This is a genomic window from Micromonospora sp. NPDC048040, assembly GCF_055587185.1.
Genome location: NZ_JBVJGT010000051.1, coordinates 1 through 47,787, shown reverse-complemented (window position 1 = coordinate 47,787; position 47,787 = coordinate 1). Strand labels below are relative to the sequence as shown.

Genomic DNA, 47,787 nt, shown 5'->3' with positions numbered 1-47,787 from the left:
CCGCCGACCTGGACACGCTCACCGAACTGGCGCCGCAGGTGCCCGAACCGTACCGCCTAACGCTCATCGGCTACGCCTACGCTCGCGGCACCTAGGACATCCCACCGTATCGACTTTCGCGAGTCCGACGCCGCCTCGACCGTCACGCCTTTGGTTACCTGCCTCGCGCGTCCGTTTACCCACGGTAACGAGGCGTAGGAGACCGGCGCGCACGGTCGGCGGCAGATCAGGACGCCCGGATCATCAGAGTTCATCACTGGGCAAGCTGGCGGCAGGCATCCCGGCCGCGTGGTAACCCGGCCTCCTTGAATACCAGCCCGCAGCTGCCGTTCTTCGGATCCCAGAGTTGATCGTTGGCGACCAGAGCACGAAGGAGCGCACGCTGTGAGTCGGTCAACGGCCGGCACGGGCCGTACGGCTCGGCGAAGGCAAAACGCACGACCGCACCCCACCCGTCGTCGAATCCGGTCCAACTGTCCCGCCTGGCAACCTCGCAAGCGGCTGTTGCGATCCGGTCGAAGTCGGAGGCGACGCGGATCGCTGCGGCGACGAGTTCAAACTGGTGCAGGCTTGGAGACGGCGGCTCCGCCAGCACGGCGAGGATCAGCTGTTGGCTCCGCGGATCGTCCTCGTGGGCCAGCGCGGCCCGCAGCCGGACCGCGGGGTCTGGGTCAAAGAGCAGGCCACGGAGATCCACGCCCAGCTGGCCGAGGCAGTGAACCCAAGGGGCTCGCGGCCCGGGGCCGCGTTGCAGCCAGCCTCTGATAACGGCAGCGAGGTCCTCGCGCCGGTCTATCAGTGGCGCCATCCGGGCGATCGCCACGAGGTTTTCCGCATAGAACAGAGCGCGGTCAGGCACCGACGTTTCCAGCAGCGCAAGCACCACCGGGTATGCCGCTGCCACGGCATCGGCGACGTCTGGCAGTTCCTCGGCGAAGTGAGGGTCCCCTGCTAAGCCGGTCACGCTCGAGGCCGCATCACCCAGAAACTCCACGAGCGAATCGACCGTGTCCGGGTGCGCCCGGCCTTCGGCGAGGAGCGCGGTCACGGCCCGGACGGCCGGCGCGGTCGCGGTCTCGGGGAAACCCTGATGCAGCACCGCGATCTGAAGGTGCTCCAGCGCCGCCTCGCGGGCCTCGGCATCGCCGACCTCCAGCGCGCGCAGATGCTCCAGGGTGTCTATCGCCCGGCCGTACGCGTGCCGCAGCTGCCACCAGTCAACCGTCAGCATGGACTCTCCGCTTCAGTGAGAAGACACCGATGATGGCAGGGCCCGCTTCAACCACACCACGCGGTTAACATCCGCTCTTCGGCACGTCCGGATGCATGCACCCGCGAGCCGATTACTTGCGTGACGAGCGCTTCGCGGCAGATCCCTGTACCTGATCACGAGCTGGGGACGACATGACTACGGTCTGAGTCACGCAGATGGATCATGGTGTCGGCCAGACCGCCGCCGCTCCCCGGGTCGGCGCTATCGTGCGGCGCATGCGCGTTCCTGGATGGTTAGACGACACCCGGACCTCCTACGACACGGTGGCGGTCAGCTACGCCGACCTGCTGCGCGACGCTCTCGCCCGCGAACCGTTCCAGCGGGGCATCCTCGCCCTCTTCGCCGAACTGGTCCGCGCCCAGGGGAACGGGCCGGTCGCCGATGTCGGCTGCGGCCCCGGCCGGATCACCGCCCACCTGCACAGCATCGGCCTGGACGCGTTCGGCATCGACCTGTCCCCCGCGATGATCGACGTGGCCCGACGGGACCATCCCGGCCTGCGCTTCGAGGTCGGCTCCATGACGCGCCTCGAACTGGCCGACGACTGCCTGACCGGTCTGCTCGCCTGGTTCTCCCTGATCCACGTCCCCGACGACGAGGTATCCATAGTCCTCGCCGAGTTCCACCGCGTTCTGCGGCCCGGCGGGGTCATGCTGCTCGGATTCCATGCCGGCGACGGCAGTCGACTCAAGACGGAGGGCTACGGTGGCCACCCGATGAACGTCTACGTGCACCGCCGCCCACCGGATCGGGTCGCGGCCTGGCTGGACGCCGCAGGCTTCACCGTCGAGGCCGAGATGGTGCACCGCCCAGCCCCGAACGTCGAGGGCGGGTTCATCTTTGCTCAGCGGTGAGGTGGGCGGAGGCATCCGAATCGCGGCCCGAGACGCGCCGGACGCCTACCCTCGCGAAGGGGCTTGTCCTGTTCGGGCCTCGGTGTCAGATATTCAAGTCGGACCGTTGTACCGATGTGTTCGGTGCGCGCTTCCCAGCACGACTACGCCGGCCGCAGCCGCTCCTCGTCGCGTTCCGTGACGCCCGATCGGCGGCAGATCCGTGCGTTCCGACCTGAGCGTGGCAGGCCCTGTCAGCGGTCCGCAAAGCACTCGTCAACTGGGCACCGGGCTGTTCATCGGTAGAGCGGCTGGTCCTGGGTGGGGTCGGCGGGGACCACGTCGAGGCGCGGGTCGGTGGTGAGTTGGGTGATCAGCGCCCGGGTCCCGCCGATCCCGGCCCAGTGCGGATCGACGTCTTTGGCCACGCACCAGGCGTGATCAGCGGGCCAGGCGAATGCCGGCTCGGCGTTGCTGAGACGACGCTGGCCCGGCCACCCCGTAGCGGTGTCCCATGTGCCGACGTCGGCTAACGGCCCTCGAAACAACCAGTACGCACGGTGGGGCACCACAACCTTGGGCACACGCGGTGTCGAGGGCGGGGCAGCGGGTGTGGGTGCCAGTCCCGGCTGGCCGCCGAGCCGCTCGAGCAGGCCGCCTGTGTTCTCCTCGTCGATGTACACGGCGTCGTCGTCGGCTGCGTCGTCGGCGTCGCCGAAGCCTTCCCAGACGCAGAAGTAGCAGTCTTCGGGGGTCGTGGTGTGGGTGGCCAGCACCTCGAAAAGGGTGGGCAGCTGGTCGGTGGGCCAGTCCGCATCGACGTCGTTCTCGCTCTGGCCGGGGCGTGTCGGATCGGGCAGGAACCGAAGCCGCCCGTAGGCGTCGAAGCCCGCAGGGCCGAGGCCCACAAGCTGCTGCCACGGCAGGTCGCTGTGGGCGATCCAGCCGGCGGCCGACAGTTCCCGACAGAAGTTGAGTGTCACCCACACAGGAAACGCCAAGTAACGCCCGGACGGCGGCAAATCCGGTTAGCGGATCCGGAACTCCGCCAGTTGCAAGTCGCCGTCCTTGCATCCGGGCCTCCCTCTGGACATGATCAAAGCATGGTTGAAAGAACGGACACCACTACCGCCTGATGAGCGGGCCAACTGCACGGCTGCGCATCTGGCGCGCCCTACCCGACCGCTATGCGGACAGGAATGTGGCAGCTTCCACGGTCGACGCCGCCGGACGCGTCATCGCGCTCCTGGTCGCTCCGGATGCGACCTGTACCGAGCGGGGAGCCGCGCTCCAGCCGTACGCCGCGACCGCGGTCGTCATCGACGGCAGCGATATCACCGAGGTCGCCATACCAGAACTCGACCTGCGGTTCCCCAAAATCGACGTCCTCGGTGACGGCTTCGTCCTGGCGGCAGCACGATGCCGGATGCCCACCGGGCCGGCGGCCACCACGGTCGCCGAACTCGAGGCACAGATCCCCCACAACGCGCGCATCGTCAACGCCGACGGCTCGATCCGGACTACCTTCCACGCCGGCGACGGCATCGAGCAACTGATGGTCGACCGGGCAGGCAACATCTGGATCGGTTACTTTGACGAGGCTTCCATCTGCGCGCCGCATCCGGTCAGGCAGAACCGCACGCAACCGCCCCGCCGCAGGAGCATGTCCATGCCCGGCCTCATTCGCTGGACCGCGACCGGCGACGCCGCCTGGTATGCGCCCCAAGATCGGAACGGCCCAGCAAGCTGGGTCGACTGCTACGCGCTCAACGTCGGCGCCCACCGCACCTGGGCATATCCGTACCCGGGCTTCCCACTTGTGGAGATCGACCAGGACGGGGTGCGCTGCGTACGTCGAACGCCCGTCCGCTCCGCGGGTGGCGTCATCGTTGCCGGCCAGCGTGTGGCGTTCGTGGCCGGCCAGGGACACGGCCCGCAAGCCGCCGGCCGCTACTTGGTCACCTACTCCCGAATCATCGATGGCCCGGTCGAAGCCACCACGACAGCGCCACTCCTCCTTCCCGCCGGCCACCGCCCAACCACCTGGGCACGGCGAACAGTGTGCCGGGACAACCGAATGTGGATGCAGTTCGGCGACGAACGGACCTGGTACGTCCTCACCATGTGAGCGAGTCGCCATCGGCTCGGGTGGTTTACCGAACCCCCCGACACGCACCCTTCTCGGCAATAGCGGATGCCCAGCATCTGACGTCGGCATCGCCGGCAACGCAGATCGTGGCCGTATCCGGCGCCGCCGGTGTTCTATGGGATCAACTCAGCCACGGGAAGCGCCTCGTCCAGCCGACCAGCGGCCAGGTCGTCGTGACGGATCACGAAACTCCCGTCACTCCGGTAATAGAACTCGTTATCTACGGGAAAGCGGGCGAGCGACACCCACTCAATCGTCAGCCGGTGCGTCTCCTTCTCCACATGCGAATACCATTTCGCGACCGGGATGACGATCTCGCCCGTCTTTTCGCGCCACGCGAGGGTCTGCTCCGCAATACTCTTGATTACCTCCTCGTCGGCATACCCGCCGATATAGGCGCTGGCGTACCCGTTGTCAGGCGGCCAGAGATCGTTGGCCAGAGCACAGAGTTCGTCAAGGTGCGGCAGGTCACGCTCGAGGTCACGGGCCAACTGCTGCTGGAAGGGCGACAGGTCGTCCTGGTCCTCGTCGTCCTCGTCCGCCCCGAACCAATCGGGAAACTCCGCGCGCAGCGTGGCGCCGACGTCGTACTGCTTGTCGACGAACGCGTGGTCGGTGGATCCTGCCGCCACCTCGGTATCGGTGCCGGCCGGCACATACACGACTCGCCCGTACCTCCGCTCCCCGGTGGCAGCGGCCTGCTCGTGGTCCAGGAAGAACAGCAGCGAGCCGTCTGCCGGCAGGCCGAAGCCGTCGACTCTTGGCAGCGCCGCACAGTCGACCGAGAAGATGAACGGCAACGGACTGCCCCCGTCGGACGGCCAGTCCATGCCCACCGGCAGCCGGGGCAACCCACCGAACTGCCCGACCGGAACACCGCTGGAACCTCCGCCCAACCGGATCGACAAACGGAGGTGCTGGATAAACCGGCTGACCTCGTCGTCCGGGATGCCCAACGCGAGCGCTGCACGACGAAGCTGCCCCTGATGATCCATAGCGCAACATGGTGCCACGAGGGCGAGCCCGGCGACCGGGTGACCCACGGCCCGCACGCGCTGTCGTCGGCATCGCTGCCGCCGTGATCGGTGCGCACATCTCGGCAAAATGCGGATACGGAGTTGCGGTCAGCCCTCTTTGCGCGGCCCGCCACTTTAGGAAGCGGCGGGGCCGCTGGGGCTGCCCGCCGCGGTCATGGCAGTCCGCCGCTTTGACCGCTGCCCATCCCTCCGAGCTGACGTCAGCCCCGTGCCTGGCTCTCCGCCGGAGCCGGTGGTGCTCACGTGTCGGCTAGGTTGCTCCGCAGCTGGCTGGCGAGCGTGATGGTTGTTTCCTGGGGTTCGGCGTCGAGGTCGGCCAGGGCTTTGGTCAGGGCACGCAGAAGGGTGCGGATGCCGTCGGCGTCGCCGAGGGCGTGGCGGGCGCGCATGGCGCGTGTGTACAGGGCTTCGTTGTAGCGGTCCAGTCCGATGGCTTTGTCGAGTAGGTCGGATGCGCCCTGTGGGTCAGTGTCGACGAGGTCGTCTGCGAGCAGCAGGTGGGCTTCGGTGCCCCAGCGGCGCACGGTCTCCCGATGCGGCTGGAGCCATTCGTAGTCTTGGCCGTCTGCCAGTGGCGCGGTGTAGAGGTCGCAGGCGGTGGTGAGCAGTTCGCGGCGGCGAGGGCCGGTGGCGATGGTGGCTGTGCGCAGCAGGTCGCGGAGGGTCCAGACGTCGACGTCGACGGTGGCTGGGTCGAGCCGGTAGCGTCCGGCGCTTTTGACGACGTAGGCGTTCTTGGCGTCGGGGGTGCTGGCTCGGCCGAGTACGTGTCGTAGGTTGCTCGCGTTGGTGTGCACGCGTTGGTCGGCTTGGCTGATGCGGGCGTCGGGTTCGAGGTATTCGCCGATCTCGCGGGTGGTGACTCCGTCGGGGTGGCAGGCCAGGAACACGGCGAGTTCGAGGGCTTTGGCGCGCAGCGGGCGGCCGGGTTGGGTGATGGTCTCGATTCGCGGCGGTCCGAGTACCCGCAGTCGTGCGTTGCCGGTGGCGTTGGTCTCGAGAGTTGCCGTGGCCGGTGTGGGTCGGTCGGGGAACGCGTTGTCGGTTCGGCTCGCGTGAAGTGGGACGCCCGGGCCTGGTGCAGCGGGTGGCGGGAGCGCGGTGGGTTGCCCTGTCTGCGCCTCTCGCAGGGTCGTGAGGATCTGTATCGCGGTGTGGGTCTCGAGTACGGGTACGCGCGGTGGGGTCGGCTCGGTGGTCGACCCGGATGCGAGCGCGGTCTGGCCGTCCGGGGCGACGTCGATGGTGACGCCGTGCTTCCACTCGTCGAGCAGCACGGCGGACACATTCAGGTCGCCGCCGAGCGTGAGGACGGTCTTGGCCCGCATGGAGGCGTTGGCGGGCGGGGCCGCGGTGATAAGCACGACCGCTGGCAGAGCTTCTTCGTCGGGGGCCTGCTGGCGCAGAGTGTCAAGATCGGTCAACGCGTGCTCGTCGAGGATACGGCTGCGGTGCAGGAGCCGGGCCTCGATCGCGGTGAGCGCGCCGTCAATGCTGTCGGCGACGTGCAGCCGTGGCCATGGCTCGAGGGCCATCGTTTCGGGACCGAGGAGCGTGACAAGGGTGGCGGCATCGATGATGACTTCACCGCGTGCGTCGGGGTGGTGTGGGCCGCCGGCGGCCAGGACGGCGACGAGAGCGGCGCGGGCGGCGGCGTGCGCGCCGTCGCCGACGACGCCGATTCCGCCGGTCGGCAGCGTCGCAAGTTCGGGTATGAGGGCTGGCGGCTGACTGTTGTTGTCGTCCGGTTTCGGTGGCTTGTTGTTGCGGGCAGCCACGGCTCGGCGGATCTGGACCACCGGTGGTGGCAGCTCGACGGGCGGGTCGGCGTCGGCTTCGCCGGTGTAGTGGCGCCGGCGTTGAAGCCAGACCAGCGTGGCGGCGGCGCTGATCGCGGCGGCGAGCGACCAGGGCAGCCAGTTGGAGGCCGACAGCGGCACACCGTGTTCGTCGGCGGCGATGGCGGGGCTGTACGTGTCGGTGACAGCCGGCGAGATCGGCGGCGGTGCGGCCGGGCTGGAAGCCGCCGACGAGGGGGCCAGCGAGGATGCCGACGCGCTCGGGGCTGGCGATGGTGTTGTGCTGGGGATGGTGGCCGGCTTCTGGGCGGTGGCGGGTGGCGGCGCGGTGGGACCTGGTGGCTCTGGGGAGGCGCTGGGCGATGCGGGCGGTGCTGCAGGCCGGGTCGTGGTCGCCGACGGTGGGTCGGTTGGCGTTGCGGGTTTTGCAGCTTTCGGCGGGCGGGCGTCGGAGGGCAGTCGGAGTTCCCAGCCGGGGTAGATGAGGTCGCAGTCGCGCAGGGCACCGCCGACGCCGGGGTAGTGGCGGTGTTTGTTCAGGTGGCAGATCTCCGGCCATCGGTCCGCGTCGCCGAGCCACTCCTTGGCGACCTTGGACAGAGTGTCGTGTCGCTCGACCGTATACCGGTAGCGCTGGTCGGCGACCTGAATGAGTGCGGGCCCGCGGGCGGCGGCCTGCAGAGGAATGTCGACGCGCTGGGTCACGGCGTCCGGCGCCGCCGGCTGGTCCGGGGTTATCGCGTGGTCGAGCGAGCCGGCGGACGTGACGGCAAGCGCGGCGGTGCCAGCCAGGCCGAACACGAGCCGGTGCAGCGGCGCCGGCAGCCTGAGCACGGGAATGCGCCACCGGGTCAGCGCCGTAAGAATCTCGGCGAGAAGGAGTGCCCCGAACACGCCCCACAGCAGCCACATCGCCCAGAGGGCCGCGCCGATGAGGACGTCCGGGGTGAATCGTCCGCTGGAGCGCTCGAACCAGTCCGGGATCTGCGACCAGGCCGGCAGCCGCCGAACGGGGTTTCCGCCAGCAAGCCACAGCAGCGTCGGCACCGCCGCCAGGAAGATCCCTGCGCCGATGACCACGCGAGCGGCACTGGCAAGGGACCGGGGCAGGGACGTACGGCGTGGGGACGACTCGTGTGGAGGGTGGACCGTGGCCCGTGTCCCATATTCGGCCAGTCGGTCTCCTCTATCCGGGGACTTCTGTGGCACCCGTCCTCCCCTGCGGTTGATCGTCGGTCTCTCCGCATACACGAGAATCAGCGTTGCCGGCCATCCCGTTGAGAGATAATCTCACCATCCGCACACAAAGGATCACGCGGAGAGAATTGCGGTTGACGTCGCCTCGCCTTCACGGGCGAGACTGCCCCTCATGCCAAGCGGGGGCGCCAGGGCGTCGATCGACCTCAGTTCCACAACCATCGCCGTCACCGTCAGCCAGCAGGCCGTTCGGGTTCCGATCCTCATCGACGGTCGGCTCGTCATGCCACCGGGCGTCGCCATCGGCCCTGCGGGTCAGCTCTACGTCGGCCTCGACACCACGGCCGCGAGGTCCCTCCCGGCGGGCCACCGATTCGTTGACGATCCAGCCGACCTGCTCGGCAAGCCCACCCCTGCCCCCGATGCGGCACAACCCGACCCCGTCGATCTTCTCGCAGCTGTCCTGCGGCATGTCAGCCACCATGCGGCCAACCAGATCGGCCAGCCGATCGCTGAGCTCACCGTGACCGTTCCACCGAGCTGGGGACCACGCCGCTGCGGACAAGTCGGCGAGGCGGCAAACCGAGCGGGACTACCGTCTCCCGCCCTGGTCACCGCGCCCGCCGCCCTCGCCGCATACGCCACGACGCTCGGCCTCACCCTGCCCCAGGGCTCCTGCGTACTCGTCTGTCAGGCGGACCGCCATCCGGCAACCGTCACCGTCCTGCAGATGGTCGGCGACGGCTACCGGGAGTTGGCAACACAGCAGCTCGACGGCACACACGACCTCGACCACCTGATCACCCAACGCGTCGTGCACACGGCGACAACCGACAACGACCCACTCCGAGCGGCGATCAACCAACCTTCGGATACCAACGTGGATGGCCGCCTCGCCCTGCTGGAGTCCGTCCGCACCGCCAGGAATCTGCTCACGGCACAGGATCGCGCACCGATCCTGCTGCCCGCACCCCGACAGCCCGCGGTCATCACCCGCGAGGACGTCACGATCGCCGCGCAGCCCCTCCTCGATCAGGTCCCCGACGCAGTCAACGAACTTCTCGACGCAGCTGACGTCGACAGGGAGCACCTCGCCGCAGTCATCCTGAGGCCAGCCCCCGCCCTGCCCGCGCTGACGGACCGGCTCACGCAAGCCACCGGCGCCACCCCCGCCCTCATCGACCACCCCCACGCTCTCGCCGACGGCGCCCTGAACCTCACCACCCACCAAACCGGAGCCAGGGCCGCCGCAGCACGGCTGCCCCGCGTCCGACTCCGCATCAGCGACCTCACCGGCGCCCTCCTGATCGGCGCATGCTCCCTGGCCCTGCTGCTCCAAGCCATCCTCACCGCCGACATCACCACCGTCCTCACCTACGTCGTCGGCGCCCGCACCTCCCTACCGCAACTCGGCGCCGCCGGCGCGCTGGCCATGCTCACCGCCTTCGCCGTAGCGCACCTGGCACCCACCACCTGGCTCGCCGCAACACCCACCGCGTCAACACCCGAACCCACCACGGGCAGCCTTATCCGGCGGGGATACCTCGCTGCTGCCGTCGGCGGTGCCATCGCCGCCGCCCTCTACGGACTCGCGACCGGCACCGCCGTCGAGCTCGACTACAACCCCTACCTGAAATGGACCCTCGGTGCCGCCATACCCCTCACCGTCTGCGCCGCCCTCATCGCCGCCACCGCATCCCGAATCGCCGCCGACGCGCTGCCCACCTGGCTCGCCCTGACCCGCCCCGCCGTCACGCACGCGATCATCGCCGCCATCGGCATCTTCCTCATGCGCGCGGCACTCACCCTCACCACCCCCATCGACCTGACCGGCATGCCCGGCCTCGCCGGCAGCCTTGGAGCAGCCCTCCTCGGCGCGGCCACCGCTCTGACCGCCAGCCGTTGCCGCATGCTGCGCACCATCACCGCACCAGGGCTGGCCATCGGCTACGCTCTCGTCTTCAGCTACGACACCAGCAGCGCCCTGATCGTCGGCTACCTCGTCGCCCTCACCTGGTGGGGCCTCCGGCTCACCGCCCAAACCCTGCGACTTGCCTTCCCCGCCGTAGGAACAGCGCTGCACCGCCTCGTCGATCGCTCCAGCGGCTGAAAGCTGACGGAAGCGACGAAGGCCCAGGTCCAGGACACGGGAATACCCGGTCCGACGAGGCTGGTTGCGATCGGGACAGCCGAGAGCACCTCCAGGCTCGTAGCATTTTTTCGCCTCTGGCCAAGAGGCGATAATCGCGGCGGGACTCGCTGATGCTCCTCGCCCGGCATCCCCCTCGATGCAGGGCACGGCACCGCGAAGAACTGCTTTCACCGGCTGTGGGGTCTGGCTGGTAAGGCCTTGAGCGGCCGGGTGGTGTGCTCGGTGCGGTCGTTGTGCTGGTGGTCGGACAGCAGGCCGCGATGGCGCGGATGGTGACGTCGTTGGTCGCAGCTTCGTCGTCGGCCAACTCGCGGCATGCCCTCGTCGCCACCGCCGCACCCCACTTGATCAGCTGCGATGCCACAGCGTGATATCGCTGCTGGTGGCAACCACGAGCGTGCGTCCGGAGACTGAGAAGCCGGCGGCGCGAAGCTCCGAGTAGTCGGAGTGGAAGATGTGCCACCAGTGCGTACCAGCCGTGCCGCGATAGATGTCGCCGTTGATGGACAGCACGACGCGCTCGTTGGGCCAGTCCGGTGCTACAACATCGACCGTCCAGCCGTCCTCCGTGATGGTGTGAAGTCCGCCGCCGTATAGTCCGGCGATACGAACGCGCGTATCGGCCAGCGGGCCGAACCCTGGACACGACAGGTCCGTCCCCATCGGGATGCAGAGGTCCGGATCAGGATTCCGATCGCGGGCGATCTTCGCGCCGGTGGATGGATCGAACAGACCGCGACCGTCGTGTGATACGACCATGAGGATGTCGGCGCCGCTCGCCGGATCTGCTGCGAAGCCGACGCCCAGCAGCCCGCCCACAGGTATGTACGTGTGTGGCGTAGGCAGCGCAAGCCACGGAGCAGGTGCAGGCATGACCGGGGCGCCGAGGAACCGGTCACGTAGCTGCTGCTGATACTCACGCATCACGGCTTCTCGTCTCGTGGAGTCAGTCTTCGTCTGCTGCCAGTACTACGACCAGCACCCCCGCCGCCCGTGCCGACGATGAGGGCGTCCATGGTGTGCCTGGTGACCGGTCTCCACCAGCCCAGATCGGTGTTCGTCCACCAGCGGGTCCCGTGCCCGAGCAACGTGATGAGCTTCTCGAACACGTCCTGGGCCTTGTCGACCGGGTAGCGGCCCCGCACGCCATAGGCCAGCGTCCGCGACGTCATCCCCCTCAGGACGGCGAGCGCCGCGTCCTGACCCACCTCCGCCAGGCACACCGCCAGCTCCTCAGCATTTTGAGGCGCCTGGGGCGAACCACCGAACGAACTGGCCGAGTCGATGACACCACAATCGGCCAGGAACGCGAACACGCCCGCGAAAGGGTCCTCGCCACCGGCGAGGCCGATCAAGGTCCACAAATGCTCGTTGCCGTAGGGTCCTGGTAGTCCGGCCAGGAGTTGCTGAACCTCGCAAGCCGCTCAGACGCGTTCAACGCCGGTCACCCTGTCGGGCCGGAACTCGTGGACGACCTCGATCAGCCCGACGATGTGCTGGTTGAACTCGTCGAGCTCCTCGGCGGGCACCCACAGCTCAAGGATGTCACGCCCGCCGACCTGTCGGATCGGGTAACGGGAGGCGAACACACGGTCGACCGCGAACCGGGTGACGTAACCGACGCCGGAGGCGGACACGTTCCAGTCCCGGGCGATCATGATCGCGTACTGCTCATTCAGGACCGGATAGAAGATCGGCTGGTCAGGTAGCCGCGGCGGCCATGCCTTCCAGCCGGAAGCGCGCACCAGGTCGAGCTCCTCGGGGCCGGTCGGCCGCCACAGGGTCATCGTCTCGGCCACAGCGACCCTCCTTCCCTGGCCGGCGCAGAGTACCGGCTGGCCCACGACGTGGAACAGCCGGTTTCCGTCTTCAGCGTCGCACCAGCCTGTCGAAGCCGAACTGCCGGGCGGCTGCCGCGCTGCCGCCGGTCAGGCACTGCTGGTGGCGCACCGAAGTCATCGTGAGAGGGCAACGCCAGTGCGAGCCGGCGGCGCAGGTCCTCCGCGTGTGGGCCGGCCACCTCGATGCCCTCGAGGGTGAGGTCGACTGGCCAACCGGCGTCGCGTCTGACGGGCACCAGATGCTCAAGATATTCGGCAAGCATGCGGGTCGTGTAACCGTCCCATAGCGCATCGGTGCGGCGCGTAGTCCCTTGCGGGGAGCATGTTCTTCTGCCACTACCGCCGGGCGCGGTGGCTCAGCGAGGCACAGTTCGCCGCGTACGAGCGGCATCAGGCACTCGCGGGCTCAGCGCACAATCTCTACGGTCGCTTGGCCTTCGAGGCGTTCGAGTTCCTTGAGGGTGGCGTTGTAGGTGCCCAGGTGGAGGGTTTGATCGGAATACCCGATGCCGTCGGTGTTGTAGTAGAAGCCGATGTTGCCCCACGGAATGAAATAGATGAGATGGCCGTTACTACGCCCCGACACAGGGACTCGTCCTGCACTACGGAACAGTTGGCCGGTGGCCCGGCCTGGTACGGATGGGGCGCTTCACCTACGACCTGAACGCACTCCGCGACATGCCGGACGGATCACACGTTCAGATCGCAGCGGCTCCCACCCGCACCTCCGGCGACGCTTTTGCCGGCGCGGTCTAGCTCACCAGCACCGCTTCGGCATCGCGGCCCGTCGCGACCGCGCGTTGCTTCCTCAACAGGATCGTGAGCGGCAGGAAGTGAAGCGCGGCGACGCAGGTGCCCACCAGCACCGGTCCGGTGGCGCCGAGTGCGGACTCCAGCGCGAACCCGGCGATCCACGGCCCGACCGCAGTGCCGAGATTGAACGACGACGTGCTCAGCGCCGAAGCGAACGTGGACGCGTGATCGGCATAACGGACCGCCATGTTGATCAGGATCGGGTTGGTCGACATCCCGAACAGGCCGAGCAGGACGATGACAACGATCATTACGGGCTCTTCACTATGCAAAGTGTCGTCGGTGACGCTGATGCGCCGATTGTCGTCGAACCTGCGCAGAAACCAGATCTACAAGGCGTTCCGGGAGGTCGGGGCGTGATGTGGACCGTGGCGCTACTGCGGTTCCTCGCCGATTCGGGGCTGCGGGCACGGGGTGACCGGCGGCCGGACGCTCGTCCGAAATCGGAGCCGGTCAATGCCGGCGACAGCGCGACTGGACCATCCCGGCGCGCGATGCCGGCGGGGCATCGGCGATGCTGTGGACGTGGAGTACGTGTCCAGAGTGCCGCGACCGCCGCTGGACGGGCTGATCGACGACCTTTACTGCCTGGAGGGTGCGCCGCCGTACGCCCGGCTGACGCTGCCGCCGATGCCGGCGGCGTTGCTCATCGTCAACCTCGGGGCGCCGTTCCGCATCCGCGCGGGCACGGACATCGAGACGGCCAAATACGCCGACGGCTGCGTGGTCACCACGCCCACCCGCGCGTTGGAGTTCGGCTACCCACTCCGGACCCGGTCCGTCGGCGTGCACTTCAAGCCGTGGGGGCTGGCGCCGTTCCTGCCGATGCCCGCGGCCGAGCTGTGCGACCGGCCGGTGACGGTAGAGCAGGTTTGGGGCCGGCCCGCCACTGCTGAGCTGCGAGACCGGCTGGCCACGGCGGACGGACCGCACGAGATGCTGACGCTGCTCGAGGAAGAGCTAACACGACGGCTGTGCGAGACCGCCGGCCTGGGACTGGTCCGCCATACGAGCAGCGTCATCGCGGCGACCAGCGGGGCGGTGGCGATCGGCGACCTGAGGGTGGCAGCCGGTGTCAGCAGCACTCATCTGGCACAGCGGTTCAAGGAGCTCATCGGCGTCACGCCGAAGCGGCTGGCCCGCACCTACCGCTTCGCCGCCACCGTGTTCGCGATCAACCCCGCCGAACCGATCGACTGGGGCGACCTCGCCGGTCGCGCAAGCTACTTCGACCAGGCCCACTTCGGCCACGAGTTCCGGGCGTTCACCGGGCTCACGCCGACCCGGTACGTCGAAGTACGGCGGCGGTTCCTGCGCGAACATCCCGGTCACGCGCTGGACGGATGGCCGTTGCCGGCCGATTGATTTCTTACAAGAGCGACAGCTCACGGCACGCTAATTTGGGGGCACCCCAGAGCAGAGGAGCGCCCCATGGGCAAGGTGGTCATGTACAGCTCGGTGTCGGTGGACGGCTTCGTCGCGGACGAGAACGACCAGCCCGGACCGCTGTTCGACTGGTTGTCCAGCGGTGACGTCCCGTTGGACGAGAGCGGCGAGGTAAAGGTGTCGCAGACGTCCTACGACTACACCCGGCCGTACTGGGACCAGATCGGGGCGACAATCGTCGGCCGCCACGTCTTCGACATGACGGACGGCTGGGATGGGAAGCCTCCGGGCGGGATCGACCACGTGGTCGTCGTGACGCACCGGCCGGAGCCCGAGGGCTGGGACCCCGAGGCGCCGTTTCACTTCGTCGACGGCGTCGAGGCAGCCGTGGCCAAGGCGCAGGAGCTTGCGGGTGACCGCATAGTCGAGGTCGCCGCTGGCGAGGTCGGTGGCCAGGTGCTTGCCGCGGGCCTGATCGACGAGGTGCGCATGGACGTCGTACCCGTCGTGTTCGGGTCCGGCAAGCGCTACTTCGGGTCGGTCCACGCGCAGCACCTGCTGGAGGATCCCGACGTGGTGATTCAGGGCAACCGGGTGCTTCACCTGCGCTATCGGGTGCGCCGTTGACCGATCTGAGCGGGGTCCACTGCGAACGGTGACACAAGATTGGGCCTCCGGCTGCGTTTGCGCATCGCTGTCCCTGGTCGGGCAGCCGACGCCGATCCGCCCAGCACCTCACCTGCGGCAAGTTCAAATCAAGATCACTGGTTGCCGGTTTCCGTCGTATCTTTGGCCGACCCTCAGGAAGAGCGGCTCTTCACCAATGCAGGGTGTAGTCGGGGTCTGAATCCGCCTGTCTCGAGAGCTCGGGCTGATCGAGCCGATGGGGTGCATCCGGCACACCGCGGTCACGGTTACGGCCGAGCGATCACGGTGGCCGCGGCGCGCGCACTCCAGGAGTTGGGTTCGTCCAGCGTGGTCGTGTGCACCCCGAGCTCCAACGTCGGCGCCGTCGCCACCTACCAGGCGGCCGGCTGAAGCAGTTGCCCGAGAGACGGGACCTGTACCGCGACGATTCCTGAGGCTTTCGGCGTGGGGTCGTGGGTGGAGCGGATTCCGGGCTGGGCAGCTCTACCGACACAGCACTAGCCCTCCCGCGCCCACGGCCGCAGCTTCTCCGGGTTGCGGACCGCCCAGATCCGGGTGACGCGCCCGTCGGCGACGTCGAACGAGGCTACGGTCACGACGACGCCGGCATGCTGGGCCACCAGGCCCGGCACACCGTTGACCGACCGCTCCAGGAGTTCGAGCCCCGGAGCCTTGTCGGCAATGGCGACCAGGTACTGGGCGATGCGCGCGCCACCCTCGACCGGGCGCAGGACGGTGCCGACCATGCCGCCGCCGTCGGCGGTCATCACGGCAGCCGGGTTGAGGAGACCGACGAGGGCTGCGACGTCCTTGGCCTCCCATGCTTTTTTGACGTGCCTCACCACGTCGGCCTGGCCGGTCGCCGTCACCCGACCGCGCGCGACGCTCACCCGCCGCCGGGCGGAGGCCGCCAGCTGCTTGCAGGCCGCAGGGGTCCGGTCAAGAACGTCGGCGATCTCGGCGAACGGGTACCGGAAGACCTCGTGCAGGACGAACGCCACCCGCTCGGCGGGCGTCATCGACTCCAGGACGACGAGGAAGGCCATGGCCACCGACTCGTCCAGAACGATCTGGTCGGCGGGGTCTGCACGGCCGGTGGGGTCGGTGCCGCCTGCGTGGTCCCACTCGGTGCGGTCGGGCAGCGGCTCGGGCAGCCACGCGCCGACATAGCGTTCACGGCGGGCCCGCGCCGAGCCGAGCAGGTCCAGGCAGATGCGGCTGGTCACCGTCGTCAGCCAGGCGCCCGGGGACAGGATCTCCTCCTGCCGGCTTCGCGGCAGCCCGTACCAGCGTGCGTAGGCATCCTGTACGGCGTCCTCGGCCTCGGTCACCGAACCGAGCAACCGGTAGGCGACATTGATCAGTTGACGCCGCTCGCCGACGATCTCGTCTGCGCTGGTCGCGACAGTCCCCATGCTTCCGGCCGCCCCTCGCCTTACCTTTTGCAGGCCCGCGTCGTCGGACTGGTGAGACCTTATCGACCTACTGCCCGAGGGCGGAAAAGGGGACTGTGACATGGCCACTCAGGTGACGGCGAACGCACAACGCGGTTCCTCGTTCCTGCAGATCGCGATCGCCCTGCAGACCCTGACCATCTTCATTCAGGCGGTCTCCGCCGGACTGCTGCTGACCTCGTCCTACGGAGAGACGCTGCACAGTGTCGGAGCCCGTGTGATGTACGGGGCGTCGATGCTGTACGTGCTCGCGGCGGTGCTGGCGTGGAAGCCGGGCGGCAGCTCCCCCCGGCCTGTCTGGCACGCGTCAGGATTCCTCGTACTCGCCTCGGTCCAGGTCGTGCTGGGCATCGCGCACGTCCCGTCGGTCCATCTTCCCCTGGGTGTGGTGATGTTCGGTCTGAGTGTGCTGGCGCTGGCCCGGCGCTGAGGTCCGATACGGGCCTTAACCAAGGAACGCGTTGACCAGCGCGGTCTCTCAGGCCCCGGTGCCGGGTGAAGGCGGCAGTTCGACGGCTCCCCCGGCCCGACCTGTCACCGACCGCCGGGTGCCCGCCCCAGGGCCCGCGCCGCATTGTCGGTGGCCACCTGCCGGGCGTAGTCAGCGCCCCGGTGTGCCACCGTGGCGGACGGAGCGTCGGTGCCCATCGGGAACGGCCAGTCGCTGCCGAGCACCAGCCGGTCCGCGCCGAAGACCGACACCGCCAGGTCGACCACCTGCGGATCGTGGGCCAGATTGTCGACGTAGAGGGCGCGCACCGCCTCGGCCGGGGTGGGCGACAGCACGGGTACGCCCGGTCGGGTGGTGGTGTGACCGCGCTCCCAGCGCCCGACCACCGCCGGCACGCAGCCGCCACAGTGCACCAGCACGAACCGGATTCCCGGGTGCCCGCCGAGCACCCCACCGAAGACGAGCTGGGCCACTGCCACCGTCGTCTCGACCGGGTTGCCCAGCAGGTTGGCCAGGTAGTAGGGCTCCAGGCGGGGGTCCGCCGAGTGCGCGGGGTGCAGTTGCACGGTGCGCCGGTCCGCGTCGAGACGCTGCCACAGGGGGTGCAGCGGCGGACCGTCGAGCGGCCCGGCGTCTCCGCCGGCGGCGCCCACCACCCCGGCCCAGCGGTCGTCGGTGGCGATCCGGTCGTACTCGGCGAGGGCCACTTCGGGATGTTCGAACGGCAGGTACGCCAGCGGGGTGAGCCGGGGCCGGTCGGCGACCACGGCGAGCAGGCCGTCGTTGACCGCACGGACCCACGCCGCCGCCTCCGGTCCGGACAGCCGCTGGCGGTAGAAGGGCGGCGGCACGCTGACGATCGCCTCGTCCAGCCCTGCCTGGTCCAGGTGGTTCTCGAGCCGGTCCGGGTGGTACAGGTCGGGCGGGCCGACCCGTTTGCCGCCGAGAACGGCGGCGCCGTCACCGTCGACCGCCACCCCTGGCAGGTCGGCCGGGCGCAGGTCGGGGGCGAGGTGGGCGTGCATGTCGATGCCAGGCAACGGGGCTTCCTAACGGTTGGCCCGACCGGCGGTCACGACGGGACGCGCCGACGGTACGGGATGGTGGCTGGCGTGGCCGCTGACTCGGCGGCGGACAGTCCGTCGGGGCGGAGGTGCCCCGACGGTTGGAGGGCGGCGCCACTACCGGCGGACGCGGTGGCGCCGGCGGTCAGCTTCCGGTACGCGCGTGTCCCGGCGCCCGGGCGGCGGGCACTGCTGCGGCGTCGGTGTTCATCTTGCCGATCACCCGATCGGCCGCGTTCTGGATGTGGATCTGCACGGCGGTCACCGCCGCCGCCACGTCCCCCGCGACGCACGCGTCGAGGATGGCCCGGTGCTCGCGGACCCGCTCCTCGTTCTGCCCCGTCGGGGTGACCGTTGCGAACCGGTACCGCTCGCTGTTCTCCCAGACCGGCTCCAGACCGCGCAGCAGCCAACGCGATCCGGCCGCCCGGTAGATGGTGAAGTGGAACTCGGTGTGTGCGCGGCGGGCAGCGGTGGCGTCGCCGGCCGCGGACGCGGCGAGGTGCTCGTCGAGTGCCGCCTCGGCACGCCGGGCGTCCTGGGCGGTGAACCGGGTCGCCGCCCGTTCGATCAGTGCCGTCTCCATGGCGATCCGGGTCTCATGGGTGTCGACCGCGTCCTCGACGGTCAGCGGCATGACCCAGGCGCCCTTGTGCTGGACCACCTCGACCAGGCCGAGCGCGGCCAACCGTCGGATCGACTCGCGGACCGGGCTCATGCTCATGCCGAGCAGGTCGGCCATCTCGTTGAGCCGTAGCGGGGTGCCGGCCGGCAGCCGGCCGGTGAGGATCGCCTCGTGCAGGACCGCGGTCGCCGAGTCGGCGAGGGTGCGGTGCTGTCCGTCGGCTCCACCGGCACCGGCCCGACCGTCGTCGTTGGCGTCGCTCAGGACGGATCGACGATGCGTTGTTGCCACGGTTTGCCTCCGGATAGCGCCGCTGGTGGATGCCGTGCGGTCCCTTCTCGCGGGACATGATCCATGTTCATGGGTGCTCGGGTGATCCCACCAACGCATCAGGGCCCTGGAAATGGTACCAATTTCGTCGCTGTGGAATGGTGCGGGTCGGCGCCGCGCTGCGCCGACCCGCACCCGTCGCGGGGTCAGTGCAGCTTCGTCAGTCGCACCCGGTTGCGCAGCTCACCGAGTGCTTCCACCCGGGTCACCACCAGGTCCCCGTCGTTCAGGAACACCTGTGGGTCACGGGCGTTTCCGATGCCGCTCGGCGTACCGGTGAGCACCACGTCGCCGGCCCGCAGGGTCATCCCCCAACTCAGTTCCGCGATGATGCGGGCGAATGGGAAGGCCATCTGCCCGGTCGACGCGTCCTGGAGCAGCACGCCGTTCACCTCGCACTGGATGCGCAGGTTCGCCGGGTCCGGCACCTCGTCCACGGTCGTCAGCCACGGCCCGAGCGGCATGGTGGCGTCGATGCTCTTGCCCTTGAGCCACTGGCCGCCGTGCGCGCGTTGCAGGTCGCGCTGCGACACGTCGTTGGCCACGCAGAACGCCGCCACGTACGACAGCGCGTCCGCCTCGCTCACCGAACGGCAGTCCGCACCGATGACCAGCGCCACCTCCGCCTCGTAGTCCCACTTGGCGGAGAGTTGCGGGTCGTAGGCGACGTCGTCGTACGGGCCGACGACCGTGTCCGGGCCCTTGGTGAAGAAGGTCGGGTGCTTGGGCCGTTCCGCGGGGTCCTGCCCTTCCCGCTTGCCGCGCGACTCCTCGAAGTGGTCCCAGTAGTTCCAACCGGTGCAGAGGATGTCCCGGTTGAACCGGCGCAGCGGCGCGTCGAGCCGGACCTCGGCCAACGGCACGGTGGTGACCTGCCGCGCGGCGGCGCGGACGGCCTCCAGCGCGTCCGCGCCACCACGAATCGCCTCGTCGAGTTCGCCCAGCTCGGCGGGGAGCACGGCGACGGTGTCGCCGTCCACCACCCCGATCCGCCGGCCGGTCTCGGTGAGAACGCTGGCGAGCTTCATCAGGCGTCCCGCTCGTCGTCGATCACGCCGATCGCGTTGATCTCGATCAGGTAGTCCTTGTTCACGAACTTGGAGACCTCCACCATCGTCGAGGCCGGCGGCTCACCGGTGAAGTACTGCCGACGCACCTCGTGGATGGCGTGGAAGTCCTCCATGTTGCGGACGTAGACATCCACCCGCACGATGTCCTCCAGCGACCCGCCGGCAGCCGTCATCGCGGCGCGCAGGTTCTGGCAGACCTGGTGCGTCTGGGCGGCGATGTCGCCGACGCCGGTGACCCCGCCCTCGCGGTTGCGGGCGGTCATGCCGGACACGAACACCATCCGGCCCCGCGCCCTGATCTGGGTGGCCTGGGCGAAGTGGCCGTTCGGGGCGGCCAGCTCGGGGGAAACAATCTGCTGCTTGGGCATCGTTATCTTCTCTTCTTCGAGGTGGAGCTAGCGGGCGTCCGCCGGGTCGGTGTACCACTCCGGCTGGGTCGGGTAGTGCGGCCCGTCGTAGATCTCCAGCAGGACGCTCTCTTCTTCGGCGAGCGTGGGCCCGTGCAGGCTGCCCTTGGGGTTCCAGTAGAAGGAGCCCGGGGTGAGGGTGAGCCCGGTGGGCACGTAGGTGTACCGGCCGCTGAGGCAGAACATGAACTGGTTGGACGCGTGTGAGTGGCGCAGCGGGATGCCGGCGCCCTTGCGGAACCGGACCAGCGAGATGGACGCCTCGGTCTCCTCGTTGCGCCACAGCGCCTTGTGGGAGAGGCCAGCCAGCGTCTTGTCCGCCCAGTCCAGCTCGTCGGTCTGGAGCAGGATCTCGCGGAAGCGGGCCAGCACCAGACCGTCCGGGCCGGGTACCAGTTCCTCCCGGGACCGGTCGGCCGCCTCGCCGCCGTAGTTCGACGGTTCGGAGAGGTTGTTGGCCCACTCCTGCGGGTCGACGCCGGCCGGCACCGGCGGGGCCGGTACGAGCGGCTGGTCGCTCATCGCTCGCCCTGACCGGACACGAGGTTCTCCCCCAGGCACTTCAGCTCGACGAGCCGGCTGCGGTACCGGGTGGTGCCGTTGTTGGTGAGCATGTGGATCTCCCCCGGCTCGCGGTAGACCACCCCGCCGATGTCCTCGTGCACCAGGCGGGGGTCGCCACCGGCGAGCGCGTCGATCCGGTTGTCGGCGGCTTCCAGCGCGATCACCAGGTACGGGTTGAGGTGGTGGTGCCAGGGCTGCTGCTCGCCGGGCGCCAGGCTGATCTCCCAGACCCGCACCTGGTCGTTCTCGAAGACCACCTGCTGGCCGACGGCACCGAGCTCGACCTGGGTTCCGTCCGGGGCGGTCGCGTGACCGTAGTTACTCATTGTCATCCCTTTCGCAGACGAGGGTGTTGTCGGACCGGGTCACGGGCGGTGGGCAGCCGGTGATCCGGGCGTAGAGCTGGGCGGCCGTGTCGACGCCGGAGACGGGGTCGAACGGGACGATCGCCGCCACGTGCCCGTCCGGGCGGACCAGCACCAGTGTGTCGTTGTCGACCCCGAAGCGGCGCCGCACCCGGTCTCCCGGGTCGAACAGCGCCCGGTCCCGCAGCCCGGAGTCGTGCGGCGCGTCCCACCGGCTCACCACGTAGTGCCGCAGCGCGGGCGACTCCTGGGGCGGCAGTGCCGGGACCCGGCGCGGGTCGGTGAAGTAAAGCGCCACGAAGGCGTCGGCGGCCAGGTCGTGCAGGTGCACCGTGCCGGACTGACCGAACAGCGGCAGGTCGGGGCTGCGCGCCCCGGCCAGCACCGGCAGCGGCTCGTCACCGGCGGCGACCATCGACCAGTCGCCCGTGCCGCTCACGTCGAGGCGTACGCCGAGCATGGCGCGGGTGAACGCGTTGCCCCAGTTGCCGGCGGTCATCACCCCCGGGTCGTCCGCACGGCGGGCCATGTAGGCCCGCGCCGCCGCGGCCATCGCCGCGGAGCCCTTGGTGGCGACCGGTTCCTGCTCGACCTGGTAACCGTCGAGCAGGCTCGGCTCGGCCCAGCCGCGCAGCACCCAGGCCATCCGCCAGGGCAGGTTGGAGGCGTCCAGGACACCGGTGTTCAGGCCCAGCGCCCACATCGGGGTGATCAGGTGCGCGGCGTCGCCGAGCAGGAAGACCCGCCCGTCCTGCCACCGGTCGGCCACCCGCTGGTGCACGTTGTAGATGTTGGTGCCGACGATCTCCAGGGTCTTGGTGTCCCCGATGAACCGGCGTGCCTTGTCGGCCAGTTCCTCCCGGTCCGGCTCGGCCTGCCCGGCCGGCAGCGGGTAGAGGAATCGCCAGCAGTGCGGCTGGCGGACCAGGATCATCCACTCCTGGGGATCACCGAAGTAGGCCAGGTACGGGTAGTCGCGCGGGTTCTCCACGTCCAGGTCGACCTTCAGGTCGACCAGCATGTAACGCTCCTGGTACGTCTCGCCCTCGACCCGCGCGCCGATCTGGTCCCGGACGGCGGACCGACCGCCGTCGCAGCCCAGCAGGTACCGCACCGGAACCGTCCGCTCCCCCTCGGCGGTGCGCAGCCGCAGGTCCACCCGGTCCGGGTGCTGGACGAAGTCGAGCAGCCGGTGTCCCATGTGCAGCGCGCCGGGGGCGGTGGCGTCGAGCCGCTGCCGCAGGATCGGCTCCAGCTCGTGCTGCGGGATGTTGATGACGAACGGGAAGCGGGTGTCCTCGGTGAGGTCCCCGGTCCGGACGCTGAGGGTCTGGGTGTTCGTGGCCCGGTCCAGCTCGCCGATCTCGTCGATGCGCAGCGACCCGGCCAGCACGTCGTTCAGGGCGCCGTACCGGTGCAGCACCTCCAGGGTGCGGGTGAGGACGGTGCCGGCCTTGGTGTCCAGCGACAGCCGCTCGTCCTCCTCGAAGATGACCACCGGCACGCCGTAGTGGGCCAGGCCCAGCGCGGTGACCAGGCCGACCGGCCCGGCGCCCACGATGCCCACCGGCAACTGCTCGGTCGTGCTGCTCATTGTGCTTCGCTCCTCGGGTACGCCCGGTCACGGGTGAGGGTGGATCCGGTCATGGTCGCGGCGGGCGAGAGCAGGAACATCAGCGGGCCGACCACGTCGGCCGGTGTGCCGATGCCGGTGGCCCGCGCCCAGTGCTCCCGTTCACCACCGGTCGGGTTGGCCTGCTGGAACTGCGGGGTGTCCACCACTCCGGGGAAGACGGTGTTCACCCGGATCCGGTGCTCGGCGACCTCGGCGGCGAGCGACTTGGCGAAGGCGATCAACGCACCCTTGCTCGCCGCGTAGGCCGACGCCTGCGCCCGGCCGGCGGTGGCCAGGCCCGAGGCGAAGACCAGGATCGCGCCCGAGCGGCGGGCGATCATGTCCGGCAGGACCGCCTGCGCGCACCAGACCACCCCGTCGAGGTTCACCGCCAGCGTGCGGCGCCACTGCTCGGGGTCCATGTCGACCACGTCGCACCGCGGCTGCACCGCCGCTCCGGCCACCAGGGCGTCGATCCGCCCGTGCTCGGCGAGCACCCGGGTGACCGCGGCGTGCACCGCGTCCCGGTCGGACACGTCCACCCGGTGCTCGTGCACCCGCCCGCTGGGGTGCGGCTGGCCCGAAGCCACGTCGAACACGACGGCCGTGCCCCCCGCGTCCGCGTACGCGTGGGCGAGGGCGGCGCCGATCCCGTTGGCGCCGCCGGTGACCACGAGCACCTCGCCGGTGGCGTCGAAACTGGCCTGCATGACTTCCTTCCTCCTTCGTCGACCGGGGTCAGCCGGCGCTGGCCGGTGACGGGAGCGGCACGCCCAGCCCGGCGGCGACCTCCGCCAGTCCCGCGAAGACCGACGGCTGGAGCGCGACACCGTCGCGCGATGCCCGGTCGTACCGGCCGGCTTCGATGTCACCGGGCAGGTGGACCTGCTCCGTGCCGGGCGCCAGCGCGGAGCCGAGCACCTGGTCGGCCAGGTCGTCGACCCGGCGGGCGATCTCCTCCGCGTCCTCGGCGAACGCCTCGGCGTCCAGGGCGAGGAAGAAGTGCGCGCAGTCGTTGGGCACCGAGACGTCGGCGTAGAGGCCCTGGACGCCCCGGCCGTACGCCCCGCCGGACAGCACCCCGGTCAGTACGTCGATCATGAGCGCGAGACCGTATCCCTTGTGGGCGCCGGACGGCAACAACAGTCCCTTGAGCGCGGCGGCCGGATCGGTGGTGGGCCGCCCCTGCGCGTCGGTCGCCCAGCTCGCGGGGATCTCGCGGCCCTCACCGGCAGCCAGCCGGATCTTGCCGAGCGCGGCCTCGGAGAGCGCCACGTCGAGGATCACCGGCTTGCCGCCCGCGCGGGGTACGCCCACCGCGAGCGGGTTGTTGCCGACCACCGCCGAGGCGCCACCCGGGGCGGGCATCAGCGGGCGGGTGTTGGCCGCCGCGATGCCGACGCAGCCGCTGTTCGCGGCGAGGTCCACGTAGCGGAACGCCCCGCCGAAGTGGAACGCCCGGCGGACGGTGACCACGCCGACGCCGTACGTCTGCGCCTTCGTCACCGCCAGCCGCATCGCCTGGTCACCGGTGAGCTGCCCCAGCGCGTGGCCGGCGTCGAGCACCGCGATGGCGCCCTTGTCCCGGACCACCTCGGCCCGCTCGGCCCGGCTGACCGAGCCGGCCCTGATCCGGTCCACGTACATCGGCAGCAGCATCACCCCGTGCGAGGAGATTCCCCGCATGTCGGCGTCCACGAGGGAGCCGGCGACCAGGCCGGCCGCCTGCTCGGAGAAACCCAGTGCGCCGAAGACCGAGGCGACAGCGTCGGTGAGCCACCGGACCGGGACCGTCGGCGGGAAGTCCGGCGCGCTCATGACCGGTCCGCCCACGGTACGAAGAACCGCTCGACTGCGGCGAGCAGGTAGAACAGCACGACACTCAGCACCCCGAGCAGGATCATCGCGGCGAAGGCCAACGCGGTGTCGGCGCTGGCGCCGGAGGCGACGATCGCGTAGCCCAGCCCCTCGGTGGCACCGACGAACTCGGCGATCACCGCGCCGATGACGGCGAGGGTGATGGCGAGCTTGAGACCGACGAAGAGCTGCGGGACGGCGGCCGGCATCCGGATCATGCGGAACGTCTGCCACCAGTTGGTCTTCAGCGACCGGCCCAGCTCCACCAGGTCGGCCGGGGTGGAGCTGAGTCCGGCGGCGGTGGAGATGACGATCGGGAAGAAGCAGACCAGGAAGACCAGGAAGACCTTGGGGAACTGGCCGAAGCCCATCCACACCACCAGCAGCGGCGCGACGGCCACCTTCGGTACGGCGTTGAGCATCAGCAGCAGCGGGTAGACGGTCCGTTCCAGCATCCGCGAGGCGGTGACGATCAGCGCCAGCGGCACCCCGACCGCGATGGCCAGCAGGAAGCCCAGCAGCGTCTCCCAGAGGGTGACCAGGGTGTTGTCCCACAGGTAGGCGGACTCCTCGACCATGGTCTGCGCCACCTGCACCGGGGACGGCAGGATGAAGCTCTCCACCTCGAAGACGACCGTGATCGCCCACCACAGGGCGGTGGCGCCCACGACGCCGAGCACGGGCGGGAGTTGCTGCGCCCAGCGGCCTGCGGCGCGTGGCTTGTCGCGGCCGGTACGGCGGGTTTCGGTGACCGTCACCGTGCCACCTCCTCGGGGGTCATGAGCAGGTCGTGCAGCTGGGCGCGCAGCACGCCGAGTTCGGCCGAGTGGCCGTCGCGTCCCAGCGAACGCGGGCGGGCGATGTCGATCCCCACGATCTGCCGCAGCCGGCCCGGTCGCGGGCTGAGTACGACGACCCGGTCGGCAAGCAGCACGGCCTCGTCGACCGAGTGCGTCACGAAGAGCACCGTCGAGGCGTGCTTCATCTGGAGGCGCTGGAGTTCGACCGTGAGGTCGGCGCGGGTGAGCGCGTCGAGCGCGGAGAACGGCTCGTCCATCAGCAGCACCCGCGGCTGCTGGATGAGGGCCCGGCACAGCGAGACCCGCTGCTGCATGCCGCCGGAGAGTTCGTGCGGCAGGCGCTTCTCGAAGCCGTTCAGCCCGACCAGGTCGAGCAGTTCGTGTGCGCGTGCCCGGGCGTCCCGGCGGTCCTGCTTGAACACCTCGGTCGGCAGCAGCACGTTGTCGATGACCGACCGCCACGGCAGCAGGGCCGGGCGCTGGAACATGAAGCCGATGTCCCGCCGTGGCCCCCGGATCGGGGTGCCGGCGACGGTTATCTCGCCCGAGGTGGCCGCCTGGAGGCCCGCCACCAGCCGCAGCAGGCTGGACTTACCGCACCCGGACCGCCCGACGATCGCCACGAACTCGCCGTCGGCGACCTCCAGCGACACATCACGCAGGGCCTCCACGTCACCGGCCCGGGTGCGGTAGATCTGCGAAACGTTACGAATTCCGATCATGGTTCGCCCCTCGCGGTGCGCGCCGCAACCAGCCGCGCGCACCGCCGTCGAAGAGGAAGTTATGACTTTGCGATGTCGTAGACGCCGATGTCTTCGGCGTTCGGCGTCGACTTGAGGGTGCCGGTGCCGGCGAGGAGCTTGATCATCGCCTCCACCCGCTCCCGGGTCAGCTTTCCGGCCGGCCCGCCGTCACCCAGGACGTACGGCCGCATCTCGGTGAGTTCGGCGGCGGCGACCTTCTCGTCGGCCGTCCGGTCGTGCTTCTTGAGCAACTGGGCGGCTTCCTCGGGGTGCTCCACCGCGTAGAGCAGGCCCTTGACCAGCGCTGCCGTGAACTTCTCGACCTCCGCGCGGTTGCTTTCCAGCTTCGCGGCGGAGACCAGCAGGCCGTTGCCGTACAGGTCGGGAAGCTTGTCCGCGTACGGCAGCATGGTGACGGTCTTGCCACCGGCCGCCTTCTCCAGCAGCGGCTTGCCGGCGGCGAACTGACCGATCGCGTCCACCGAGCCGGCGGCGAGCAACTGCGGGAGCGACTGCGGCGAGGACGGGACGAACTTCACCGACTTCGGGTCGATGCCGGCCGCCTTGGCGTACGCCGGGAAAATGATCATGTTGGTGGAGCCGGAGCTGTCCGCGATGCTGGCGCCGGGCAGCTTCTCCGGCGAGTCGATCGCCTTGTCCAGCGAGGCGATGCCGGCCATCGACCGCTGGTGGATGGCGGCCACCACGCGCACCGGCATCTTCTCGTTGGCCAGCGTGGTGATGACCCCGGAGAGGTCGCCCGGGCCGTAGTCGGCCTGCCCCGACCCGATCAGCTTCATGACATCGACGGTGCCGGTGCCGGGCTTGATGGTGACGTTGAGCCCGGCCTCCTTGAAGTAGCCCTTCTCCAGGGCGACGTATGCGTACGCGTCCCGACCGAACGTCCCGAAGGAGGTCAGGTAGGTGACGGAAGCGGCATCGGGGGAATCGGCCTTCTCCGAATCACCACAGCCGGCGACGGTGAGTGTGAGAGCCGCTGCGGCGACGGCCGCGACGAGACGGGTGCGAGCTGACATGAGACCTCCTGCATCGGCGGGATTTATCAAATGTCAAACTTCCCGACTCGTCAAGACCTCGTTTTGGCAACACCGCCCCCTCCGGCGGTCCCGACCCGGCGACCGCACCCCCGCCCAGGCCCATTGACCTGGCAGTACGCCCCGCCGACCGCCAGCGGCGACCACAGTCGACACTGCAAGGTCGCTTACGCGCCGACAGCGTGCACGTCGCCGCTCGGCTCGGCTCGGCTGTACGATGCCGGTACCCGGGCCGCTCGAAGGCCTCGATGTGGGACATCGTCAGCGCGGCGCCCTCGTCGGCGATGGCACTGGTCGGTTTCGGCCTGGACTCGTTCATCGAGGTGTCCAGCGCGGCCGTGCTTATCTGGCAGTGTCGCTGCTGGCTGCCGTGAAACCGCTGACCGCCGTGCTGGTGCTGCCGCCGGGCACCGCGGTCGCGGCCAGCGCCGCAGGTGCCCTGCTCCACGCCAGGCAACCGCTGCTGGTTGCCGCAGCTCCTCCCGGACGGGCGCCTCGCGGCAAAGGCGTACGGCCGACCGACTGGCGGCGGCCGAGGCACCTATGCCTCGTTCCCCGTGCCCGACAGGCCCGAGCTGGTGGCCCTGGTCGACAAGGCTGCCAACCAGGCCAGCGCGCTGTGGGCCGCTCACCGCGGTCTCAGCTGAAGGGCCGACTGCTGTGACGCGGGCGGCGCATCGACTCACCAATCTCGTAGACGCACCGGCCGCGGCGGACGCGGGCTGAACCGCGCCGAGCACGCTCCCTCAGCCGCGGAGCCGTGCGCCTAACCTTGGTGCGTAGTCCGAGAACGGGAAGGATCAGGGCGGGCGAAAGCTTCCGTCGCCGCCCCATCCGCGACGTGGCGGCCACAAGGGCGTGTCCTGTCGATCTTGGTAGCCGTTGGGCAGGCCATGTGGGTAGGGTGCTCGCCATGATCGAGGACGCTGCATGCCGTTGACCAACCCGTGGCTGACCGGGCCCACGCCGGCGAGGCGGCTCGATCGTGAACGGCTTGAAGAGCGCATTCTCAACCTACTGTCGTCGCAGAACATGTGCGTGCTCGCGACCACGGGTCCGGACGGGCCGCTGGCCACCCCGGTGCGGTACTACCCGCTCGGCTTCGCGGTGCTCTTCACCGCCGCGCCGCGTTCGCCGAAGATGCGCAACATCGCTACCGATCCGCGCGTGTCCGTCGGGATCTTCGCGCCGCTGGTCGGGCTGGCCAGCAGTCGCGGGGCTCAACTGTTCGGAACTGCCAGGGTGCTTGATCCGGGGCATCCGGACCGTGCGCACTATTGGGAGGCGTTCCGATGGGAGAACGAGCACGCCGAGCGAGGGCGACCCCTGTCCGAGCCGCCCGAGGACACACTCGTGGTCGTTGAGGCAGAGCGGGTTGTCTATACCGAGCACTGGCTGCGACGTGAAGGGTTCGCACCCCGGCAATTCTGGCGTCGCTGAAGATGCCTCTTCAGGCCGAAAAATCACGCAAGCCAGATGATGGCGGCGATGAGGACAAGGCTGGCCTGGTAGAGGGATGCCCGTTTGGCGTAGCGGGTGGCCAGGTCACGCCACTGCTTGAGCCGGTTAATGCAGCGCTCCACGACGTTGCGCTTGCGGTAGACCTCCTTGTCGAAGTCCGGTGGCCGTCCGCCGGCGCTGCCCTTGGCGGACCGGCAGGCGACCTGGTCGGAGCGTTCCGGGATGACGTGCCGGATCCCGCGCGATCGCAGGGTTCGGCAGGTGGAGTCGTGGGCGTAGCCCCTGTCCGCGACCAGCACGTCGGGGCGTTTGCGGGGCCGTCCGGGTCCGGGTTCGTTGACGCGGATCGCGTCCAGCAGCGCGAGGAGTTGGGGGTTGTCGCCGGCCTGGCCGGGGGTGAGCAGGATCGACAACGGCCGGCCGCGCCCGTCGACCGCCAAGTGGATCTTCGTACTCTCAGTCCGCCTCGGGACCGGCCGATCGCCTCGCCATCCTGCGCACCAGGCGTCGCCGGACAGGTTGGGGAGCCCCCTTCTTACGGGCGCCAGCGGCATGCTGATGCGCCCGCACGATCGACGAGTCGATGCTGATCGTCCATTGCACCGGTGTGCCGTCGTCATAACCTGCGCCGCGGCCAGGATCCGATCCCACGTCCCGTCCGCGGTCCACCGGCGCAGTCGTTCGTGGCAGGTCTTCCAAGGCCCGAACCGTTCCGGCAGGTCACGCCACGGCGCACCCGTGCGCAGTTTCCACCAAGATCCCGTTGATGACCTGCCGGTGATCCCGCCACCGCCCCCGAGCACCACCCGGCTCGGGAAGCAGCGGCGCGATCACCGCCCACGCCTCATCGGTCAGTTCGCCACGACGTACCACCGGCGCATCGTCAACGATCAACCACTACAAGATCGGCAGGACACGCCCAAGGCTCACCAACTTGATTAGGGATCTTGGGTGATTCTAGATTGATGGTGTGGGATTTCTTCGATTCGCGGAGTCCGCGAAGCGTCTGGGTGTTCACCCGGTGACGTTTCGTCTTTGGGCTGGGTCGGGGAGGGTTCCGGTGTCGTGGTTCGGCCGTGGGCGCCGGTTTTCTGCGATCGGTGTCGAGGTGGTAGGCCGGTGAGCGGGAAGCTGCCGCTGGCCGAAGGCGAGACGTCCCGCACGGCGTGCGCCCCCACCTTTGTGCGTGGGGGTGTGGACGAGAAGACCGGTGAGGTGCTGTCCCAGGTCGCGGTTGCGCAGCGGGTCGGCTGGTGTGCCGATCTGGTGGCGGGAATGGTGGGCGCTCTGATCAGCGAGCATTTGAATGCCGCGGATGTGGGGGTGTTGGCCGGCGGGGTGGATGCGGGTGGCCGGAGGTTGCCGTCGCATGCGTGGATGGCGTTGCGGCGGCTGGGCTGGACGGTCACCGTCCCGGAGGGTGTGATCGTCAACGACCGGGTCGTGCGGATGGCGCAGGAGCAGGCGGGGCGTGTTCTGCGTTCGGTGGGGTGGCGTGCCGGTGTGACCGCGGGGGTGTTGGCGACGTGGCCGGCCGATCCACGTCAGCGCACTCCCGCCGAGTGGGAGCAGGTTCGGGCGTCGATCCCTGGCGGGGAGCATCTGCCGTCCAGCATCATCAAGTCCCGCACCCGGCAGGCCGCCACGTTCCTCAGGGCCACCGGTCACTTGCCGGTGGATGTGTTCGAGCTTGAAGGCGTCCCGAAGGTCCCGCGGATGCTGCTGCTGGCCGCGTGTGACCGGCAGCAGGCCACCATCGAGCGTTGCGAGGCCGACCCGGCCAGGGCGCTGCTGCGCGTGCAGTTGCCCACCCGTGCGGATCCGCGGGCGTATCGGGACTGGACGTGGGTCGCCTGCCCGATCATCCTGCCGCCCACGGTTCCCGTCTCGGCGGTGCTGCACCTGCCCACCCTCCGCGTCACCGGCCGACAGGTGTGCGCCGATATGGCATACACCCATGCCGTGCCGAAGGCCCAGCCCACCGGTCATATGGTGGCGCTCGGCGTGGACTGGGGCCTCAACACACTCCTCAGCGCGGGAGCCCTACGGCTACAGAAGGATGGGCGGATCACGGCGTTGGGGGCTGGTGGCCAGTTCCGGGCCGCCGGAGTCCTCGCCAAACAGCACCGCCTCCGACGCCTGTCAGAACGGCTGCACGCCAAGGACGACCAGTACCTGCGGCTGACCGGCGGCCACCCCGACGAGCACCTGGAAGCGAAACACGAGGCGCTGCGCGCCGAGATCCGGCACGTGTCCGACCGCCGCTCACACCTCAACAGCGCCCTCGCGTGGGCCGCCGCCCGCTGGACCGTCGACCAGGCGATCGCCGCCAAGGCGAGCGTCATCTATGTGGAAGACCTGCGTTCGATGGAAGCCAAGGGCATGGGCCGCACCCGCAACACGCGCCTGTCCCAACAGGTACGCGGAAAGATCACCGACCGCATCCGGCACCTTGCCGCCGAGACCGGTATCGCCGTGGTCACCGTCCCCGCCCGCAACACCTCCAAACACTGCCCGCAATGCCTGACCCCGCTGCAACACCGCAAAGCCCCCGACAAGCCCACCCTGGCGGGATGGAAGTGGGCCATCTGCCCCAACACGGGCGGCTGCGGCTGGCAGGGCGACCGCGACAACGGCGCCTGGCGCCGCATCGCCGCCCGCGGCCTCACCCACCAAGCCACGACCATCACCGACAAGGCCAGCGGGCAGATGGTGATCCGCGCGGTCGTGGACAAACTCGAAACCACAGCCGTCGTCACCCCACCCACCAAAAGCAGCCGCCGGGACCGGTCGAAGACCGGCCCCACCCGGCACAAGCCACCACGCCCCGCGCCCAGGCGACGCAGGGCACCCTCCCCCACCCGGCCCCACAGCCAGGCGGGCAAGCGTCCGGAGGGACACGCACCAACGGACCGGCTGAAGCTGCCCCGCGCAGCCCACCGACACCAGGGCGTGAACACGACCAGCACAACACCCACCACCGGCCACCGGCCACGAGGAGCCGCCCTGGGCGCAGGATTCCACCTCCACGCCCACGCCTCCCCACCACAGTGGGAAACGATCCCGGAAACCCAATCCGACACAGGATCGCTAAGCTGACCAGAGACGCTGCACATCGAGAAGCGCGAGCACTCCGCCCGCGGGATGATCGAACACCTCGCCGCCGGTAGACCCCGGATGACGCCCGGAGACCTCAGTCCCCGGTAGAACCGGCAGCCTCGACGATCGAGACGGGAGTGCCAAGTTCGACGGTACGGGAGACGGTGCAGAGCCGGTCGTGCGACTGCTGCAGCGACCGAGGCAGCGCCTCGCGCGCCCTGTCGCCGTCCGCGCCCACCGGGAACGTCACGGTGAACGCGACCGTGAGGTTCTCCATCCGGTTTCCCCCGGTCTCGTCCCGGATCTTGTCGCCAGTGACTTCGACGCAGAACTGAGTCGGTTCGGCGCGGCGGCTGGTGATGTGGTCCACATCTATCGCGGTGCAGCCGCCGATAGCCGCCAAGAGCAGTTCCACCGGCGTGAAGCTGCCGTCCTCGCCCGTGCCCATCGACATCGATCCGCCGCGGACATTCCGCACGACGTACTGCCCCACGCTGGTGCGCTCGATCTCCACCGAGCGGACGGTGTCCTCACCCATGGCAGGCACTCTATCCAGGCATCCTGGTCCCCGAGCCGCCGGGCCTGACCGGCGATGGTTCGCCGCGCGGGAAGGCGACTGGCCAGGTGCCGTCCGGCATCATCTCGGGGTGCACGTCCAAGGCGACCGCGCCCGCACCGCCAGGGAGACGGTCCGCGATTTCACCCCCGAGTGGTCCACCGCCCCCCGCTCCAAGCCCATCACGTAGTGCTCTGGCCCCGGGTGGTCAGTCGTGCTCGGGGATGCCGGCCACCCGGTGCGACGCGGCGTGCGTAACCTCGGTTACGAGTCGACGCACATGACCTCCCCGGGCGCGGTACAACGCACGCCGGCCGTTGCGCCGCACCGTGACCAGTCCTGCCAGCCGCAACTTGCCCAGGTGCTGCGACACCGCCGGCCGCGCCACTCCCAGCGCCGTCACCAGCGCGGTCACGTCGTGCTCCCCGTCGACGAGCAGCCACATCAACCGCAGCCGTGTGCCGTCCGCGAGCATCCGCAACATCTCCGTTGCTGCCTCGACGTGGCTGTCGGCAGGGAGGCGTTGTTGCAGGTCACTGGCACCTGCATCATTGTCGCGTGCGTACATGAGCACATATTATCGCCGCAGTCGGGGGTACCAACTCCCCTGCCGTAAGGGACGTTGGGAGACGCGGTGAACGACCACGATCACGGCCAGGGCCACGACCATCCGGGCGGTCACGAGCGCGGTCACGGCCAGGGCCACGACCACCCGCACGATCACGGCCATCACCACGGTGGCCGGTTCGCCGCCTGGTGGCACCGGCTGACCCACGCGGTCGTCCCCCACTCGCACGACTCCCGCGCGAAGACCGACCCGGCGTTGGAGTCCTCCCGCGAGGGACTACGCGCCCTGTGGATCTCGCTCGTCGGCCTTGGGATCACCGCCGTCGCTCAAGCGGTCATCGTCGTGCTGTCCGGCTCGGTCGCTCTGCTCGGCGACACCCTGCACAACGTCGCCGACGCCCTCACCGCCGTACCCCTCGCGATAGCATTCCTGCTCGGCAGGCGCGCCGCCACCCGCGCCTACACCTACGGCTACGGCCGGGCCGAAGACATCGCCGGCATCATCATCGTCGCGGTCGTCGCTGCCTCCGCCGTCGCCGCCGCCTGGACCGCCATCACCCGACTGCTGCACCCGGCCGAGGTGACCCACCTGCCCTGGGTGGCCGCCGCCGGCCTCGTCGGCTTCATCGGCAACGAGGTGGTCGCCCGCTACCGCATCCGCGTCGGCCGCCGGATCGGCTCCGCCGCCCTGGTTGCCGACGGCCTGCACGCCCGCACCGACGGCTACACCTCCCTCGCCGTGCTCGCCGCCGCCGGCGGGGCCGCCCTCGGCTGGTGCTGGGCCGACCCGGTCGTCGGTCTCGCCATCGCTGTCGCCATCACCTTCGTCCTCAAGGACGCCGCCCGCGAGGTCTACCGACGCCTCATGGACGCCGTCGACCCTGAGCTGGTCGATCAGGCCGAAACCACACTGCGCGGCGTCGACGGCGTCCGTGACGTCACCACCGTCCGGCTCCGCTGGATCGGCCACCGCCTCCACGCCGAAGCCGAACTCGTCGTGGACACCCACCTCAGCCTCGTCGCCGCCCACGAGATCGCCGCCGACGCCGAACACCAACTCACCCACGCCGTACCCCGACTCACCAGCGCCACCGTCCACACCGATCCCCGCTGCCACCCCGGTGCCCACCACCACACCGACCTGTCACACAAACGCCGGCAGATGCTTCGCTGACGACCCGAGCGGGTGACGGTGACGCACCGCCTGCGACGAACTTGAGGTCGAAGCGGCCGTGGCCGCGGTCAGTACCTCGAGCAGGCTGACCCGCGCCCTCCTACGCGTGACGCCGTGGCTTGGCCACCTGGAACGCGACCCGCTGCTGGCAACGGCGGCGTGTCGTGGGTGCAGGTTGGCGACGCCGGCTCGGGTGGATCCCCCCGTGACCGCTCGAGCCAGGCTCGCGCCCTGCCAGGTCCCGGCCATCGCTGTGGATCAGAGGCGCCGCTTCTATGGTGCGTCGACAACCTCGCGGCCGAGGGGCCAGAACGCGGCCGGGACGAGCTTGAAGTTGGCGACGCCGAACGGGATGCCGATGATCGTGAGGCAGAGCGCGATGCCAGCGATGATGTGGGACAGGGCCAGCCACCAGCCGGCGAGCACCACCCACAAGACGTTGGCCAGCCCGGAAGCGATCCCGGCGCCGGGCTTGGGCACCACGGTGCGGCCGAAGGGCCACAGGGAATAGACGGCCAGGCGCAGGGAAGCGACGCCGAACGGGATCGTGACGACCAGCACGAAGCAGATCAGCGCGGCGATACCGTAGCCGGCGGCGAGCACGAGGCCACCGCCGAAGACAAGCCACAGCACGTTGAGCACGAACCGGATCATGCCTTCCAGCATGACCACCGCCCGCCACTCCGGGTGGCACCTGGCGGCAGCGGCCGTCGCACCGCGATCCGAGCCGCAGTCTCTCGGTGAGTCGTGCGGGCTGGGGAGGATGTTCAGTCACGCCGCCTCCCGCGCCCCGGCGCTCCCGCCGCCTGCGGTGTCGACGGGCTGGTCGGGGTGGGGACATGTCCACGGACGTACCTGGCGGCGCGTCCGGGACGTCAGCGTCGGCGGGCTGTGGGCGCGAGATGACCCGGTCGAGCGGGACCCGCTGTCGGTGCGGGAGGAACTGCCCGTGCAGCGGGTGTCCGTCGGCGTTGGCCCGCGCCGACCCGTTGCGGATCACCGTGTCGAGGGCGACCGCGTCGGCCCACTCGGCGGGCTGTCCCGACGCAGCCCCGCCGACTCCGCGTCGGTGTGGAATCGGCACGGTATTGCGGATATCCGATAAGCGGTCTCCAGCGCATCATCGACCGTCTCGAACGGCACCAGCTGTGTCGACCCGACCAGGTGACCCGGCGCGAACCGGCCCGCCGCCACCATCGTCGTACGCGTTGGGGCAATCTGTCCCGACGGCGAAGCTCCTGGTTGCGGGGTGTCTCGGAGTGACAACCCTCTCTACCGGAGCTCCGCTGCCTCGCACTCCTCGACACGCCTTGACAAGCCACCAACCGACTCAACTGAACGGCGTTGGTACTAGACCTGGCGCTGCGGTTGACTACCTTAAAGCTCATTTGGTCGCATCGATGACTGGCATGTGTTTGTTTCTGATGTGACAGTGGCTTCCTGCGCTCTGTCCCCGGGAGGCTGCGATGGATTCGGCGGTGCACGGCACGGTGGCGGGGGTGGTGCGCGACGTGGTCGCTGTCCACGCGCCGGAGGAGCTGGTGGTGGTGGACGGTCTCGCGACGCTGGGCGGCCGGGCGGTCGCACGCCGGTTGCGGGGTTCCGGAGCGCGTCGCGAGGCGCTGGGGTTCGGCCTGGCCGACGTCGCGGTGCTGGTGACCCCGGTGGTCTGGCTGGTGCTGAACGAAGTGGCGCAGCGTGCGGCCGGCGCGGCCGTCAACCGGGCGGAGCGGGGGTTCGGTGCGCTCTGGCGGCGAGTGTTCCAGCGGGGCACCGGCCAGGTCGTGGTGCCTCCGTTGTCCAAGGAGCAGCTGGGTGACGTTCGGCGGCGGGTGTTGGAGGTCGCCGCCGAGCGGGGCCTGACCGACACGAAGGCGGTCGCGGTGGCCGACGCCGTGGTGGCCCGGCTGGCCCTCGATCAGAGCGCTGCGGAGGGGTAGGTCGTGCCTGGTGCCGGACGGCAGCTCGCCGCCACGACGCTGCGTTTCGTGTTGTTGTTGACGCTGCTGCTGGTCGCCAGCGTGTGGATGACTCAGTTCACGCTGGCGAATCTCGGGTTGCTCCGGCCGGCCGCCGTCACCTGCGCCGGCATGGTCCCGACAGATGACCGGCGGGTCACCTGGGACCCGACGGACTGCGTTGAGGTGCAGGCCGTCACACCGCCGTGGTGGGTGATCCCGGCGACCTCCCTGCTGTTGCTCGGTGCCGCCGCGGTGTTGTTCGCGGTTCTGCCCCGGTGGAAGGCCCGGCGCGGGCGGGTGCTGCCGCTGGCCGCCGTCGACCGGGAAGGGCAGGTCGGCCGGATGATCGCGGAACTGGTGGTGCAGACCGGGCTGCGGCGGGTGCCGACAGTGCTGGTCGACCCCACCGCGTTGTCGGCCGGCGCGGTGGTGTTCGGCCGGACCGGACGCCCCAGACTGTGTCTGCACGGTGGGCTACTGGCCCGGATGCGCACCGACCCGCATGCCGTCCGCGCGGTGCTACTGCACGAGCTGGGGCACATCGACAACCGGGACGTGACGCTGACCTACGCGACGGTCGCGCTGTGGCGGTCCTTCGTCGTGGTGGCGCTCGTGCCGTTCGTGGCCACGCACCTGCACTTGTTCGTCAGGTTTCCCTTCACCCCCGATGCGGTGCCCACGCATCGCAACCTGTTGGCGGCGGCCCTGCTGGTGGCGCTGGTCTACCTGTCGCGTTCGGACCTGCTCCGGACCCGGGAGTTCCACGCCGATCTGGCGGCGGCGCGGTGGGGCGCGGATCTGCGCGGCTGGCCGGCCGCGTCGCCGGTGCGGGCCGGCCGGGGTCGACGCCTGCTGGCCGGTTTCGGTGAGCTGTGGCGGATCCATCCCGACTGGGAGTCCCGCCGGCGGGTGCTCGCCGACCCCGGCGTGTTGTCCCGCATCCCGGCACTGGCGATGTTCCTCACCGGTGCCGCCCTGATCCTGGTCGACGCTCAACTGTTCTGGATCGACCCTTCGGCGGTCGCCTCGGCGGCCGGCTCGACGGTCGCTCCGGCGGTCGCCTCGGTGGCCGCGGTGGCGCTGCTGGCCACCGGCGTGATCTCCAGTCTGGTCTGGCAGGCGGTGGAGCCGGCTTGGCAGGCGGGCCGCGGTGGCCCCCGGGGCCTGCGGGCCGGGTTGTGGCTGGGGCTGGGCATGCTGGTGACCGAGTTCGTGTCCGGCCGGGTCGCGATCTGGGAGTGGCTGCCCCAGCAGCCCTTGCTGCTGCTCCTGCTGGTCCTCGCCGGCGTCGCGGTGACCTGGTGGATCACACAGTGCTGCCACCTGTGGGTGTCGGCATGGCCGGGACGTTCCCTCCGCCCGGTGCGGTGGATCGTGTTCGTCACCGGCTTCGTCGCGATCGTGGGCTGGATGACGTGGTGGCGCGGCCCGGGTGTCTGGCTGGCGCACGGCGTGCCCATACCGCGGAGCAACATCGCGCTGCTCCTCGCGCCGGGTGGTCTCGAACCCGGGCAGTTGCTGCCGTACGAGGCGGTGCTGCCGGCCTATGTCGTGCTCTTCTGGTTGACGTCCATGATGGTGCTGGAGGCCGTGCCGCTCAGCCAGATCGCGGTCGCTGTTTCATGGGCCATTCCGCTCGCCGCCTGGCTGGTCCGGCCCCGCCCGGCGCCGAGTCCAGGTCTGGCTCCGGTGCCGGGGCCGGGTGCGGAGGTCCTCGTCGCGCCGGCTCCAGCCATGCCGCCGCGGCCGGTGCCACTGCCCCGATTCCGGCGGCTGGTGCTGCCCGCCCTCGCCGGTACTCTGCTGTGCTGGGCCGCGGTCGCGACGACGATGGCGGTCATGCACCTCGCCCTGCCGGTGATCGGGACCCGGGCCCAGATCTTCGTCACCGTCTATCAGGGCTGGGTCACGTTCGCCCTGCTGGGCGCGGCGGCGCTGAGCGCCTTCGTCGCCAGCATGCTCGCCGGCCGCCAGCAACTCGTCGCGGCGGTCATCGCAGGCCAGCTGACCGTGCTCGGTGGTTCGGTGGGCGTGCTCGCGCTCGTCGCCGTCGACGGCTGCGTGGGGCCGTTGACGCTGTTCCACACCTCCTGCGGCTGGCAGCCAGGGCAGGCGTGGACGGCGTGGCGTGGGCTGCTCGACGGGATTCTGGTGTTGGCGCTGATCGCGGCCATCCCGGCCGCCGGGCTCGTCGCCGGCGCGCGGGCCGTCACCGCCCGGTGGCGGCGGGACCGGCCGGCAGCCGTCGACGTGCCGGGGCGGCCGCGAATGGTGGTGCGGCGTGCGTTCGTCACGGTGGTCGTCTCGATGGCAATGACGCTGATGATCGCGCTCGAGGCGGCCGCACCGGCCAGCGAGGGCACCGCTGCCCGACCCGGACCGAGCAGCAGCACCCCGCCGACCGGCGGTGCCGCGTCCACGGCCGGTCCGACCGGTTCCCCGGGTTCGCCGCGGTTGAAGGCCGTCGAGGTGGCGGCCTGGATGAGCCGGGGTGGCGGCAGTCTGACGACCCGGTTCTTCGACGTGTACGGCAAGTTCGCCGTCGCCATCAGCGACCTGAAAGCGCGGAAACCGGGCGCGAACGGCAAAGTCGAGGTGGACGAGGCCCGGATCCGGCCGCTGTGCGCGAGCATCGAGACGATCGCCCAGGAGGCCGCTCGCTACGCAGCCGTGCCCGACGCGCAGGCGCAGACGAGCTGGCAGTCCTTCGTCGAGCACGCCGCGCGGGCAGGCCGCGACTGCTCGCGCTCCTTCGAAACCGGGGACAGTCAGCCGTTCGTCACCTCGATCGCCGACCTGCAGCTCGCGTACACGCACCTGGCAGCGGTCGGCCAGCGGTTCACGGACATCCGCAAGGCCGGCGGGGGCTGACGGGCGCTGTGGCCTTCCTCGGTGTCACGTCGTTCGGTGTCGGGGTCGTCACGGCACCCTCCTCACCACGCACAACGCGGTGCGTCTGGCCGGCAACACCGTTAGATCCACAGACCGGCGCCGATGACGGCGACCCGTGCGGGATCACGCATGGTCGGTTCCTCGCTCGCGTACGTGATCCTGCAAGAGCGTTCTTGCGGTTTGGAAGGTGTCGGCGCGTGTGGCGCCGACGAGGCCGATGCAGCCGCGTTTGGCCCAGCCCGTGACGTAGAGTCCCGGCTCGCCGAGCACCGCCCCGGCGCGATGCGGAACAGTGCGGGTACCGGGGTCGAAGGGCACACCTGCCAGGGGTGAAACGGCGTAGCCGATGGCGCGGTAGACGGCCTGGACCTTGTGGTCCTCGTAGTCACCGGAACCGGTGATGTGCCCGTAGCCGTCGGGCACGGCGCGTTCGGTGCGCAGCCCTTGCACCCGGTCGACGCCGAGAATGGCTGCGGGGATCCGGTAGAAGTGCAGGTGGACGCGCCGTGACGCGGTCCGTGCGGCAGCGGGGATCCGCGACCAGGCTCGCAGGATGTCGACGACCTTCCGGGTGGGCGCGAATTGCCGGGTCATGCGCTCCATGTGCAGATCGGGGGCCAGGTCGGCAGGGTCAACGATGACATCGACGTCGTCCTGGTCACCGAGCTCGCCCAGCTCGCTAGGGCTGAAGCGGGTGTCGGCCGGGCCGCGGCGCGCGAACAGATGGATGTCGCGGACCGGGCTGGCGGCGAACTCGTTCAACACGTGCAACGGGATGCCGGTGCCGGCGAGGGCGTACGCGGGCTTGCTCAGCATCCGGATCACGTCGAGGGCGACGTTGCCGGCGCCGATCACGGCGACGGACTCCGCGCGCAGCGTCCACGCCGGCGACGCGTCGGGGTGGCCGCTGTACCAGGCGACGAAGTCCGCCGCCCCGAAGGAGCCGGGCAGACCGAGGCCGGGCAGCTCGACGGGGACGTCGCGCCGGGCGCCGGTGGCGATGACGACCGCGTCGTAGCGGTTGCGCAGGTCGCGCACCGTGACGTCGGTGCCGATCTCGACACCGCAGAAGAGCTGGGCGCCGCTGCCGGCGAGCACGGCACGAAGCTCGCCGGTGAGCTTCGTGACCCGGGCGGGATGGTCCGGGGCGATGCCGTGCCGGACCAGGCCATACGGGGCGGGCAGCCGCTCGAACATGTCGATCCGCGTCCCGGGTGCGAGTTCGCTCAAGGCACCGGCGGCGTGGACACCGGCCGGGCCGGCGCCGACGATCGCCACGGACAACTCCATCGTCACTCCGTCTCCTGCGGTGGCAGCGCGGCCATCCGATCGCCCTCGTAGATGCAGTCGACGGGGCATTCGTCGACGCACGCCTTGTCCTTCAGATCCACGCAGGGCAACGCGATCACGTAAGTCACGGGTGAACGCTAAAACCTCAACCGCACTTCACCTCAACCGCTTGAACTCAACCAGGGTTCACGTTTTACGGTCTCCGGGTGCCACCAGAGCAGCCTGCGGGCCCGGATGATCTGCTCACCGTCGGCGAGGTCACTGCTCGTACCGGGCTGCCCGCCTCCGCACTACGGTTCTACGAGGACAAAGGGCTGATCGCCGCCGAGCGCAGCCCTGGCAATCAGCGCCTCTACCGGCGCCATATGCTGCGCCGCATCTCTCTTGTCCTCGCCGCCAAGCGGCTCGGCGTCTCGCTCGCCGACGTCGCTGCGATCCTCGCCACGCTGCCGGCCGGCCAACCGCCAAGCCAGCACGACTGGCACCGCGTGTCGCGTATGTGGAAGGGCGAGCTGGAAGCCCGGCGGCGCTACATCGGGAACCTCGAGCGCCATCTCACGGGCTGCATCGGATGCGGCTGCCTCTCCATGCGGTCGTGTGGGACGCGCAATCCCGGGGATCGGCTTCGCTATCAGGGCCAGGGACCGGTACGCCTCGACGAGAGGTGTGAGCAGGACAGCTCGGGCTTGACCTGAAGTCGGGTTGAATGTCTAGCGTCGTTGTTGTGGATCAACGAATCGGCGTCGCGGAGCTGATGCAGGGTGCCTTCCGCCGCTGTCCGACGGGGGTGACGGTCATCAGCGCGGCCGGACCGGACGGTCCGGCGCCGCGACGCTCGTCGCGGCTGCTGTGCTCGAGGTGTTCCTCGGGCCATGACGGTCCGCTCGTCCATCACGCCAGGGATTTCGTCACTACACCGTTGTTGCCGAGAGGAATTCGATGAGGCTGTCATCTCTGCTGCGCCCGCGGACCATCGCGAGCGCCCACTGCGACCTGCCCTGTGGGGTCTACGACCCGGCCCAGGCCCGCATCGAGGCCGAGTCGATCCTCGCGATCAGCAAGAAGTACCAGGACAACACCGACCCGGAGTTCCGCGCCCGTTCGCTGATCATCAAGGAGCAGCGCGCCGAACTGGTCAAGCACCACCTCTGGGTGCTGTGGACCGACTACTTCAAGGCGTCACACTTCGAGAAGTACCCGCAGTTGCACGGCCTGTTCAACGAGGCCACCAAGCTGGCCGGTGCCAGCGGCACGAAGGGCTCCGCCGACCCGGCCGTCGCCGAGCAACTCCTCGCCAAGATCGAGGAGATCGCGACCATCTTCTGGGAGACCAAGCAGAGCTGACACGTGGGTGATCGGGTGGCGCCCTGCCACCCGGTCCCGCGAAACCCGTTGAGGAGGGTGTATGCCGTCTCGCACTGATCTCGTCGAGAATGTGATGAGCCGTTTCCCACAGGTACCGCACGAGGCGGTCATCAAGGAGGACCTGCTGCGCGGCGGGCTCGCCTTCGACGACTCGGCGCTGACGGACAACGAAACCGGCGACGTCAAACCAAAGTCGTACTTCATCTTCTCCTTCGACCACCGGACCCTGCCGGAGCTGGGCACGGCGGCGCTGCGCCGGCCACCGGAGGAAATCGTGCTGACCGGCGGGCCGTACGGGCTGCGGCGGACGATCGTGTCGGTCCGCACCAATCCTGCCTCGCCGTACCGCGTCAGGACCGGCGACGACGGACGGACGCGACTGTTCCTGGACGGCAAGCCGATCGCCGACGTCGGGCTGCCGCCAATGCCGGCGTACTACCAGCAACCGCTGGCCAACGGGAAGTCGGTGATGGAGGTGGCCCCGACGATCCAGTGGGGCTACCTCATCTACCTGACCGTCTTCCGGGTCTGCCAGTACTTTGGCGCCAAGGAGGAGTGCCAGTACTGCGACATCAACCACAACTGGCGGCAGCACAAGGCGGCCGGCCGCCCGTACACCGGAGTCAAACCCGTCGACGAGGTCCTCGAGGCCCTGGAGATCATCGACAAGTACGACACCGAGCGTGCGTCCCAGGCGTACACGCTTACCGGCGGCAGTATCACTTCCAAGGTCGACGGGCGCACGGAGGCCGACTTCTACGGCCGGTACGCCCAGGCGATCGAGGAACGGTTCCCGGGGCGCTGGCTCGGCAAGGTGGTCGCGCAGGCCCTGCCCCGCACCGACGTGCAGCGGTTCAAGAACTATGGCATTCAGATCTACCACCCCAACTACGAGGTGTGGGACAAGCGCCTATTCGAGCTCTACTGCCCCGGCAAGGAGCGCTACGTCGGCCGCGAGGAGTGGCACCGCCGCATCCTCGACTCGGCCGAGATCTTCGGGCCGCGCAACGTGATTCCGAACTTCGTGGCCGGCGTCGAGATGGCCGCCCCGCACGGCTTCACGACCGTGGACGAGGCCATCGCGTCCACCGCCGAGGGCCTCCAGTACTTCATGTCGCGCGGCATCACCCCGCGCTTCACCACCTGGTGCCCCGAGCCGACCACGCCGCTCGGCCGCACCAACCCCGAGGGGGCGCCGCTGGAGTACCACGTCCGGCTGCTGGAGGTCTACCGCGCGACCATGGAAGGCAACGGCCTCTCCAGCCCGCCCGGATACGGGCCGGCCGGACCCGGCCACGCCGTGTTCTCCGTCAGCTCCTTCATGGACAGCCTCCCGACTGGGCGTTCGTAATGACAGAATCCCTGTCGCCTTGAACGGCCAGGAGCCGGCACTCTTGCAGGCCTTTGTCGCGCGCCGGAGGCCGCGCTGTCCCGTGTTGAGCCTGCCGCACCCGCCTCCGATGCCGGGCCTCCACCCTGCGCGTCCGGGCCCGGTACTGGCGCCACCGTCGTAACCGCGCTGGCCCGGCTTCGGCGCGCGGCGGGCGACGGCACGGCGGCGGGCCTTGGTGTCGGCCGGGTGCATGCGATGCTCGGCGCGGATCGCCCGCCCCGACACCAACAGCCCCTCCCGCCGGGCCCGGCCACGGCGTACGGGTGGATGATGCCCACGTCCACACCCACCGCAGAGTTCGCCAAATGCACCACCTTCGGATCAAGCCCGGCATCTCGAACGATCCGAAGTGCCTTCCGGAACGTTGGCAGCTGCCGCGCGATGCTCGGGCATCCAGGCACGACTCAGGCAGTGCCGTCCCTGTCCGCGAAGGCGATGCCGGCCAGCTTGCCACGGGGTCGCTCGGCGTCGGGGAGGTCCAGTTCGTCGAAGATCGCCGCCGCGTCGCGCCACGCGGTGCGGGCCGCGGCCAGGTCACCGGCCGCCTGACGGGTGTCGCCGAGCTTGTCCAGCACATCGGCTTCGTCGTACCGGTCGCCGAGTTCCCGGTGCAGGCGCAGCGCGCGGTGGTAACAGTCGAGCGCCTGCAGGTGCTCGCCCCGCCCGTGCTGGGCGAAACCCAGGCTGTCCCAGATCATGGCAGCGCCGCGTCTGTCGTCGGTTCGCTCATTGAGCCGCAGGGCCTCCCAGAGGTGCGGCAGCGCCGCCTCGTGGTCACCCCGCTGGGCGTACGACCAGCCGAGATTGTTCAACGCCTTCGCCTGGCCGGGCAGGTGCCCGGCGCTGCGGTACAGGTCGAGTGCCTGCCGGGTCGGGTCGAGCGCGGCGTCGTGCCGGCCCTGGCGGGCCAGCACCCAACTGATGCCCAGGTGAGCGTGCGCCTGACCCGCGTCGTCGCCCAGCCGCCGGTACAACGCCAACGTGTCCCGGTAGTGACGGTGGGCGTCGGAGTGCCGCTCCAACCAGGTGTAGGCGATGGCGAGGCCGTGATGTGCCTGGGCCTGCCCGAACAGGTCGGCCGCGCGCCGTGCCGCCGCCAGCGCCGTCTGCTGGACCGCGCTCAGGTCGTCCCAGTGCCCACGCCGGTCGAGATACGTGGTGAGTACCGTCGCCAGGGACCAGACGTGGGTGTCGAAGCCCTCGGCGGCGGCCTGCGCCACGGTGGCCAGCAGCACCTGGTGCTCTGCGGTGAACCAGTCGACCGCCCAGATGTGGTCCGACCCGGTCGACACGGTCACCCCGGCCCGCGCCGGCGGCAGGGTCACCGGGCAGGCCAGGCGGTAGGGATAGAACAGCTCGTCGGCGGCGTGGGTGGTGTGCAGATAGTGGTCGAACAGGCGGTGCCGTGCCGCCTCCCGGTCCGCCGTCGAGTCGACCTCGTCGCACAGTTGTGCGGCGTAGGCGCGCAGCAGGTCGTGCATGGCGTACCGGCCCGGGGAACGCTCGGTGAGCAGGTTCGCCCGGGTCAGCCCTGCCAGCAGCGGACGGACCTGGGACAACGACACCCCCGCCAGGCTCGCCGCCGCAGGCTGCCCGACGTCGGGCCCGGGGTGCAGGCCCAGCCGCCGGAACAGCCGCGCGGACCCGGCGTCCAACGCCTGATACGACCAGGAGAAAACCACCCGTACGTCGGTGGCCGGATCACCGGCGTCGAACGCCGACAGGTCACCCGCGCGGGTCGCGGCGAGTTCGGCGGCGAGCGTGCCCAGCGGAAGGTCGGGGGCGGTGGCGGCCCTGGCCGCCACGATCGCCAACGCCAGTGGCAGTCGGGCGCACCGCCCGACGATCGCCTCGACCGCCGCCGGCTCCGCCTGACAGCGGCCCCGGCCGAGTCGGCGTTCCAGCAGCGCCCGCGCCTCGTCCGGGGCGAGCAGGTCCAGCGACACCGGGTGGGCGCCGTCGGTGACGGTCAGCCCCGTCAACTGGTTACGGCTGGTCACCACCACCAGGCAGCCCGACGTACCGGGTAGCAGGGGTCGTACCTGGTCGGCGTCCCGGGCGTTGTCCAGCAGCACCAGCATCCGTCTGCCGGCTACCGTCGTCCGGAACAGGGCCGCCTGCTGGGTGGGGTCGCTGGGCATGCGCTGCGGGGACACGTGCAGCGCCTCCAGGAAACCCCGGAGCGCCTCGCCGGGCGACACGGCTCGTCCGGCGAGATCGAAACCACGCAGGTTGACGTACAACTGCCCGTCCGGGAAGCGGTGCGCGATCCGGTGCGCCCAGTGCACGGCCGTCGTGGTCTTCCCGACCCCGGCGGTACCGCTGATGGTGCAGATGATCACCGTCCGGTTCGTACCGGCGTCGGTCGGGGTGTCGGCGTCTTCCGGCAGCAGGGCGTCCAGTTCCCGCAGGGCCCCCGCCCGGCCGGTGAACCCGGCCAGGTCCGCCGGGAGTTGAGCCGGGGCGGGTGTGGACCCGGCGGGCGGGCCGGCCGAGCGGCCCCCGGGCTCAGCCGGCTCCCCAGCCGGCACGCCGCCTCCGCGCGCCGGCTCCGGCCCGGTCACCTCCTGGCGCAGCACCCGCAGGTACGTCTCCGCCAGTTCGGCGGCCGGTTCCACGCCCAGGTCCTCCACCAGCCGACGCCGCGTGTCGGCGTACACCCGCAGTGCATCCGCCTGGCACCCGGATCCGGCGAGCGCGACGAGGTAGTGCGCGACCAGCCGCTCCCGCAACGGATGGGCGTCGACGAGCGGACGCAGGGTGCGTGCGACGGTCTCGTGCCCGCCGAGCGCCAACTCCACCGCGGCCAGCTGCTCCTGGGCGAGCAGCCGCTGCTCGTCCAGGCCTGCGGCGGCGGCCTCGACGAACGCTCCCGCCGCCCCGGCCAACGCCGGCCCGCGCCACAGGGCCAGCCCGGCGCGCAGCAGCCGCGCTGCCTCCGTCAGTTGTCCGGCCGCCTCCGCAGCCCGGGCCTGTCGCACCAGGACGGTGAACTCGGCCAGATCCAGTGCGCCGTCGTCGACGAGCAACCGGTAGCCGCCGCTGTGTGTGACGAGTGCCCCGGAAAGGTCGGCGGCACGCAACGCGGCCCGGATCCGGGACACGCACACCTGGACCTGGGTCCGCGCGCTCACCGGCGGGTCGGCGGCCCACAGCGCCTCGATCAGCTGCCCTGGCGAGACCAGCCGGCCGGCGTTGAGCATCAGCAGCGCCAGTAGCGCGCGGTGCTGCGGCCGGTCGATGGGCAGGGCCCGCCCCGCGACGGAGACCTCCACCGGGCCGAGGACGCACCACCTCATTGTCATCCCTGCTCCTGTGACCGGACGATCACCATCCTATGTGGTCGATGCGGTGGCAAGCCGTCGGCTAGCCGACGGCAAGCGTGGTCTCCGACGCTCATGTCAGCCGCCGACAAACGTCCGGCGGAGCTGACCGGCGTGCCGTGCACACCGGTCGGCGCTTCGAATGACAGGAGGTCATCAGATGCGAATCCGCACCAGTACCGGTCCCGTTACCGCAGCCGTCGTGCTGGCCGCGTCGCTGGCGGGTGCCGGCTGGGCGGCCCCGGCCCTCGCCGAGTTCGATCCGATCCCGGCGAAACCCGTCGTAACCGGGGTCGAGAAGGTTGCCGTGACGACGACCTTCGGCAGCTCGGACCGAACCCGTACGGTGCCCTGCCCGGCCGGCAAGGTCGCCCTCGGTGGGGGTGGCTACCTGACCAGCCCCTCGGACGCGGCCGGACGGGTGGCGATGGACAGGTCCGCGCCGTCCACCGACGGTACGAGCTGGACGGTGTCGATGCGTGAGGTCGGCGCGGTCAAGTACACCGGAGACTGGCGCTTCACCTACTTCGCCTTCTGTGCCGACCGGCCGTCCGGCTATCAGGTGGTGTCGGAGGTCAAGACCGGATGGAACGACCACCACCGGTTGTCCAAGACCGCGGCCTGCCCGGGCACCACGAAGGTCCTCGGCTCGGGCGCAGAGGTGTACAACTCGAACAGCGCCTTCGTCCTCGACCGGGTTTCCCTCGGCGACGCCCTGTGGCCGAACGGGGGGACCAACTACACCTGGGCCGTCGCCCGGACGGTGGACCAGGGCACGGTGGCGCACGGCACGGAAGCCCTCCGGACGTTCGCCATCTGCGCCAACGAGCCCGCCGGCTACGAGGTGGTACGTGCGGCGTCGGAGATCACGAGCGGTTCGCTCAGGAACGTCGCCGGCTCCTGCACCCTCGGCAAGCTGCTCAGCGTGGGCGCCGGCATCGAGGTCTCCAGCATCCACGAGGACGACCGGACGCAGACCCTGCTCACCGGGCTGAACGGCACGGCCGGCACGGCGAACGCCTGGGCCCACGAGGACGCCGACGGATACGCCGAGACGTGGGGGCTCTCGCTGGCCCTGGTCTGCGCGAGCTGACCCGCCGCGGGGGGGGGGGGGGGGGGGGGGGGGGGGGGGAGGAACAAGGAGAGGGATACACACCAAAAACAGACGGGGGGAGCAG

General features: G+C 69.9%; 48 protein-coding genes and 2 pseudogenes. 19 read left to right on the top strand and 31 right to left on the bottom strand.

What is annotated here, in order from left to right; genetic code table 11:
* Positions 1–253 precede the first annotated feature (253 nt).
* Positions 254–1,231 carry a hypothetical protein gene (locus ACZ6O2_RS29880; RefSeq protein ID WP_350712708.1) on the bottom strand — a complete coding sequence of 326 codons (978 nt, stop codon included), beginning with the start codon at positions 1,229–1,231 and terminating at the stop codon, positions 254–256.
* Between the two features lie 257 nt (positions 1,232–1,488).
* Between ACZ6O2_RS29880 and ACZ6O2_RS29875 the strand changes: the two genes are divergently transcribed.
* Positions 1,489–2,127, top strand: a complete 639-nt coding sequence (locus ACZ6O2_RS29875; RefSeq protein WP_466025191.1) for a class I SAM-dependent methyltransferase — start codon at positions 1,489–1,491, stop codon at positions 2,125–2,127.
* 275 nt (positions 2,128–2,402) lie between these two features.
* On the opposite strand, the gene ACZ6O2_RS29870 is transcribed toward ACZ6O2_RS29875, so the two are convergent.
* The gene (locus tag ACZ6O2_RS29870) at positions 2,403–3,089 is read right to left on the bottom strand and encodes a hypothetical protein (protein WP_466025190.1); all 687 of its coding nucleotides are present in this window, start codon (positions 3,087–3,089) and stop codon (positions 2,403–2,405) included.
* 152 nt (positions 3,090–3,241) lie between these two features.
* Between ACZ6O2_RS29870 and ACZ6O2_RS29865 the strand changes: the two genes are divergently transcribed.
* Positions 3,242–4,234 (top strand): hypothetical protein, encoded by a 993-nt coding sequence (locus ACZ6O2_RS29865; RefSeq protein ID WP_466025189.1) that lies wholly within the window; start codon positions 3,242–3,244, stop codon positions 4,232–4,234.
* 134 nt (positions 4,235–4,368) lie between these two features.
* Here ACZ6O2_RS29865 and ACZ6O2_RS29860 read toward each other — a convergent pair whose 3' ends face one another.
* The 3 genes from ACZ6O2_RS29860 to ACZ6O2_RS29850 form a co-directional block, all read right to left on the bottom strand.
* Positions 4,369–5,250 carry a DUF1963 domain-containing protein gene (locus ACZ6O2_RS29860; RefSeq protein ID WP_466025188.1) on the bottom strand — a complete coding sequence of 294 codons (882 nt, stop codon included), beginning with the start codon at positions 5,248–5,250 and terminating at the stop codon, positions 4,369–4,371.
* Between the two features lie 281 nt (positions 5,251–5,531).
* Positions 5,532–8,171 carry a transcriptional regulator gene (locus tag ACZ6O2_RS29855; RefSeq protein WP_466025187.1) on the bottom strand — a complete coding sequence of 880 codons (2,640 nt, stop codon included), beginning with the start codon at positions 8,169–8,171 and terminating at the stop codon, positions 5,532–5,534.
* A gap of 268 nt (positions 8,172–8,439) precedes the next feature.
* Positions 8,440–8,760 (bottom strand): hypothetical protein, encoded by a 321-nt coding sequence (locus tag ACZ6O2_RS29850; RefSeq protein WP_466025195.1) that lies wholly within the window; start codon positions 8,758–8,760, stop codon positions 8,440–8,442.
* Here ACZ6O2_RS29850 and ACZ6O2_RS29845 point away from each other — a divergent pair.
* Positions 8,683–10,398 carry an Hsp70 family protein gene (locus ACZ6O2_RS29845; RefSeq protein ID WP_466025194.1) on the top strand — a complete coding sequence of 572 codons (1,716 nt, stop codon included), beginning with the start codon at positions 8,683–8,685 and terminating at the stop codon, positions 10,396–10,398. The two genes, ACZ6O2_RS29850 and ACZ6O2_RS29845, sit on opposite strands and share 78 nt — an antisense overlap.
* Before the next feature lie 390 nt (positions 10,399–10,788).
* Here ACZ6O2_RS29845 and ACZ6O2_RS29840 read toward each other — a convergent pair whose 3' ends face one another.
* From ACZ6O2_RS29840 to ACZ6O2_RS29825, 4 genes are all read right to left on the bottom strand, one after another.
* Positions 10,789–11,364: a hypothetical protein gene (locus tag ACZ6O2_RS29840; protein WP_466025186.1), complete on the bottom strand. Its 576-nt coding sequence runs from the start codon at positions 11,362–11,364 to the stop codon at positions 10,789–10,791.
* A complete protein-coding gene (locus ACZ6O2_RS29835) occupies positions 11,364–11,795 on the bottom strand; it encodes a hypothetical protein (RefSeq protein ID WP_466025185.1) in 432 nt (143 codons plus the stop codon). The genes ACZ6O2_RS29840 and ACZ6O2_RS29835 overlap by 1 nt, the downstream gene beginning before the upstream one ends.
* 69 nt (positions 11,796–11,864) lie before the next feature.
* On the bottom strand, positions 11,865–12,239 hold the full coding sequence (locus tag ACZ6O2_RS29830; protein ID WP_466025184.1) for an ADP-ribosylation/crystallin J1: 375 nt from the start codon (positions 12,237–12,239) through the stop codon (positions 11,865–11,867).
* Positions 12,240–12,687: 448 nt separating this feature from the next.
* Complete coding sequence (locus ACZ6O2_RS29825; RefSeq protein WP_350712611.1) at positions 12,688–12,867, bottom strand: cyclophilin-like fold protein; 180 nt, start codon at positions 12,865–12,867, stop codon at positions 12,688–12,690.
* An 11-nt stretch (positions 12,868–12,878) separates the two neighbouring features.
* Between ACZ6O2_RS29825 and ACZ6O2_RS29820 the strand changes: the two genes are divergently transcribed.
* Positions 12,879–13,037, top strand: a complete 159-nt coding sequence (locus tag ACZ6O2_RS29820; RefSeq protein ID WP_466025193.1) for a hypothetical protein — start codon at positions 12,879–12,881, stop codon at positions 13,035–13,037.
* Here the strand turns inward: ACZ6O2_RS29820 and ACZ6O2_RS29815 are convergent.
* Positions 13,034–13,345, bottom strand: coding sequence for a hypothetical protein (locus ACZ6O2_RS29815; protein WP_466025183.1), 312 nt, complete (start codon positions 13,343–13,345; stop codon positions 13,034–13,036). The genes ACZ6O2_RS29820 and ACZ6O2_RS29815 overlap by 4 nt on opposite strands.
* A 19-nt stretch (positions 13,346–13,364) precedes the next feature.
* On the opposite strand from ACZ6O2_RS29815, the pseudogene ACZ6O2_RS29810 reads away from it, so the two are divergent.
* The 4 genes and pseudogenes from ACZ6O2_RS29810 to ACZ6O2_RS29795 all read left to right on the top strand — a co-directional run.
* Positions 13,365–13,507, top strand: a pseudogene (locus ACZ6O2_RS29810) (Tn3 family transposase); the annotation flags it as partial.
* Between the two features lie 112 nt (positions 13,508–13,619).
* A complete protein-coding gene (locus tag ACZ6O2_RS29805; protein WP_466025182.1) occupies positions 13,620–14,459 on the top strand; it encodes a helix-turn-helix domain-containing protein in 840 nt (279 codons plus the stop codon).
* 66 nt (positions 14,460–14,525) lie between these two features.
* On the top strand, positions 14,526–15,107 hold the full coding sequence (locus tag ACZ6O2_RS29800; RefSeq protein WP_466025181.1) for a dihydrofolate reductase family protein: 582 nt from the start codon (positions 14,526–14,528) through the stop codon (positions 15,105–15,107).
* Between the two features lie 306 nt (positions 15,108–15,413).
* Positions 15,414–15,518, top strand: a complete 105-nt coding sequence (locus ACZ6O2_RS29795; RefSeq protein WP_466025180.1) for a hypothetical protein — start codon at positions 15,414–15,416, stop codon at positions 15,516–15,518.
* 107 nt (positions 15,519–15,625) lie between these two features.
* Here ACZ6O2_RS29795 and sigJ read toward each other — a convergent pair whose 3' ends face one another.
* On the bottom strand, positions 15,626–16,543 hold the full coding sequence (sigJ, locus tag ACZ6O2_RS29790; RefSeq protein WP_466025179.1) for an RNA polymerase sigma factor SigJ: 918 nt from the start codon (positions 16,541–16,543) through the stop codon (positions 15,626–15,628).
* Between the two features lie 100 nt (positions 16,544–16,643).
* Between sigJ and ACZ6O2_RS29785 the strand changes: the two genes are divergently transcribed.
* A complete protein-coding gene (locus ACZ6O2_RS29785; protein WP_466025178.1) occupies positions 16,644–17,012 on the top strand; it encodes a hypothetical protein in 369 nt (122 codons plus the stop codon).
* Between the two features lie 104 nt (positions 17,013–17,116).
* Here the strand turns inward: ACZ6O2_RS29785 and ACZ6O2_RS29780 are convergent, their stop codons facing one another.
* From ACZ6O2_RS29780 to ACZ6O2_RS29725, 12 genes are all read right to left on the bottom strand, one after another.
* A complete protein-coding gene (locus tag ACZ6O2_RS29780) occupies positions 17,117–18,073 on the bottom strand; it encodes an amidohydrolase family protein (protein WP_350712644.1) in 957 nt (318 codons plus the stop codon).
* A gap of 169 nt (positions 18,074–18,242) precedes the next feature.
* Positions 18,243–19,013: a GntR family transcriptional regulator gene (locus tag ACZ6O2_RS29775; RefSeq protein WP_466025177.1), complete on the bottom strand. Its 771-nt coding sequence runs from the start codon at positions 19,011–19,013 to the stop codon at positions 18,243–18,245.
* A 185-nt stretch (positions 19,014–19,198) separates the two neighbouring features.
* Positions 19,199–20,080, bottom strand: a complete 882-nt coding sequence (locus tag ACZ6O2_RS29770; protein WP_466025176.1) for a fumarylacetoacetate hydrolase family protein — start codon at positions 20,078–20,080, stop codon at positions 19,199–19,201.
* Positions 20,080–20,490, bottom strand: a complete 411-nt coding sequence (locus ACZ6O2_RS29765; protein WP_466025175.1) for a RidA family protein — start codon at positions 20,488–20,490, stop codon at positions 20,080–20,082. Before ACZ6O2_RS29765 ends, ACZ6O2_RS29770 begins: the two co-directional genes overlap by 1 nt.
* 27 nt (positions 20,491–20,517) lie before the next feature.
* Entirely contained in the window at positions 20,518–21,051 is a 534-nt protein-coding gene (locus ACZ6O2_RS29760) for a cupin domain-containing protein (protein ID WP_350712640.1), read from the bottom strand.
* Positions 21,048–21,419 carry a cupin domain-containing protein gene (locus ACZ6O2_RS29755; RefSeq protein ID WP_350712639.1) on the bottom strand — a complete coding sequence of 124 codons (372 nt, stop codon included), beginning with the start codon at positions 21,417–21,419 and terminating at the stop codon, positions 21,048–21,050. Before ACZ6O2_RS29755 ends, ACZ6O2_RS29760 begins: the two co-directional genes overlap by 4 nt.
* Positions 21,412–23,052, bottom strand: a complete 1,641-nt coding sequence (locus ACZ6O2_RS29750; RefSeq protein ID WP_466025174.1) for an FAD-dependent monooxygenase — start codon at positions 23,050–23,052, stop codon at positions 21,412–21,414. The genes ACZ6O2_RS29755 and ACZ6O2_RS29750 overlap by 8 nt, the downstream gene beginning before the upstream one ends.
* On the bottom strand, positions 23,049–23,783 hold the full coding sequence (locus ACZ6O2_RS29745) for an SDR family NAD(P)-dependent oxidoreductase (protein ID WP_350712637.1): 735 nt from the start codon (positions 23,781–23,783) through the stop codon (positions 23,049–23,051). The genes ACZ6O2_RS29750 and ACZ6O2_RS29745 overlap by 4 nt, the downstream gene beginning before the upstream one ends.
* A gap of 28 nt (positions 23,784–23,811) precedes the next feature.
* Positions 23,812–24,891 (bottom strand): Ldh family oxidoreductase, encoded by a 1,080-nt coding sequence (locus ACZ6O2_RS29740; RefSeq protein WP_466025173.1) that lies wholly within the window; start codon positions 24,889–24,891, stop codon positions 23,812–23,814.
* Positions 24,888–25,688 carry an ABC transporter permease gene (locus ACZ6O2_RS29735; protein WP_350712635.1) on the bottom strand — a complete coding sequence of 267 codons (801 nt, stop codon included), beginning with the start codon at positions 25,686–25,688 and terminating at the stop codon, positions 24,888–24,890. Before ACZ6O2_RS29735 ends, ACZ6O2_RS29740 begins: the two co-directional genes overlap by 4 nt.
* Positions 25,685–26,452 carry an ABC transporter ATP-binding protein gene (locus tag ACZ6O2_RS29730; protein WP_350712634.1) on the bottom strand — a complete coding sequence of 256 codons (768 nt, stop codon included), beginning with the start codon at positions 26,450–26,452 and terminating at the stop codon, positions 25,685–25,687. Before ACZ6O2_RS29730 ends, ACZ6O2_RS29735 begins: the two co-directional genes overlap by 4 nt.
* 59 nt (positions 26,453–26,511) lie before the next feature.
* Complete coding sequence (locus ACZ6O2_RS29725; protein WP_357454514.1) at positions 26,512–27,510, bottom strand: ABC transporter substrate-binding protein; 999 nt, start codon at positions 27,508–27,510, stop codon at positions 26,512–26,514.
* Positions 27,511–27,776: 266 nt separating this feature from the next.
* Between ACZ6O2_RS29725 and ACZ6O2_RS29720 the strand changes: the two genes are divergently transcribed.
* Together ACZ6O2_RS29720 and ACZ6O2_RS29715 are read left to right on the top strand one after the other, a co-directional pair.
* Positions 27,777–27,902 (top strand): hypothetical protein, encoded by a 126-nt coding sequence (locus ACZ6O2_RS29720; protein WP_350712647.1) that lies wholly within the window; start codon positions 27,777–27,779, stop codon positions 27,900–27,902.
* Between the two features lie 556 nt (positions 27,903–28,458).
* A complete protein-coding gene (locus ACZ6O2_RS29715; protein ID WP_350712632.1) occupies positions 28,459–28,968 on the top strand; it encodes a pyridoxamine 5'-phosphate oxidase family protein in 510 nt (169 codons plus the stop codon).
* A 23-nt stretch (positions 28,969–28,991) separates the two neighbouring features.
* Here the strand turns inward: ACZ6O2_RS29715 and ACZ6O2_RS29710 are convergent, their stop codons facing one another.
* Both ACZ6O2_RS29710 and ACZ6O2_RS29705 read right to left on the bottom strand, forming a co-directional pair.
* A complete protein-coding gene (locus ACZ6O2_RS29710; protein ID WP_466025192.1) occupies positions 28,992–29,792 on the bottom strand; it encodes an IS5 family transposase in 801 nt (266 codons plus the stop codon).
* Positions 29,710–29,883, bottom strand: a complete 174-nt coding sequence (locus ACZ6O2_RS29705; protein WP_466025172.1) for a transposase — start codon at positions 29,881–29,883, stop codon at positions 29,710–29,712. The genes ACZ6O2_RS29710 and ACZ6O2_RS29705 overlap by 83 nt, the downstream gene beginning before the upstream one ends.
* A 225-nt stretch (positions 29,884–30,108) precedes the next feature.
* Between ACZ6O2_RS29705 and ACZ6O2_RS29700 the strand changes: the two genes are divergently transcribed.
* Positions 30,109–32,088: a zinc ribbon domain-containing protein gene (locus tag ACZ6O2_RS29700; RefSeq protein WP_466025171.1), complete on the top strand. Its 1,980-nt coding sequence runs from the start codon at positions 30,109–30,111 to the stop codon at positions 32,086–32,088.
* Between the two features lie 94 nt (positions 32,089–32,182).
* Here the strand turns inward: ACZ6O2_RS29700 and ACZ6O2_RS29695 are convergent, their stop codons facing one another.
* Both ACZ6O2_RS29695 and ACZ6O2_RS29690 read right to left on the bottom strand, forming a co-directional pair.
* On the bottom strand, positions 32,183–32,626 hold the full coding sequence (locus tag ACZ6O2_RS29695) for an OsmC family protein (RefSeq protein WP_350710395.1): 444 nt from the start codon (positions 32,624–32,626) through the stop codon (positions 32,183–32,185).
* Positions 32,627–32,852: 226 nt separating this feature from the next.
* On the bottom strand, positions 32,853–33,212 hold the full coding sequence (locus ACZ6O2_RS29690; RefSeq protein WP_466025170.1) for an ArsR/SmtB family transcription factor: 360 nt from the start codon (positions 33,210–33,212) through the stop codon (positions 32,853–32,855).
* Positions 33,213–33,278: 66 nt separating this feature from the next.
* On the opposite strand from ACZ6O2_RS29690, the gene ACZ6O2_RS29685 reads away from it, so the two are divergent.
* Positions 33,279–34,385 (top strand): cation diffusion facilitator family transporter, encoded by a 1,107-nt coding sequence (locus ACZ6O2_RS29685; protein WP_466025169.1) that lies wholly within the window; start codon positions 33,279–33,281, stop codon positions 34,383–34,385.
* Between the two features lie 273 nt (positions 34,386–34,658).
* Here the strand turns inward: ACZ6O2_RS29685 and ACZ6O2_RS29680 are convergent, their stop codons facing one another.
* The gene (locus ACZ6O2_RS29680; protein ID WP_466025168.1) at positions 34,659–35,039 is read right to left on the bottom strand and encodes a YccF domain-containing protein; all 381 of its coding nucleotides are present in this window, start codon (positions 35,037–35,039) and stop codon (positions 34,659–34,661) included.
* A gap of 812 nt (positions 35,040–35,851) precedes the next feature.
* Between ACZ6O2_RS29680 and ACZ6O2_RS29675 the strand changes: the two genes are divergently transcribed.
* On the top strand, positions 35,852–36,325 hold the full coding sequence (locus ACZ6O2_RS29675) for a hypothetical protein (RefSeq protein WP_466025167.1): 474 nt from the start codon (positions 35,852–35,854) through the stop codon (positions 36,323–36,325).
* Between the two features lie 3 nt (positions 36,326–36,328).
* Positions 36,329–39,217: a M48 family metalloprotease gene (locus tag ACZ6O2_RS29670; protein ID WP_466025166.1), complete on the top strand. Its 2,889-nt coding sequence runs from the start codon at positions 36,329–36,331 to the stop codon at positions 39,215–39,217.
* Between the two features lie 144 nt (positions 39,218–39,361).
* Here ACZ6O2_RS29670 and ACZ6O2_RS29665 read toward each other — a convergent pair whose 3' ends face one another.
* Positions 39,362–40,528: an FAD-dependent oxidoreductase gene (locus ACZ6O2_RS29665; RefSeq protein WP_466025165.1), complete on the bottom strand. Its 1,167-nt coding sequence runs from the start codon at positions 40,526–40,528 to the stop codon at positions 39,362–39,364.
* A gap of 11 nt (positions 40,529–40,539) precedes the next feature.
* Positions 40,540–40,656: pseudogene (locus ACZ6O2_RS29660) on the bottom strand (ferredoxin); the annotation flags it as partial.
* Between the two features lie 78 nt (positions 40,657–40,734).
* Here ACZ6O2_RS29660 and soxR point away from each other — a divergent pair.
* The 3 genes from soxR (at position 40,735) to ACZ6O2_RS29645 (ending at position 43,244) form a co-directional block, all read left to right on the top strand.
* Positions 40,735–41,223 (top strand): redox-sensitive transcriptional activator SoxR, encoded by a 489-nt coding sequence (soxR, locus tag ACZ6O2_RS29655; protein WP_466025164.1) that lies wholly within the window; start codon positions 40,735–40,737, stop codon positions 41,221–41,223.
* A gap of 244 nt (positions 41,224–41,467) precedes the next feature.
* Positions 41,468–41,872, top strand: a complete 405-nt coding sequence (gene sodN / locus ACZ6O2_RS29650; protein WP_466025163.1) for a superoxide dismutase, Ni — start codon at positions 41,468–41,470, stop codon at positions 41,870–41,872.
* 94 nt (positions 41,873–41,966) lie between these two features.
* The gene (locus tag ACZ6O2_RS29645; protein ID WP_466025162.1) at positions 41,967–43,244 is read left to right on the top strand and encodes a radical SAM protein; all 1,278 of its coding nucleotides are present in this window, start codon (positions 41,967–41,969) and stop codon (positions 43,242–43,244) included.
* A 446-nt stretch (positions 43,245–43,690) separates the two neighbouring features.
* Here the strand turns inward: ACZ6O2_RS29645 and ACZ6O2_RS29640 are convergent, their stop codons facing one another.
* Complete coding sequence (locus ACZ6O2_RS29640; protein ID WP_466025161.1) at positions 43,691–46,591, bottom strand: AfsR/SARP family transcriptional regulator; 2,901 nt, start codon at positions 46,589–46,591, stop codon at positions 43,691–43,693.
* A gap of 178 nt (positions 46,592–46,769) precedes the next feature.
* Here ACZ6O2_RS29640 and ACZ6O2_RS29635 point away from each other — a divergent pair, with 178 nt between their 5' ends.
* Entirely contained in the window at positions 46,770–47,702 is a 933-nt protein-coding gene (locus ACZ6O2_RS29635) for a hypothetical protein (protein WP_466025160.1), read from the top strand.
* The last annotated feature ends 85 nt before the right edge of the window (positions 47,703–47,787 follow it).

Excerpts from the sequence above, each read along its gene's own strand:
- ACZ6O2_RS29635 (WP_466025160.1), top strand. The coding sequence starts at position 46,770 with ATGCGAATCCGCACCAGTACCGGTCCCGTTACCGCAGCCGTCGTGCTG.
- ACZ6O2_RS29860 (WP_466025188.1), bottom strand. The coding sequence starts at position 5,250 with ATGGATCATCAGGGGCAGCTTCGTCGTGCAGCGCTCGCGTTGGGCATC.
- ACZ6O2_RS29770 (WP_466025176.1), bottom strand. The coding sequence starts at position 20,080 with ATGAAGCTCGCCAGCGTTCTCACCGAGACCGGCCGGCGGATCGGGGTG.
- ACZ6O2_RS29750 (WP_466025174.1), bottom strand. The coding sequence starts at position 23,052 with ATGAGCAGCACGACCGAGCAGTTGCCGGTGGGCATCGTGGGCGCCGGG.
- ACZ6O2_RS29755 (WP_350712639.1), bottom strand. The coding sequence starts at position 21,419 with ATGAGTAACTACGGTCACGCGACCGCCCCGGACGGAACCCAGGTCGAG.
- ACZ6O2_RS29800 (WP_466025181.1), top strand. The coding sequence starts at position 14,526 with ATGGGCAAGGTGGTCATGTACAGCTCGGTGTCGGTGGACGGCTTCGTC.
- ACZ6O2_RS29745 (WP_350712637.1), bottom strand. The coding sequence starts at position 23,783 with ATGCAGGCCAGTTTCGACGCCACCGGCGAGGTGCTCGTGGTCACCGGC.
- ACZ6O2_RS29840 (WP_466025186.1), bottom strand. The coding sequence starts at position 11,364 with ATGCGTGAGTATCAGCAGCAGCTACGTGACCGGTTCCTCGGCGCCCCG.
- ACZ6O2_RS29865 (WP_466025189.1), top strand. The coding sequence starts at position 3,242 with ATGAGCGGGCCAACTGCACGGCTGCGCATCTGGCGCGCCCTACCCGAC.
- ACZ6O2_RS29815 (WP_466025183.1), bottom strand. The coding sequence starts at position 13,345 with ATGATCGTTGTCATCGTCCTGCTCGGCCTGTTCGGGATGTCGACCAAC.
- ACZ6O2_RS29680 (WP_466025168.1), bottom strand. The coding sequence starts at position 35,039 with ATGATCCGGTTCGTGCTCAACGTGCTGTGGCTTGTCTTCGGCGGTGGC.
- ACZ6O2_RS29760 (WP_350712640.1), bottom strand. The coding sequence starts at position 21,051 with ATGAGCGACCAGCCGCTCGTACCGGCCCCGCCGGTGCCGGCCGGCGTC.
- ACZ6O2_RS29675 (WP_466025167.1), top strand. The coding sequence starts at position 35,852 with ATGGATTCGGCGGTGCACGGCACGGTGGCGGGGGTGGTGCGCGACGTG.
- ACZ6O2_RS29850 (WP_466025195.1), bottom strand. The coding sequence starts at position 8,760 with ATGCCGCAGGACAGCTGCGAGAAGATCGACGGGGTCGGGTTGTGCCGC.
- ACZ6O2_RS29730 (WP_350712634.1), bottom strand. The coding sequence starts at position 26,452 with ATGATCGGAATTCGTAACGTTTCGCAGATCTACCGCACCCGGGCCGGT.
- ACZ6O2_RS29725 (WP_357454514.1), bottom strand. The coding sequence starts at position 27,510 with ATGTCAGCTCGCACCCGTCTCGTCGCGGCCGTCGCCGCAGCGGCTCTC.
- ACZ6O2_RS29785 (WP_466025178.1), top strand. The coding sequence starts at position 16,644 with ATGGCCACTCAGGTGACGGCGAACGCACAACGCGGTTCCTCGTTCCTG.
- ACZ6O2_RS29665 (WP_466025165.1), bottom strand. The coding sequence starts at position 40,528 with ATGGAGTTGTCCGTGGCGATCGTCGGCGCCGGCCCGGCCGGTGTCCAC.
- ACZ6O2_RS29765 (WP_466025175.1), bottom strand. The coding sequence starts at position 20,490 with ATGCCCAAGCAGCAGATTGTTTCCCCCGAGCTGGCCGCCCCGAACGGC.
- ACZ6O2_RS29645 (WP_466025162.1), top strand. The coding sequence starts at position 41,967 with ATGAGCCGTTTCCCACAGGTACCGCACGAGGCGGTCATCAAGGAGGAC.
- sodN (WP_466025163.1), top strand. The coding sequence starts at position 41,468 with ATGAGGCTGTCATCTCTGCTGCGCCCGCGGACCATCGCGAGCGCCCAC.
- ACZ6O2_RS29720 (WP_350712647.1), top strand. The coding sequence starts at position 27,777 with ATGTGGGACATCGTCAGCGCGGCGCCCTCGTCGGCGATGGCACTGGTC.
- ACZ6O2_RS29640 (WP_466025161.1), bottom strand. The coding sequence starts at position 46,591 with ATGACAATGAGGTGGTGCGTCCTCGGCCCGGTGGAGGTCTCCGTCGCG.
- ACZ6O2_RS29880 (WP_350712708.1), bottom strand. The coding sequence starts at position 1,231 with ATGCTGACGGTTGACTGGTGGCAGCTGCGGCACGCGTACGGCCGGGCG.
- ACZ6O2_RS29875 (WP_466025191.1), top strand. The coding sequence starts at position 1,489 with ATGCGCGTTCCTGGATGGTTAGACGACACCCGGACCTCCTACGACACG.
- ACZ6O2_RS29740 (WP_466025173.1), bottom strand. The coding sequence starts at position 24,891 with ATGAGCGCGCCGGACTTCCCGCCGACGGTCCCGGTCCGGTGGCTCACC.
- sigJ (WP_466025179.1), bottom strand. The coding sequence starts at position 16,543 with ATGGGGACTGTCGCGACCAGCGCAGACGAGATCGTCGGCGAGCGGCGT.
- ACZ6O2_RS29715 (WP_350712632.1), top strand. The coding sequence starts at position 28,459 with ATGCCGTTGACCAACCCGTGGCTGACCGGGCCCACGCCGGCGAGGCGG.
- ACZ6O2_RS29695 (WP_350710395.1), bottom strand. The coding sequence starts at position 32,626 with ATGGGTGAGGACACCGTCCGCTCGGTGGAGATCGAGCGCACCAGCGTG.
- ACZ6O2_RS29690 (WP_466025170.1), bottom strand. The coding sequence starts at position 33,212 with ATGTACGCACGCGACAATGATGCAGGTGCCAGTGACCTGCAACAACGC.